Annotated in this window: 34 protein-coding genes; 18 read left to right on the top strand and 16 right to left on the bottom strand. The window is 66.1% G+C overall.

The features are described 5' to 3' along the window. A partial coding sequence (locus AC1DMA_RS29795) for a two-partner secretion domain-containing protein (protein ID WP_478146433.1) occupies nt 1-6,872 on the bottom strand: 6,872 nt, incomplete at its 3' end. A 12-nt stretch (nt 6,873-6,884) separates the two neighbouring features. Continuing rightward, nucleotides 6,885-8,630, bottom strand: a complete 1,746-nt coding sequence (locus AC1DMA_RS29790; protein ID WP_478146432.1) for a ShlB/FhaC/HecB family hemolysin secretion/activation protein — start codon at nt 8,628-8,630, stop codon at nt 6,885-6,887. A gap of 537 nt (nt 8,631-9,167) precedes the next feature. On the opposite strand from AC1DMA_RS29790, the gene AC1DMA_RS29785 reads away from it, so the two are divergent. Continuing rightward, on the top strand, nt 9,168-9,593 hold the full coding sequence (locus AC1DMA_RS29785; RefSeq protein ID WP_478146431.1) for an SgcJ/EcaC family oxidoreductase: 426 nt from the start codon (nt 9,168-9,170) through the stop codon (nt 9,591-9,593). Nucleotides 9,594-9,694: 101 nt separating this feature from the next. After that, complete coding sequence (locus AC1DMA_RS29780) at nt 9,695-11,515, top strand: FAD-binding oxidoreductase (RefSeq protein ID WP_478146430.1); 1,821 nt, start codon at nt 9,695-9,697, stop codon at nt 11,513-11,515. 6 nt (nt 11,516-11,521) lie between these two features. On the opposite strand, the gene AC1DMA_RS29775 is transcribed toward AC1DMA_RS29780, so the two are convergent. From AC1DMA_RS29775 to AC1DMA_RS29765, 3 genes are all read right to left on the bottom strand, one after another. Further along, a complete protein-coding gene (locus AC1DMA_RS29775; RefSeq protein WP_478127899.1) occupies nt 11,522-12,805 on the bottom strand; it encodes a phospholipase D-like domain-containing protein in 1,284 nt (427 codons plus the stop codon). Between the two features lie 26 nt (nt 12,806-12,831). Further along, the gene (locus AC1DMA_RS29770) at nt 12,832-12,972 is read right to left on the bottom strand and encodes a hypothetical protein (RefSeq protein WP_478127898.1); all 141 of its coding nucleotides are present in this window, start codon (nt 12,970-12,972) and stop codon (nt 12,832-12,834) included. 68 nt (nt 12,973-13,040) lie between these two features. Next, complete coding sequence (locus AC1DMA_RS29765) at nt 13,041-13,577, bottom strand: MarR family winged helix-turn-helix transcriptional regulator (RefSeq protein ID WP_478146429.1); 537 nt, start codon at nt 13,575-13,577, stop codon at nt 13,041-13,043. 98 nt (nt 13,578-13,675) lie between these two features. Here AC1DMA_RS29765 and badH point away from each other — a divergent pair, with 98 nt between their 5' ends. The 4 genes from badH to aliA are packed head-to-tail and all read left to right on the top strand — an operon-like array spanning nt 13,676 to nt 18,133. Further along, nucleotides 13,676-14,443, top strand: a complete 768-nt coding sequence (badH, locus tag AC1DMA_RS29760) for a 2-hydroxycyclohexanecarboxyl-CoA dehydrogenase (protein ID WP_478146428.1) — start codon at nt 13,676-13,678, stop codon at nt 14,441-14,443. A 53-nt stretch (nt 14,444-14,496) separates the two neighbouring features. Continuing rightward, the gene (gene badI, locus AC1DMA_RS29755; RefSeq protein WP_478146427.1) at nt 14,497-15,279 is read left to right on the top strand and encodes a 2-ketocyclohexanecarboxyl-CoA hydrolase; all 783 of its coding nucleotides are present in this window, start codon (nt 14,497-14,499) and stop codon (nt 15,277-15,279) included. Between the two features lie 9 nt (nt 15,280-15,288). Next, nucleotides 15,289-16,440: a cyclohexanecarboxyl-CoA dehydrogenase gene (gene aliB, locus AC1DMA_RS29750; protein ID WP_478127894.1), complete on the top strand. Its 1,152-nt coding sequence runs from the start codon at nt 15,289-15,291 to the stop codon at nt 16,438-16,440. 37 nt (nt 16,441-16,477) lie between these two features. Next, nucleotides 16,478-18,133 carry a cyclohexanecarboxylate-CoA ligase gene (gene aliA / locus AC1DMA_RS29745; protein ID WP_478146426.1) on the top strand — a complete coding sequence of 552 codons (1,656 nt, stop codon included), beginning with the start codon at nt 16,478-16,480 and terminating at the stop codon, nt 18,131-18,133. Nucleotides 18,134-18,157: 24 nt separating this feature from the next. On the opposite strand, the gene xth is transcribed toward aliA, so the two are convergent. The 4 genes from xth to AC1DMA_RS29725 form a co-directional block, all read right to left on the bottom strand. Next, entirely contained in the window at nt 18,158-18,934 is a 777-nt protein-coding gene (gene xth, locus AC1DMA_RS29740; RefSeq protein WP_478146425.1) for an exodeoxyribonuclease III, read from the bottom strand. A gap of 151 nt (nt 18,935-19,085) precedes the next feature. After that, nucleotides 19,086-20,153 carry an AraC family transcriptional regulator gene (locus AC1DMA_RS29735; protein WP_478146424.1) on the bottom strand — a complete coding sequence of 356 codons (1,068 nt, stop codon included), beginning with the start codon at nt 20,151-20,153 and terminating at the stop codon, nt 19,086-19,088. Nucleotides 20,154-20,271: 118 nt separating this feature from the next. Further along, nucleotides 20,272-22,038: a tannase/feruloyl esterase family alpha/beta hydrolase gene (locus AC1DMA_RS29730; RefSeq protein ID WP_478146423.1), complete on the bottom strand. Its 1,767-nt coding sequence runs from the start codon at nt 22,036-22,038 to the stop codon at nt 20,272-20,274. Nucleotides 22,039-22,208: 170 nt separating this feature from the next. Continuing rightward, nucleotides 22,209-24,170 carry a helix-turn-helix domain-containing protein gene (locus AC1DMA_RS29725; RefSeq protein WP_478146422.1) on the bottom strand — a complete coding sequence of 654 codons (1,962 nt, stop codon included), beginning with the start codon at nt 24,168-24,170 and terminating at the stop codon, nt 22,209-22,211. Nucleotides 24,171-24,364: 194 nt separating this feature from the next. On the opposite strand from AC1DMA_RS29725, the gene AC1DMA_RS29720 reads away from it, so the two are divergent. The 8 genes from AC1DMA_RS29720 to AC1DMA_RS29685 are packed head-to-tail and all read left to right on the top strand — an operon-like array spanning nt 24,365 to nt 32,107. Further along, nucleotides 24,365-25,156, top strand: a complete 792-nt coding sequence (locus AC1DMA_RS29720; protein WP_478127888.1) for an SDR family oxidoreductase — start codon at nt 24,365-24,367, stop codon at nt 25,154-25,156. A gap of 59 nt (nt 25,157-25,215) precedes the next feature. Beyond that, the gene (locus AC1DMA_RS29715) at nt 25,216-26,457 is read left to right on the top strand and encodes a branched-chain amino acid ABC transporter substrate-binding protein (protein WP_478146421.1); all 1,242 of its coding nucleotides are present in this window, start codon (nt 25,216-25,218) and stop codon (nt 26,455-26,457) included. Between the two features lie 16 nt (nt 26,458-26,473). After that, complete coding sequence (locus AC1DMA_RS29710; protein ID WP_478146420.1) at nt 26,474-27,415, top strand: branched-chain amino acid ABC transporter permease; 942 nt, start codon at nt 26,474-26,476, stop codon at nt 27,413-27,415. A 7-nt stretch (nt 27,416-27,422) separates the two neighbouring features. After that, the gene (locus AC1DMA_RS29705) at nt 27,423-28,676 is read left to right on the top strand and encodes a branched-chain amino acid ABC transporter permease (protein ID WP_478146419.1); all 1,254 of its coding nucleotides are present in this window, start codon (nt 27,423-27,425) and stop codon (nt 28,674-28,676) included. Next, on the top strand, nt 28,673-29,428 hold the full coding sequence (locus AC1DMA_RS29700; RefSeq protein WP_478127884.1) for an ABC transporter ATP-binding protein: 756 nt from the start codon (nt 28,673-28,675) through the stop codon (nt 29,426-29,428). The genes AC1DMA_RS29705 and AC1DMA_RS29700 overlap by 4 nt, the downstream gene beginning before the upstream one ends. After that, nucleotides 29,422-30,144: an ABC transporter ATP-binding protein gene (locus AC1DMA_RS29695; RefSeq protein WP_478146418.1), complete on the top strand. Its 723-nt coding sequence runs from the start codon at nt 29,422-29,424 to the stop codon at nt 30,142-30,144. The genes AC1DMA_RS29700 and AC1DMA_RS29695 overlap by 7 nt, the downstream gene beginning before the upstream one ends. 32 nt (nt 30,145-30,176) lie before the next feature. Next, nucleotides 30,177-31,127: a 3,5-dioxohexanoate:acetyl-CoA acetone transferase gene (gene kce / locus AC1DMA_RS29690; protein WP_478146417.1), complete on the top strand. Its 951-nt coding sequence runs from the start codon at nt 30,177-30,179 to the stop codon at nt 31,125-31,127. 8 nt (nt 31,128-31,135) lie between these two features. Further along, a complete protein-coding gene (locus AC1DMA_RS29685) occupies nt 31,136-32,107 on the top strand; it encodes an SDR family NAD(P)-dependent oxidoreductase (protein ID WP_478146416.1) in 972 nt (323 codons plus the stop codon). Here AC1DMA_RS29685 and AC1DMA_RS29680 read toward each other — a convergent pair. The 7 genes from AC1DMA_RS29680 to AC1DMA_RS29650 form a co-directional block, all read right to left on the bottom strand. Further along, the gene (locus tag AC1DMA_RS29680) at nt 32,022-32,963 is read right to left on the bottom strand and encodes a CysB family HTH-type transcriptional regulator (RefSeq protein WP_478146415.1); all 942 of its coding nucleotides are present in this window, start codon (nt 32,961-32,963) and stop codon (nt 32,022-32,024) included. The two genes, AC1DMA_RS29685 and AC1DMA_RS29680, sit on opposite strands and share 86 nt — an antisense overlap. Before the next feature lie 134 nt (nt 32,964-33,097). Beyond that, on the bottom strand, nt 33,098-34,054 hold the full coding sequence (locus tag AC1DMA_RS29675) for an ABC transporter substrate-binding protein (protein ID WP_478146414.1): 957 nt from the start codon (nt 34,052-34,054) through the stop codon (nt 33,098-33,100). Nucleotides 34,055-34,086: 32 nt separating this feature from the next. After that, the gene (locus tag AC1DMA_RS29670) at nt 34,087-35,238 is read right to left on the bottom strand and encodes a c-type cytochrome (RefSeq protein ID WP_478146434.1); all 1,152 of its coding nucleotides are present in this window, start codon (nt 35,236-35,238) and stop codon (nt 34,087-34,089) included. After that, complete coding sequence (locus AC1DMA_RS29665) at nt 35,238-36,044, bottom strand: ABC transporter ATP-binding protein (RefSeq protein WP_478146413.1); 807 nt, start codon at nt 36,042-36,044, stop codon at nt 35,238-35,240. The genes AC1DMA_RS29670 and AC1DMA_RS29665 overlap by 1 nt, the downstream gene beginning before the upstream one ends. Continuing rightward, nucleotides 36,038-37,090 carry an ABC transporter permease gene (locus tag AC1DMA_RS29660; protein ID WP_478146412.1) on the bottom strand — a complete coding sequence of 351 codons (1,053 nt, stop codon included), beginning with the start codon at nt 37,088-37,090 and terminating at the stop codon, nt 36,038-36,040. Before AC1DMA_RS29660 ends, AC1DMA_RS29665 begins: the two co-directional genes overlap by 7 nt. Continuing rightward, nucleotides 37,087-38,088: an ABC transporter substrate-binding protein gene (locus tag AC1DMA_RS29655; RefSeq protein ID WP_478146411.1), complete on the bottom strand. Its 1,002-nt coding sequence runs from the start codon at nt 38,086-38,088 to the stop codon at nt 37,087-37,089. Before AC1DMA_RS29655 ends, AC1DMA_RS29660 begins: the two co-directional genes overlap by 4 nt. 37 nt (nt 38,089-38,125) lie before the next feature. Next, nucleotides 38,126-39,229, bottom strand: coding sequence for an LLM class flavin-dependent oxidoreductase (locus tag AC1DMA_RS29650; RefSeq protein WP_478146410.1), 1,104 nt, complete (start codon nt 39,227-39,229; stop codon nt 38,126-38,128). A gap of 156 nt (nt 39,230-39,385) precedes the next feature. Here AC1DMA_RS29650 and AC1DMA_RS29645 point away from each other — a divergent pair, with 156 nt between their 5' ends. The 4 genes from AC1DMA_RS29645 to AC1DMA_RS29630 form a co-directional block, all read left to right on the top strand. After that, nucleotides 39,386-40,585, top strand: coding sequence for an acyl-CoA dehydrogenase family protein (locus AC1DMA_RS29645; protein WP_478146409.1), 1,200 nt, complete (start codon nt 39,386-39,388; stop codon nt 40,583-40,585). Next, a complete protein-coding gene (locus AC1DMA_RS29640; RefSeq protein ID WP_478146408.1) occupies nt 40,582-41,154 on the top strand; it encodes a cysteine dioxygenase family protein in 573 nt (190 codons plus the stop codon). Before AC1DMA_RS29645 ends, AC1DMA_RS29640 begins: the two co-directional genes overlap by 4 nt. Next, on the top strand, nt 41,151-42,407 hold the full coding sequence (locus tag AC1DMA_RS29635; RefSeq protein ID WP_478146407.1) for a rhodanese-like domain-containing protein: 1,257 nt from the start codon (nt 41,151-41,153) through the stop codon (nt 42,405-42,407). The genes AC1DMA_RS29640 and AC1DMA_RS29635 overlap by 4 nt, the downstream gene beginning before the upstream one ends. Before the next feature lie 215 nt (nt 42,408-42,622). Next, the coding region (locus AC1DMA_RS29630) for a FecR family protein (RefSeq protein WP_478146406.1) at nt 42,623-43,525 on the top strand (903 nt) is incomplete at its 3' end.

The following is a 43,525-nucleotide window of genomic DNA, read 5'->3' as shown; positions in this document are numbered from 1 at the left end:
TCGACGAGCCAGACGATGTCGCTCGTGAGCTGGGCCATCTGCGCGGCAGTCAGGGCGATGCCGGGGGTCAATCCATACTGCTTGGCGAAGGTCACGCCCGCGTTCATGAGCGCGGTGTACTCGTCCTGGTCGCTGGTGTAGCCGTCCAGGTAGCGGTAGCCGGTGAGCTGCGCGATCTGCTCGCGAATGAGCTGCTGCTCATAGAAGCCATCGCCCAGGCGCTTTTGCACGGTGTCGGGGTTGAAGCCAAGGGCGTTCAGCAGGTAGTCGCTGCTGAGCCATTGGCGATAGTCGGCGAAGCGCGGATCGGTTTCGATCAGGTAATGGGCGGTCGCGCCCGGCTGGGTGCGAAACAGGCTCGCTGTGGGCAAGCGGGTCTCGGGCGTGCTGGTGCGAACGACCATCGGGATGCTGCGCGAACTGCCCGACTGGCCCGCGGCGTCCACCGCGCCCGCCGCGCCTGGCGTGGTGCCGCTGGCGCTTCCCGCTGGGTCCGCGCCGGCCGCGCCAGCGGCTTGATCGGCCACAGGGGCCGCGGCGTTGCCGCTGGCGGCTGCCGAACCGTTGACCGCGGAGGGCACTTCGATCACGGTGCCTGGGCCGTTTGCGCCGCCGGCCGAGACGCTGCCCGTGCTGCCTGCGGAACCTCCCGGCGCGTTGACGCCGGGCGCCGAGCCCGCGTTGTAGCCCAAGGTGGCGTTTGTGTCGTGCGTGTACTCGTAGGCACCGACGTCGATCGTCTGGGGCGGGTTGGAGAACGGCGCCACCGGGAAGGGCGCGCAACCGCCGCTGCCGTCGCACCCTATGACAGTGATGTTGCTCAGGCTCGTGGTCGACGTGCCCTTGGTGGCTTCGTTTGTCGCGCCGGGTGCGTTGAGCGCGCCGCCGGCGGTCACCTTGCTGTCGCGGTTGAACAGTTGGCCCTCGATGTTCATGTCGCCGCCTGCGACAAGGCGCGCCGGGGCCGCGTTGGTGGCGACGTCGCTCGTAGTCGTGACGGTGGCGGTCCAGTCGCCGTAGCCGATACCGACCAGGCTCTCCGTGCCATCGGGATTGCGGTGCCACACGAAGCCGGTGAGCGGATCGCCTCGGGTGTCGGCCAGGCTCCAGCGCTTCTGGTCCGCCGTGGTGACGAGGTAGTGGTCCTGCTCAGTGGTGGTCTGCTGCACCACCTTCAGGTGCGTGTCGATGTTGTTGACCTTCGTCATCGCAATCGACATGTCGCCGAGCGATTCGATCGAGGCGCTTTCGTTGTTGAGCACGCTGCCCTTGCCGGTGGCGTAGCCGTTGGCGTCCAGGCGGGCGCCGATAAACATATCGCCAGCGCTGAAAAGCAAAGCTCCGTCGCGGTTGTTGATGCTGTCGGCGCCGATGTCCAGTGTCGAGCGGCCGGCGATGGTGGCCGCCGACGCGGTGCCGTTGAGCGTCTCCGAGACGTTGTTCAGCGTGCCTGCGCCGATTGCCACCGCATCGCCGTAGATGCGCCCCGTTCCGATGTTGTTCACGGCGTTCGCATCGATGCGCGTCTGGCCCTGGCTGTCGATGAGCCCTCGGTTGTTGAGCGCCGCAGCCTGGATGAAGGTGTCGGTCCCGCTCATCTCGGCATTGGCGGTGTTCTCCACGACAGCGCCGCCAGCGTTCAGGGTGCCGCCCGCGAGCAGCTTGCCGTTGTTGGTCAGATTGCCAGTCGTCTTGTACGTGAGGTCTCCCTTGGCGCTGACTTCGCCGTTGTTCACGAGGTCTTGCGTTAGGGCGATGCTGAGATCCCACCCCGAGGCGACGCTGCCGTCAGCGCTGAAGGTCGCGGCGTCCAGCCGGAGGTCGTTGTTCGCCGTGAGCGTGCCGCCGGTATTCGTGATGGAAAGGGTCTTCGCGCCCGGTGTCGCTGCGTTCGGATCGGCAATGGCGAGCCTGTTGCCGGCCGAGATCAGCCCGTTGGTGTTGTTGACGCTGCCGCCGCTCGTGACGGTGGTGTTGCCGACCGTGCCGTCGCTGCGGATCGCGCCTGAGGTGTTGTCCAGGTTCGCGACATTGATCACGACGTTGCCGCCCTCGATGCCCTGGTCAGCACCCAGCGTGTTCGCGTTGCTGATCGATGCGGCGTCCAGCGCCGTGGTCGCCGCCGAGCGGATGAGGCCGCCAGAGTTGGCGACGTGGCCCGCGCTGACCGTGAGGTCGCCGACCGCCTGCGTCTGTCCGCCAGCGTTGTCGTAGGTTGCGCCGTGAGTGTCGATGCTGACGCTCGATTGCGCGAGGACGACACCGCCGCCATTGTTCGTGAATGACCCGGTGTTCGCGGTGAGCGCGTTCTTTGAGCCGATGAAGCCGCCCGTGTTGGTCAATGCGCCGGTTGCGATCGTCAGAGTGTCGGCGCTCGTGATGCCGCCCTGGCCGCTGGCATGCGCTGCCGCGTTGGTGTTGCTGAGCGCCTGTCCATTCGTGTCGATCGTCATCGCGCCGCCGGACTGGATCAACCCGGCGTCGTTCGCGAGTGCGCCGGAGTGGACGGCCACCGTGGTTGCGGCCGCGATCGTGCCTTGTGCGTTCGTCAGCGCGACCCCGTTCGTATCGATCGAGAGCGCGTTTGCGAAGACCTTGCCGAGCGTGTTGTCCAACCCGGCGTTGGCGAGCGCGACGCTTCCTCCGGCCTGCAGGGTGCCGGAGGTGTTGCGCGTGCTGCCGCTGGTCGTGACGTCGAGGTCACCCAAAACGGCTGCGACCGTGCCCTGCGTGTTGTCGAGGCTCGCGGCCGTGACCGTTGTATCGCCATTCGCCGCCAGCATGCCGCCGACGTTCGTGGCCGTGCCCGTGACGGCGGCTGCGAGATCGCCCACGGCGGTGATGCGTCCCGAGTCGTTGACGAGGCTGCCCGCGTGGATCGTCGCGCCGCCGCCCGAAGTGATCAAGCCTGCCGCGCTGTTGTCGGCGACGCCCGCTGTGCTGACGTCCAGATCGGCGGTCCCGGCGGTGCGGATCGATCCGGCTCGGTTGTCCAGGCTGAGCGCAGAGAGGGTCGTAGCGCCATTGCTCGCGATGCTTCCACCGTTGCTGTTGTCGAGCGCGCCCCCGACTGTGATGCGCATCGCATCGGTCCCGGTCTGCACGATGGTGCCTCCGCGATTGCCGAGCGACCCCGCATCGATGGTGATCTGCTTCGCGGTGGCAGCGCCGCCGTCCTGGTTGAAGTCGCCCATGACCTGGGCGACCAGCGCGCCATTGCTCGTGATCTCTCCTCCTGGACCCTGCAGGCTGCCTGCGGTCAGCGCCAGCGTGCCGGCGCCCGCGTGCAGGATCTGGCCGGCCGCATTGGAGAGCGTTCCTGCCTCGATGGCCACATCCGAGCCGTTGCTCGCGATGAGCCCTCCATCGTTGGTGAGTGGCCCCGAAACGGCGATGCGTGTGGTGCCGGCGCCGCTCTGGACGATCTGCGCACCGAGCGTGTTGCTCAACGCCGCCGCATCGATGCTCACCTGCTGAGCGACGGTGGCGCCGCCCGCTTGAGCAAAGTTGCCGACGCGCGCACTGAGCACGCCATTGCTGGTGATCTGCCCGTCGTTCGCGCGATAGGTCGCGGCGTTCAGCAGCAGGGTTCCGGCGCCGGCGTGTTCGATGGCACCGCCCGAATTCACGAGCGTGGCGCCCTGCAGGTTCAGCCGCAGATCGCCTCCGTTGGTGGCAAGGCGGCCTGCGCTGTTGTCGAAGGTGCCGGTGACAGTGATGTCGGTGGCCTCGGCGCCGCTCTGGACGATGGAGCCAGCCCGGTTGCTCAGGTCCGTGGCGGCGATGGATATCTGCTGCGCGGCCATGCTGCCGCCGTCCTGCTCGAATCGCCCGGCCTTGATGTCCACGCGACCGTTGGAGAGGAGGGCGCCGCCAGCGCCGCTGAAGGTGCGAGCCTTCAGCGCCAGCGTTCCGGCCCCGGCATGCTCCAGCCGGCCCTGGGTGTTCACCACCGCGTCCGCGCCGAGCATGAAGTCCGCGCCGTTGGTACTGATGCTTCCGGCGGAGTTGTCCAGGTCGCCCGCGACTGAAATGCGCGTCGCGCCTTCACCGGTCTGGGTGACGGTTCCGCTCTTGTTGCTGAAGCTGCCCGCATCGATGGCGAGTTGCTGCGCGCTGGTCGTGCCGCCGTCCTGTTTGAAGGCGCCGGCGACGTTGATGGCGAGCGCGCCATTGCTCAAGACGCTGCCGCCTGCACCGTCGAAGATGCCGCCGTTGATCGACAGGGCGCCCGCGCCGGCATGGTGGATCTCGCCTGTCGTGTTGATGATGCGGCCAGCCGACAGGGCGAGGTCCTGACCGTTGCTCGCAATGAGACCGTTCGAGTTGTCCAGGCTCCCGGCCACCGCGATGGTGCTGGAAGCTGCGCCTGTCTGGACGAGCTCCGCGCCGTTCGTATTGACGATGTTCGAGACACGCAGGTCGAGCTGCCCCGCGTTGATCTGGCCGCCGTCGTTCACGAGTGCCTGCGCGGCGAGATTGTTTGCCGTCACAGTCAGCGTGCCGGGCGTGACCACGGTGGCGCGGCTCGTGGCGACTTCGCCTTGCGTGGCACTGATCGCAATGTTCGCAGCGCTTGTCGTGCTGTCGGACAGATCGACGCTCGCGCCTTGCAGCGTGACGCTGGCTGCAAGGTTCTGGCCCTGGGCCACGAGCGCGCCGGTGGTCGTCACATGCAGATCGCCAGTCGCGGCGAGGCTGCCGTCGGCATTGATTCCTGCGCCAAGGACGCTGCCGGTTCCGGCTCGTAAGCTCGCGGCATCGATCGTCGTATTCCGTCCCGCCGTGATGCTGCCGTCGGTTGAAAGCTGGCCCGCGACCCTGATGGCGGTGTCGTTCGTGCCGCGCAAGGTGCCGCTGTTGCTCACGCTGCCGGCACGGATCGAGAGGTCGGTCGCGGCGCCGATCTGGCCGGAGTTCGTCAGTGCGTTCGAGACGTTGACCGAGACGCCAGCCGTGGCCGAGGAAATCGCCCCCTGTGTGTTGTCCAAGGACTTGCCCGAGAGCGTGACGGCCTGGTTGGCAACCAGCGAGCCCGCCGAGTTCTGGACGTCGCCTGCAACGCGTGCATTCAGCGCGCCGGCAGCGGAGATCGCGCCGCGCATGTTGTTCGTGGCGCCGCCGACTTCGAGCACCACGTCCCCGTTGCTCTCGATGGAGCCGTCCTGATTGTTCAGGTCGCCGCTGGTGGTGATCGTCACGCTGCCGGCGTGCAGCTTGCCTCCGGCGCCGTTGTCGAAGGTCCCGACATCGGCAGTGAAGTTGTTTGCGACGTTGAGCACGCCTCCTGCGTTGCTGAACGCGGGGCCGCTGACGGTCAGCGTGCCAATGTCCAGTTGGCCGCCCGAGTTGTTCACCTGCGGGGTTTGCAGCGTGATCGGGCCTCCGGCGTAGATGCGGCCGCCTTCATTCCTGATCTTTCCGTTCGCGGCCGTGATGCTGCCCGGCGCTGGCGGCGAAGAGCCGGGGGAGGGCGGCGTGTTCGGCGCGCCCTGTCCTGCGTTGCCGGGAGTTCCAGGGCCGCCCGCGCCGCCCGCATCTGCCGGATCGCCGCCGGTGTTTTCATTGCCGCTGCTTGGCTCGTTGGGAGATGGCGCTGCGGGGGCTGGCTCGGCACCGATGACCGCGCCGGCCGTGTTGTTCAAGATGGGCGCGGCGAGCGTAAGGCCCGCCGCGCCGTTCTGCCGGAGCGTCCCGGAGTTCACGACGTCGCCGGCCGCGCTCGCAAGCTCGATGCGCTGACCTTCCAGGGTCCCCGAATTGGTGAGGTCGCCGGTCGAGCTGATCTTCGTGGCACCGACGCTCAGCACCGTGCCGCTGTTGGTAAAGCTTGGCGCCGCAATGATCGCGTCGCCTGCCGCCTGGATCGTGCCGATGTTCTCGATGCGTCCGGAGGCCGTCACGGTCAGTTCGCCGATGCCCATGAGGGCGGCATTGCCGGCGCCGGTCTGGATGGTCCCGGCGTTGCGCGCTCCGACGCCTGCCTCGGTGCCCATGATCCAGATCTTCTGGGCATACATTCCACCCAGCGTTCCCGAGTCGAAGGCGAGCGGTGGCGTCGGCCCTGTGCCCGCGATCGGTGCGACGTTGGCAGCAGCGCCCGGTGCGCTGTCGGCGCCCACCTGGTTCGCGCCCGTCACCACGCGCAGCTCGCCGCCGCCCCAGACCCCGGCGTTGATCGAGACCATGCGCGCATAGAGCGCCGCAAACTCCGTCCCGCTGGCATTGAGGCCGGCGCCGCTCACGCCGATGGTCCCCCCAGTGACGCGATAGCTTTCGATGCCGCCGTAGGCGTTGAGCTGCGGCGCGCCGGTGGTCAGGGTCACGCGATTGGCGTTGATGAAGGTTGCCCCGTCCACCTGAATGCCCGAGGGGTTCGCGATGACGATCTCGGCCCTTGAGCCGGCGACCTCCAGCGGACCGCGCAGGTAGCTCGGCGAGGAGCTGTTCACCTCGTTGAGGATGATCCGCGCGGACCCGTTCGCAAGCCACGGATTCGCGGCAAGGAAGCCGCCCAACTGCGATTGCACGGGAGTGCGCGAGTTGTTGAAGATGGCGCCCGATGCGTTGACATCGAACTGCCGATAGACGTTGCGAGACACGCCCGCCGCGGAAGGCGTCACGATGTTGATGACAGGCACGCCATTCGGTGCGGCGAGCACGGTGGGCCGCTGATTGCCTGGTGCGTTTGGGTCGCCCGCGATCTGGGCCTGCGCGGGTGCAAAGGCAAAGGCAAAGGCAGCCAGCACCGGTATTCCGACAGCCCCGGAGGTCGTGCCCGGTGCCTTGCCGGCGCTTCGCGCGTTCTCCTGTACCGCGATCCGCATTCCTCGTGCGGCGCTAAAAATCACCCTGTGTCGCAGCTTGTTCATCTTGTTGTTGCGTTAGAAGTTGTAGTTCAGGCCGAAGCCGGCAGTGACGTTCGCGGTGCGAAAGCCCTCGGGTTTGCTGATGGGCGTCCCGACAAAGAAGTCGTAGTTCAGGCCGCGGAATGCGCCGCGAACGCCGACAACGCCGCCCGCGAGCTCAGAGCCGGGCTGAAACGCGACGGAAAGCCCACCAACGTGGCCGTAGTCCACGCCTGCATACAGTTCGGCACCGCTCTGGCCGAGCGCCAGGCCGAGGTCGTTGCGGATGAACCAGCCGCGTTGGCCGAGCAGGCTGTTTTCGCCGTCGAAGCCCCGCACCGTGTAGCGTCCGCCGATCGTGAACTGGTCCTGCGGCGTGAGGGGCGTGCGGTTCAGTTGTGCGCGCCACAACGCGCTGTAGCGAAACTGTTCGCCCCCGAGCTTGAAGGGCGAATCGAGATTTGCCTCGGCCGTGAAGAGCTTCATGCGGGAGGTGCCTTCGCCGAAAGCTTCTTCGGGTGCTGGCTGCGATCCAAACGCGCCCGTGCCGCGCCGGTAGGCAAGGGTCGCATCCAAGGTGGCTTCACCGATGAACTCACGGTGATTGATGTTGGCCTCCCAGCCGCCGACAGTGCGACGTTGAACATCGACCTCGGTGTCATCGACGAAGTTGTGCGAAGCCCGCCGCCATGCCCGGAGCGCCGTGGTCGTCTTGCGCGAGGCGTCCCGGTAGATGAGTCTTGCGAGCTTCACCTCCGCGTTGCTCGATTCACCGCTATAGACATAGTCTTCGTACAGACCCGCGACGGACTGGCGGTAGTCGTTCTGCGATGCTGTCGCGCTCAGCAGCCAATAGCCGTAGGGAACGGAGTAGTGCACGGTCTGACCGGCCGTGCCCTGGCCTTCATGGTTGAAGACATCGTGACTGAGGCTGACATAGAAAAGATCATTCAGTCCAAGCGGGTTGTCCCAGGCGACGGTGGCGCCACCCTGGATTTTTCCGGTAGCGTCCGTTCCGCCGTCGTCGAGACTCAGGGTCGCCCGCAACGGACCCAGCGCCGAAGGTTTGCGTGTGTACGCAATCACCAGATCGCTGTCGCCGGGCCGAGCGTCGCTGGCGCGCGACGCCTCGATCTGGATGTCGGCGTCTGCCGTTGGAAGGCGCTTAAGGTTTTCCAGGCCCTGCTCGATGTCGCGCAGATTGACCAGATCACCAATGCGTGCGGGAATGGCGCCGCGCAGGCTCGTGATTGCGGCCTCGATTGCGGTCTCGTTTGTGGCCTCGCCCGGGCCGTGTTCGGGTTGCTTGAACCGGATGGCCGCGATCCGGCTGGGCACCAGCGTCAGGGTCAACGTGCCGGCGGAGAGATCCTGCGGGCCGACCAACACGCGCGTCGTGACGAACCCGCGGGCGATGATGGCCTGCTGCACGCGCGCGAGGATGACATTCACCCCCTCCGTGCCGAGGCAGCGATCGCGCCAGTCATCGGGCGCATCCCCTGATTTCGATGCGGCATTCAGCGCCCACTGAAAAGCATCCGCGAGTTCTCCCGACAAGACGAGCCGGTGAATATCGAAGCACGGCACCTCGCGAACGGGCAGGGTTTGCGCTTCGATGACTGCGGGCTTCGGTCGGTCGTCGACGGTGCGCTCTTGCTGCTCGCGCAATGCGCGTTCGCGCTCTTGCTGGCGCTGTTCCTCGCGCAGCGCCCGTTCGCGCTCTTGCTGGCGCTGTTCCTCGCGCAGCGCCCGTTCGCGCTCTTGCTGGCGCTGTTCATCCATGAGCGGCCTCGGTGTGGAGGCAGTCTGCGCGTGCGCCGCGAACGACGCGACAGCGCCGCTCAGCAGGAGGGGCGAAAGCTTGGAAACGGAGAGTGTGGAAACACGTCGCACAGGCCCGGTGGCCCGCGCACTACGGCGGAGGAGTTGAATCATTTTTCTTGCTGAAGCGTCCGGGGAGGACGCGATACGTGCGGGGTGTCCCGTCACTGAAGCCTTCTTGAGCGCTTCTTGGGGATTAGTCTATGAACAGCAGCTGAGATGCCGGCTCAATACGTCCAGGACTTTGAGAAAAATTTCACCGAATCTTCTCGTTGAGGACGGGTCGTCGTTGCAACGCCACGAGTCCCGAGACAGAGCGCCAAACACGTCTGGATCAGAATGCGAACTAAAGAAGTCTCGGGTAAGACATTTGGATAGCAGCGTCAGAAATGCAAATGAAGTTCACGTTTCACTCAGGAGCGTCTTGCTGAATATTTGGCGCACTATTCGCAGTGCCATCCGAAGTTCCATCATCGAGTCCTGTGAGGACGATCGCAAATGAAACACCCTGAAGACATGCCCCTGGCGTTTCAAACCGCGTGGAACAACCACGACCTCGACTCCTTCAAGACTCTGTTTCAAGATGACGCGACATTCGTGAACCGATTCGGGCATTACGTGCGCGGCGTCGAAGAAATCGTCAAGATGCACGCGCCCATTCACGCGACCATCTATAGCGACTCCACGCTCGATAACGAGTTGATCGATCTCATCGCCATCAGTGACGATGCAGTGGTCATGCACTTCTGGAGCCGTCTCAAGGCCGGTGCGGCTCATCCGGCCGGCCCTCACGCGGTCGACACGCTGATCCTCGCCGTGCTGACGCGGCAGTCTGATGAATGGCGGATCAAGGCGCTCGAGAACGTCACGTTGACGAATCCTCGCACTGGAGAAGCGGTGTTGAGAGACGACCGGGCGCCCTGACGCCGGCCGCCATTGGCTCCGTGCTCATGCATCTCGCGCCGCGTCCAATCGATTTGTCGCATCGGATTCCCGCCGGCTCGACACGCAGCCAGAATGACGGAATGACACTCCACTCGAAAACCCGAAGAAGCCTTTGGCAGGCTGCTGCAGTGCTGCCATTCGCACCGCTGCTGCCAAAAATCGGATGGGCCGCTCAGGCGTCGGCTCGCGCCCGGGTCCGGCCGGGCGAGCCGGGCTGGCCTTCGAGCATGCAATGGCAGCAGCTGAAAGAGCAGGTCGGAGGGCGGCTGATCGAGGTGCGGTCGCCGCTCGTCGCCTGTCGCGCCACACCGGCCAGCGCCGAATGCGCGCAGCTGTTCAAGTCGATGAAGAACCCGTATTTCATCGGCGACGACGTCGCACTGACGCAGACGCTGGGCTGGGTCGACGCCTGGACATCCTCGCCGAGCGTCTACGCAGTCGCGGCGCGCGAAACGAGCGACGTCGCGGCAGCCGTCGACTTTGCGCGTGAGCACCGGTTGCGCTTGGTCGTGAAGGGCGGCGGCCACAGCTATCAGGGCACGTCGAATGCGCCCGATTCGCTGCTGGTCTGGACCCGGCACATGAATGCGGTCACGCTGCATGACGCTTTCATTGCCGATGGCTGCGCGGCGTCTTCCGCGCCCCAACGTGCCGTCACGGTCGAAGCCGGTGCCATGTGGTCGCAGGTGTATGACGCTGTGACGACGCAGGCAGGCGGCTATGTGCAGGGCGGCGGCTGCATGACGGTCGGCGTGGCGGGATTGATCCAGAGCGGCGGCTTCGGCAGCTTTTCGAAGCGCTACGGTCTTGCGTCGGGCAGTCTGCTCCAGGCCGAGGTGGTCACTGCCGATGGCCAGGTGCGCATCGCCAATGCCTGTACCAATCCGGAGCTCTTCTGGAGCCTCAAAGGTGGCGGCGGCGGCAGTTTCGGGGTGGTCACCAGGCTCACGCTGCGCGTGCACGAGTTGCCCGAAAACTTCGGCGCTGTGAACCTGACGATCAAGGCGAATTCGCCGACCGCGTTCCGATCGCTGATCGGCAAGGTCCTGGCGTTTTATGGCGAGTCGTTGATGAACCCCCATTGGGGCGAGCAGATCCGCTTTCGCACCGACAACACGGTTGCGGTGTCGATGGTGTTCCAGGGCCTGACGCGAAGGCAAGCGCGGGTCGTCTGGCAGCCCTTTCTCGATGCCGTGGGGGCGGCGTCGGATGACTTCAGCGTCGACGCCGGGATGTTCTCCGTCGTCTCGGTTTCGGCGCAGGAGTTCTGGTCGCCGACGCTCATCAAGCGCACGCTCGGCTTCGTGGCAAGCGATGACCGGCCGGGCGCGCCGAAGACCAACGTGTTCTGGCCCGGCGATCAAAGGCAGGCGGGCCAGGTGCTGCACGGTTACGAGTCTGGCTGGCTTCCCGCCGCACTGTTGCAAGGCGACCGGCGAGAGGCGCTCGCCGATGCACTCTTCGCAGCGAGCCGGCACTGGCCCTTGTCGCTGCACTTCAACAAAGGGTTGGCGGGGGCGCCGCCCGAGGCGATCACCGCGGCGCGCGACACCGCCATGAACCCGGCCGCGCTGGATGCCTTTGCGCTGGTGATCCTCGGAGCGGACGAGCAACCCGCGTACCCGGGCATCGCGGGCCACGAGCCCAACGCATCACAGGCGCACCAGCGAGCGCAAGCGATTGCACGCGCAATGGGCGAGCTTCGCAAGCTGGTGCCGAACCCCGGCGCCTATGTCTCGGAAAGCAATTACTTCCAAGCCGACTGGCAGCAGGCTTTCTGGGGATCGAACTACGCACGGCTGCGCGCGGCGAAGTCTCGGTACGACCCTGAGGGCCTGTTCTTCGTACACCACGGCGTGGGCAGCGAAGACTGGAGCGACGACGGCTTCACGCCGCGATAAAAGCAATCAAAGTTGCGTCGACAACAGCGCGGCGAGGTGTTCCATGGCCTTTTCGATCAATGGCCGGTTCTGCCATTCCTGCAGCGTCAGTTGCTTCGACTGGCGCAAATCCGCTTCGAACTGCTTTTCTTGCGCCGCGGCGAAGCCCTCGTCGTAGATGTTGAGATTGGCTTCGTCGTTCAGCCGAAACGAGCGGTTGTCGAAGTTGGTCGAGCCGACGGAGACCAGCAGTCCGTCGACGGTGAAGACCTTGCAGTGAAACATCGTCGGCTGGTATTCGCTGATCTGAGCGCCGGCGGCCAGCAGCGGCCCCCAGGCCGCCCGCGAGGCGCCCCGGACGGTCTGCGAGTCGATGATCGGTCCGGGCGTGATGATGCGCAGCCGCACGCCGCGCTTCATGGCGGCGACCAATGCCGCGACGGTGAGGTCATCGGGAACGAAGTAGGCGCTCGACAGGTCGATGGTCCGCTCCGCCGCCGCGATCGACATCAGGTACATCAGGTACACGCTCTCACTGCCGCCTGAAGGCGAACTGCTGAACATCTGCGCCCGGCCGTCGCCCGCGTTGTCGATCGGCGGAAAGTAGCGCGCGTCATGCAGCACGTCGCCTGAAACCTTGATCCAGTTCTCCATGAAGACCGCTTGCATCTGCGCGACGACGGGGCCTTCGGCCATGAAATGCGAGTCGCGCCAGTGTTCGGCGTCCTGCGCGTTCCCGGTCCACGCCGGCGCAATGCCCACCCCGCCTGTGAACCCGACCTTGCCATCGACGACGAGGATCTTGCGGTGCGTGCGGTTGTTCATGCGCGCGAGGTCGTACCAGGAGGGCTTGTGGAACTTGCGGATCTGCACGCCCGCGGCTTCCATCTCCTTGAGAAAGTCTTTGTCGACCTTGGAACTGCCCACCCAGTCGAGCAGCACATGCACCGGCACGCCAGCGCGCGCGCGTTCCGACAGGGCATCGGCAAACTGCTTGCCGATATCGCCGGACCAGTAGATGTAGGTCTCGAAGGTGATGCTTTGCCTGGCGCTCCGGATGGCGGCCAGCATCGGCGGAAAAATGCTGTCGCCGTTGTAGAGCGCGGCGAAGCGGTTGCCGCTCGTGATCGGCTGGCCGAGCATCACGCCCAAGGCCCGTTGGTACTGGGGGTCGCGCAGCCCGTACTCGTGCTTGACGTTCTCGACGACCTTCTTCTCGCCGGCCGTGAAGTTCAGCGCCAGGACCGCCGCCGCCACGGTCACCAGGAATGTCCATGCGATGAGTTTGAAACGGCTTTTTTTTCTTGGCATGCGCGTGGAAGCGGAATTCGTCGGCGCTATGGTGCCTTGCCGAGCGGATTCGTCGACCGGATGTGGCCGCCTTCGATTTCCTTGCCGATCTTGTGCCGCAGGAAAACCACCATTCCACCGGCTGCGATTGCCACCGCGGCCACCGCGAACCACCCGAGCGTTGCCATCTATCGTCCTTGCCTGTTGCAGAGGGATTCAACGCGGTTGCCCGCTCCGGCGTTGACTCGCGCGGCGATCAGGCGTCCTGGACCGCCTCGTCGCCACCGCCCTGGCGGTCGTCGACGGCTTGCATGTTGTCCAGGATCTTCAGCAGGTAATGCAAGGTGTGGGCGATGTCGTTCACCGAAAAGCCTTCGAGCACCTGCGCGTAGTACCCGTGGATTTTGGGCAAGGCTTCTTCTTGCCACACGCGCAGCCCCGCGTCCGTCATTGACACGAGGCGCGAGCGACGGTCGCGCTCGTCGGCTGCGGTCTGGATCCGGCCGTCCCTTTCCATGCGGCTGAGCAGCCCCGAAAGGTTCTGCCGACTCACCTTCAGGTAGCGCGCCAGGTCGCCCATGCTCATGCCTTCGCGCACGGCCGGCCTCGCCAGCGCTCCAAGCACTGCCCACTGCTGCGTGGTCAGGCCCTCCGCCTCCACCGCCTTGGTGCCGGTTTTGTGCAACATGTTGGCACATTGATAGAGGCGAAAGAACACGCGGTTCGCCAGTTCAATCCTGGTCGTCTCTTCGGCTTCAGTAAGTCCGGAAGGCCTGGTAGTAGGGTTAACCATAGAAAAATCTCTCTTCAAAACGTCTTGCATTCGTGATCGGGTCGGTCGCATACTATGTCAACATCTTGACGTATATGCAAACTTCACGGAGAAACCCGATGCAGAGATTTGAAAGCAAGACCGTGGTGGTCACCGGTGGCGGCGGCGGTATCGGCGGAGCGACCTGCCGGCGCTTCGCTCGCGAAGGCGCAAAAGTGGCGGTGTACGACATGAATTTGGAGGCTGCCGAGAAGGTGGCTGCCGGTATTCGCGAATCCGGCGGACAGGCGCAGGCCTACCGCTGCGACATCACCGATCGCGCAAGCGTCGATCAGGCGGTGCAGGCCACGGAGCAGGGTCTGGGCGCCATCGACGTGCTCGTCAACAACGCCGGGTGGGACGTTTTCAAGCCCTTCACCAAGACCGAGCCGGCGCAGTGGGACAAGCTCATCGCCATCAACCTGACGGGCGCACTGCACATGCACCACGCCGTGCTCCCCGGCATGGCGGCGCGCAAGGCCGGCCGCATCGTCAACATCGCCTCCGATGCGGCGCGTGTCGGCTCGTCGGGCGAAGCGGTCTATGCGGCATGCAAGGGCGGCCTGGTCGCTTTCTCGAAAACCATCGCGCGCGAACATGCGCGCCATGGCATCACGGTCAATGTCGTTTGTCCGGGGCCGACTGACACGGCCTTGTTCGCCGACTACAAGCAAGGCGCGGGCAATCCCGAGAAGCTGATGGAGGCGTTCACGCGCTCGATTCCGCTCGGCCGCATCGGCCAGCCGGACGACTTGCCCGGCGCGATTCTTTTCTTCGCCAGCGACGACGCCGGCTTTGTCACGGGACAGGTGCTGAGCGTGTCCGGCGGCCTGACGATGAACGGCTGATCCCGAGACGGCCTTTCTCCACAACTTCTCCTCCACAACCTTAGGAGCACTCCATGGAATTCGAAGACATCCTCTACGAGGTACGCAACGGCGTGGCCTGGATCACGATCAACCGGCCCGAAAAGATGAACTCGTTTCGCGGCCAGACCTGCGACGAACTCATCAGGGCCATGAACCGCGCAGGCTACGACCGCAGCATCGGCGCGATCGTTCTGGCCGGCGCCGGCGACCGTGCGTTTTGCACCGGCGGCGACCAGTCCGCGCACGACGGCAACTACGACGGGCGCGGCACCATCGGTCTGCCGATGGAAGAGCTCCATGACGCAATCCGCAACGTGCCCAAGCCGGTGATTGCGCGCGTGCAGGGCTTCGCGATCGGCGGCGGCAACGTGCTGTGCACGATCTGCGACCTGACGATTGCGTCCGAGAAGGCCATCTTCGGCCAGGTCGGGCCCAAGATGGGATCGGTCGATCCGGGCTACGGCACGGCTTTTCTTGCGCGCGTGGTCGGCGAGAAGAAGGCGCGCGAGATCTGGTATCTGAACCGCCGCTATAGCGGCTCCGAGGCCGTCGCCATGGGACTGGCCAATGCGGTGGTGCCGCACGAGCAGCTCGATGCCGAAGTGCAGAAGTGGGCCGAGGAAATCTGTGAGCGCAGTCCCACGGCCATCGCTATTGCCAAACGCAGCTTCAACGCCGACACCGCACACCAGAGTGGCATCGCCGGCATGGGCATGTACGCGCTCAAGCTCTTCTATGACACTGAAGAGTCGCGCGAAGGTGTCAGCGCCCTGAAGGAAAAGCGCAAGCCCAACTTTCGCAAGTACGCGAAATAGGGGCGGGCGATGAACCCCTATCTGGACGAAGACCTCACAGCGCTCGGCGACCACGCGCGCCGTTTCGCGGCCGAGCGCATTGCCCCCGGCTTTCTGGAGCGCGACAAGACCCGCGTACTCGAGCGCCAGTTGATGCGCGAGATGGGCGAGATGGGGTTCATTGCGCCCGAATTGCCCGAGGCACATGGCGGCCAGGGCATGGGTTGCCTGGCCGCTGGCGTGATCCACGAGGAGATTGCGCGGGCCGATCTCAGCATGTCCTACATCAACCTGCTGGCCTCGCTCAATGGGCAGATCCTCTCGCAACACGGGCAGCTCGAAGTCGTCCGGCCGTGGCTTCAGAAGCTGACGCGGGGCGAGGCGTTGTTCGCCATCGCGCTGACCGAGCCGCGCGGTGGTTCGGATGCGGCCAACCTGCGGCTGCGCATCGAACGCGTTGGCGACAACTACGTGATCAACGGCGAGAAGACCTCCATCTCGGCGGCGGACCAGGCCGATGCGGCAGTGGTGTTCGGCCGCACCGGGTCGATCGATTCGGCAGCGCACGGCGTGACCGCGCTGCTGGTGCCGATGGACCTGCCCGGCGTCACGCGCAATCGCTTCGATTGCCATGGGCAGCGCGCGATCGGGCGTGGCTCGCTGTTCTTCGAGAACGTGCGGGTGCCGGTCAGCCATCGGCTGGGCGAAGAGAACAAGGGCTTTGTGCAGGTGATGCAGGGCTTCGATTTCTCGCGTGCGCTCATCGGCCTGCAGGTCCTTGCCGTGGCGCGCGTGGCGCTGGAGGAAACCTGGGACTACGTCGCGCAGCGCGAGGCCTTCGGCAAGCCGCTGTCGGCGTTTCAGGGCGTGTCGCATCCGCTGGCGGACTTCGACACGCAGGTCACCGCCGCGCGGCTGCTTTGCCTGCAGACCCTGTGGCTCAAGGACAAGGGCGCGCCGCACACCGCCGAAGCGGCGATGTGCAAGTGGTGGGCGCCCAAGTTGGCTTATGACGCGATTCACCAGTGCCTGCTGATGTTCGGCCACGGCGGCTATGACCGCGGCGTGATGGAGCAGCGCCTGCGTGACGTGCTTGGCTTCCAGATCGGCGACGGCACCGCGCAGATCATGAAGACGATTGTGGCGCGCACCCGCGCGGGCCGGGACGCCGTGCCGGCCTGACACCCTCATCGACAGACAAAAAAGCAGGAGACAAGACATGGAATTCGATGCCGTATTGCTGCCGCCGCGCCGCGCGCGCATGGTCGCCCAGGGCCTCTGGCATGACCGCACCATCAATGACGACCTGGACGGGTGTGTCGCTGAATGTCCCGACAAGCTGGCGCTGACAGCCGTGCAAGTGGAGGAGGGCGTCACGACCCGCTTCACCTACCGCGAACTGGCGCGCATGGCCGATCGCATCGCGGTGGGGCTGTCGCGCCTGGGCGTGCGCCGCAACGACGTGGTGGCTTGCCAGTTGCCCAACTGGTGGCAGTTCACGCTGGTCTATCTGGCCTGCTCGCGCATCGGCGCCGTGATGAACCCGCTGATGCACATCTTCCGAGAGCGTGAGCTGTCGTTCATGCTCAAGCACGGCGAAGCCAAGGTCGTGATCGTGCCGAAGACCTTTCGCGGCTTCGACTTCGAGCGCATGCTGACCGAGCTGCAGCCGGCATTGCCCCATCTGGAGCAGATCGTGGTAGTTGGCGGCACGGGCGCGAACAGCTTCGACGCACTGCTCAGCGGACCGGCCTGGGAGAACGAGCCCGACGCGCACCAAATCCTCACAAGCAGCCGGCCCGGTCCGGACGACGTGACGCAGCTGATCTACACGTCGGGCACCACGGGCGAGCCCAAGGGCGTCATGCACTCGGCCAACACCACGATGGCCAACATCATTCCCTACGCAAAGCGACTGCAACTCGGGGCCGACGACGTGGTGTTGATGGCTTCGCCAATGGCACATCAGACCGGCTTCATGTATGGGCTCATGATGCCGATCATGCTCAAGGCAAGCGCCGTGGTGCAGGACGTCTGGGACCCGAAGCGCGCGATCGAGCTGATTCGCGCCGAGGGCGTCACCTTCACGATGGCCTCGACGCCGTTCCTCACGGACCTCGCCCGAAGCGTCTCCGAGACGGGCCAGGCGGTGCCGAGCCTTCGCACGTTCCTGTGCGCAGGGGCGCCGATTCCCGGGCCGCTGGTGGAGCAGGCGCGGCAGGGCCTGGGCGCCAAGATCGTGTCGGCATGGGGCATGAGCGAGAACGGCGCCGTCACGCTGATCCGGCTCGACGACGATGACTCGCGCGCGGCCATGACCGACGGTCTGGCGCTGCCGGGCGTGGAACTCAAGGTGGTCGATGAGTTCGGCGAGAAGCTGCCGTTCGACCAGCCGGGACGGCTGCTCGTTCGCTCGTGTTCGAACTTTGGCGGCTACCTGCGGCGTTCGCATCTCAACGGCACCGACGCCGACGACTGGTTCGACACCGGCGACCTGGCGCGCATCGACGCGCAGGGCTACATCCGCATTACCGGCCGCAGCAAGGACGTGATCATCCGCGGTGGCGAGAACATCCCGGTGGTCGAGATCGAGTCGCTGTTGTATCGGCACCCGGCGATCGCGATGGCGGCGATCGTGGCGTACCCGGATGAGCGGCTTGGCGAGCGCGCCTGCGCGGTGGTCGTGCCCAAGCCGGCGCAAAGCGTGGACCTGCCCTCGATCGTGCAGTTCCTGAAAGAGCAGAAGGTGGCGATGCAGTACATCCCGGAACGCCTGGTCGTGCGTGACGCACTGCCTTGCACGCCGTCCGGGAAGATCCAGAAGTTCAAGCTGCGCGAATTGCTGCGTGAACTGCTGCGAGAAGGCGAGGTATGAACAAATGGGCCGCGGCGCCGGTTGTCATTCAGGCGCGGCCAGTTCGATCCACATCGGCGCGTGATCGCTCGGCTTGTCGCGCCCGCGGTGCTCCGAGTCCACTCCCGTTGCTCGCAAGCGGGTCTTAAGGCCGGGGCTCAGCAGGATGAAGTCCATTCGGAATCCCGCGCCCCTGCGGAACGCCTCGCCATTGACCCAGAACGTGTACAGCTCCTTGCGACCCTGTGGATTCAAGTGGCGCGCGCTGTCGATCCAGCCTTGGGCCAGAAGCCGCTGGTAGGCAGCTCTGGTCTGCGGCTGGAGCACGGCATCGAATCGCCATGAGCCCGCGTTGTAGATGTCCTCGTTGGTAGGCACCACATTGAAGTCGCCGCAGAGCACGACCTCGCGCGCGGCGAGTGTCTTCGCATGCGCGATGAAGCGGTCGAACCATTGAAGCTTGTAGTTGAAGTTGTCGCTCGGCACGGGGTTGCCGTTCGGCAGGTAAAGCGACACCACGTGCAGATCGCCGACAGCAGCCTCGAGATACCTCGCCTGCCCATCCGCATCGTCTCCGGGAAGGCCGCGGCGAACTTCCACCGGCGCGGCGCCCCGCGACAGGATCGCTACGCCGTGATGCCGCGGCTGGCCGTGCCACACGACTCGGTAGCCCGCCGCTTCCAGAGCTTCGTGCGGAAACGTCGCATCGCCGGTCTTGATTTCCTGGAGGCAGGCGATGTCGGGCGAAGCCTCGTCGAGCCATTCCAGAAGACGTGGCATCCGGCCTTTGATGCCGTTGACGTTGAAGGTGGCGATCTTCATGGCGCAGGGGCCGATGCGTTGGATGAGGCATCGTCGCCTCCGCGTGGGAGCGGCAGTGTCAGCCGTGGCCCTCGATCTGGCGACTCGCAAGCCGACAGGCCGTGTCCAGGCTAACGCCGGCCCGCGCGCTGCGGGGCGCGCGCATCCCGGCCTACGACAAGCTCGCCGAGAACACAGGATTCAAAGGGCGTTTCGCCCGCCGAAAGCGCGCGGGGGACATGCCCGCCCAGCGCAGGAAGGCACGCCGGAAGTTGGCCGGGTCCGAGAAGCCGGTCATCTCGGCCACCTGCTCGACGCTGGCTTGCGAACATTGCAGCTGCTGGCTGGCCATGCTGTATCGGACCTGATCGGCGATGCGCGAAAAAGATGTCCCCTCGCAGGCCAGGTGCCGCCGCAGCGTGCGATCGGTCATCTTCAGCGTCGAGGCCACCGCCTGCATGTCGGCGCCGGGGCCGGGCAGCACGCGCAACGCGCGATAGACCTTGCCCGCAAAGCCGAGCGAGGCCTCCATGTCCGCCAGCTGGGCGTCGCATGCGGATTGCAGCGTGCCCGTGGTGAATGGGTTGGCCAGTCGCGGGCGCCGATCGAGAACGTTCTTGCCGAAGCGCAATTCGTTGCGGTGCCAGCCAAAGACGCAGGGGCATTGCAGGTGCCTGGCGTAGTCGGCTTGGTGAGCCGGCGCTGCATGCGTGAAGCAGGCGAGCACGGGAGCGCACGCCGGTCCCACGAGGTCTTGCAGTTGCGTGACGAGCCGTGCGAACTGCTGCTCGACGAGAAAGAGGCGCAACGCCGGAGCCAGTTCGCGTGCCCCTTCATCATTGACGAGCCACAGTGCGCCGCCTTCGCCGGTCTGTGCCTCGATGGCCAGCACCGAGGCCGTCATCGACTGGTACTTCGTGGCCAGACGGAAATGGACGGCGACGGATTCACAAGTCAGCAGCATCAGGCCGTAGAGGCCGCAGTCGGACAGATGCAGCTCGCGCCCGACCCGTAGCGCGAGGCTGGCTGTGGACGCGAGGTTCAGTGCGTTGCGGCACGCCGCCAGGTACTGTTCGACGGATGTCTGGCACGCCACATCGTCCAGATCGGCCGGCTGCAGCCCGGTGCCTGCGAGCACGGCGCGAGGGTCAATGCCTTCTGCGTGCAGCAGCCGCGTCAGGGCTGCAATCTGATGAGGGGGATAGTGCCTCCCCCCGGACAAGGGCATCCAATGTGACATGCATCCGCCTCGCCAGGCCAAAGTTCATGACAGGAGTCTGTGGCCTGGCGAGGCCCGCGCCTATGTGTGCGCATGACACACATCGGACGCGATGGATGTGACGAAAGCGTGGCCGCGATCAGCTGCTGGCGCAGCTGTAGGACTCCGCCGCGTTCACGTCGCCCGAGCCCTTGTATTTGGGCCATGTCGGGTAGTCGCAGAGCGGGCGCTTGCGGCCCGGAACACCTGCCGTGTCGGTCGCGACCTGGGCTTTGGGTGCGACACCCTTCTCGGACCAGTTTTCCAGTGCGGTCAGCGAATCCCAGGAGACGTTGAACACGGTGCTGACCGCATGGCCATAGCCCGCGACTTCATAGAACCGTGCGAAGGTGTCGACATTGGCCGCCCCGAACTGCGTCTGCAGCCGCTGGTAGTACTGCTCGGTGGCGCGCGTGCTCACGAGCACGTCGGACAAGCCGTGCGCGAGCAGCAGCTTGCCGCCGCGTGCCACGAAGGCCGACACGTCGCTGCTCACGTCGAGCATGGTGCTCAGCTCGCTGAGACGCTCGCCCCAGGGGCCGGGGTTCTCCGGATCGAGCGAGAGAGAGTTGTACGAAGGGTCGCGCGTGACGCCGTACTTGATGACCTGGTCCAACTGCTTGGTGATGTAGGGCGCGCCGGCAGGCACGGGCATCGCCGGCTGTTCGGTGCCCAAGTTGAGGAAGGTCACCGTGGGCTGCAGCGGCGAGGGGTTGCTCGTGATGCCCAGGTCCGCTCCCCAGACGTTGTAGCCGGGATAGCCCTGCGAGCCGCTGGCGAGGAAGAAGTTGAACTTGGTCGCCGTGTTCATCGTCTTCAGCGCCGAGATCTGCGCGTCCGACAGGCAGGTGTCGCCGGTGTCGACGCCGCCGGCACAGCGAAGCGGCACGCCGTTCAGCGTCGCGGTGGACGGATCGAAGATGCCGTTGCATGCGCTCTGGTTGTTGATGAGCCCGTCCACGAGACCGTCGAGTCCGTCACAGGCTTCGAGCGATGCGTTGCGGATCAGTATCCGCTTGGCCGTGTTGGGATAGGCGCCCGGCTGCGCGAGCGCGCGGCTCGCCCGGTGGCCGCCGAGCATGGCCGACAACTGGTTCCACGCCGGATACCAGGCAATGATGCCGTCCCAATCCTCCGGCCAGCGCTGCGCCACCGACAGGGCCTCGCGACCGCCGGTCGAACCGCCGGCGAAGTACGCCTTCTTCGGCGCGCCGGCCGCATAGCGCGCCTTGATCAGGTAGATGGCGGCGTCGTGCGTCTTCTTGAGCGCCTCGCCTCCAAAGTTGCGCATCGCTTCGTCGTTGAGCTGGAACTGCCCGTCGAGCGAGCCCGCCGCGTTGGCTTGGTGGCCCGAGTCGCTGGCGAAGACGGCGTAACCGCGGGCCAGCGGCACAGGTTGATCCGTCGGGCCTGCGGGGACGTTGCCCGCGACGCTCGGCAGGGTGCCGTCCAGCCCGCCGCCGCCGAACATGGCCGCCTTGTTGTTCCAGGCCGTGGGCAGGGCCACGCGGAAGATGATGTTCGGTGCGCTCGAATCCACGGGCGCAATCGCGCCGGTGACGCGGCAGTACTCCGGCGTCGCGGCGGCGCCCGTGCCTGCGGCAGGGACGACGAGCGCCTCCGTCACCTTGGCGCCGGTCGTAGGCAGCCCAATGGCCGATGCGGGAATCGTCAGGCCCGCCATTTCCTGGCAGCTCAGCGCCTTGGCTGTCGGAGCGGGCGCCGGGGGCTGGGCAGGCGAGCTGGGCGAGGCAGCGGGCGGGGTAGAGATCGGGATGAAATTGCTGCCGCCGCCGCCACAGGCGGACAGAAGGGGAGCGCAGCAGCCCAACGCGAGTAGAAGGTTGTGTTTCACGGAAGTCTCCATCTTTTCGAGGTTTCGGCAGCACGCTCTGCACTGCCTTGCGGCCGAATCATGGAGAGCTGCGCCGGCGCCTGAAAGGTCACTGACGGAAGGCGAGAGGTCATTTGAGGACACACCGGGGAAAGCACCATCCGGGTTTCCCCAAGGGCGTGCGGCCTCGCGGCTTCACCGAATCACGGTGCTGCGCTCAGGCTCCAGAGGCGCAACGCCATATGAATCTCCAGCGCACGCGCAGCATGACCCCAATGGCCGAGCAACTCCTCGATCGTGGCGAGCCGCTGGCGCACGGTGTTGACGTGGATGCCCAGGCGCTGCGCAGTCGTCTTTGCGTTCTGGTTGCAATCGAAGTAGTTCAGCAGCGTGTGTGCGAGTTCGGCATTGCGCTTGCGGTCGTAGGCGATCACGCATCCGATCGTGGCTTCCAGGAACTGGCTCAGGCTCGTCTGGTCGTGCGTCTCGAAAAGCGCGGAGTAGAGCGCCAGCTCGTTTTGCCCGATCACCTGGCCCTGAACGCCGAGCCGGCCGAGCACGCCGAGGGCTCGCTTGAGCGTCGCGTACAGCGCAGGGATCCCGGCCGGCGAGCCAACCGGCCGCGAGACCACGCCCCGGTGCACCGCGCTGGCATCGCGGCCGGCCCAATTCATCACCGCCTGGCGCACATCGATGGCCCGCGTCGCGGCGCAGAGCATCACCAGCACGCCGTCGATGTCGTCCACGAGCACATGCTCCATCGACGGCAGGCTGCGAAAGTGCCGCGCGGCGTAGCCGGCGCTCGGGCCTTCGATCTCCACGAGCAGCAGCGTCAGCGGTTGCGCCAGGTCCAGGCCGATGCGCTCGGCCCGATTCGCCAGGTCGGCCAGTTCGTCCTGGCGTGGCGACACCAGGGAGCGGAGCAAGGCAGAAGTGCTGCGGCTCTTGGTGGCCTCGATGCGTTCCTGTGACAGGAGCACGATGCCGATGACGCTGGAGCTGCGTTCGAAGGTGCGCACGGCGCCTTCTTCGAGTGCGCCGCGATGAAAGAGGGCGATGGAACCGAGCACGTCCTCGCCGCCGATGACTGGCATGACGCGGCAGGATTCGCCGTTCGCTTCGTAGGCGACGACCGAACGACCCCTCTCGCGGCTCTGCCGCAGGGCGCGCGTCAACTCGGCGCCGTGCTCGCCATGGGCTTGGTAGTGTTGCGCACCGCCGTCGGCGTAGTTGGCCGCGGCGCCCCGGCTGATGACCTGCGCCGCTTCGTCCAGCACCAGAAGGCTGCCACCCAGCAGATCCGCCACCGTCTGGCACAAGGTGGACAGCGGCGCGCCGCGCGCCAGCAGCGAAGTCATCTGCGCGTGCGCATCGGCAGCGGCCTGGATGCTTCGCACGTGGCCTTCGAGTTCCGCGCGCGCCGCGTCCGCGTTCTCCAGCGCGGTGTGTACCCGGCCAAAATCGCGCGCGTTCTTCAAGGCCACTGCACCGTGCGTGGCCAGTGTGCAGAGCGTCGAAAGGCTTTGCGTCGTATGGACGTGCTGGTATCGGTCCGCCAGGAACAGCAGACCGATCACCTCGGAGTCCCAGATCAGCGGCACGCCCACGAGGGCGGAGATGCCTTCCTCGCGGAAGACCTCGTCCAGGCTCCCGTGGTGCGCGAATCGCTTGTCGTGCAGATAGTCGGGGGTGGTGAAGGGCATGCGCGTGGCCATCACCACATTGGCGACGCCAAGGTCACGGCGCGCCACCATGCCGGAGACCCGCGGTGAGACGGCGCCATCGGCCACCAGCACGCGAAAGCCATCGATCTGCGTGTCGTAGCCGGACAGCCAAGCCAGGTCGGACCCAAGCAGATTGCGCGCACGCGCCACGATGGCACTGAGCAGGCTCGTCACATCGAGCTGGCTGGAAAGATCCTTGGCCGACTCGATGACGGCGGACATGCCGCGCTCGCGCTGCAACAGAAGCTCGATGCGGTTCTGGACGGCCATGCCCATGCGCACGATCTCGATGAGGCTGGACTTGTCCGGCCTGCTGTCTGGCAGAGCCTCGATCTCGGCAATGCACTGCGCGAAGTCCTCCGCGGCGGCACCCTGGTGCAGCATGCCCACGAGACGGCGCGCGATCTGCTCGCCGCGCTCGATTTGAATCACAGTGCTCATGGGGACCTCGTTCGCCCACGGTGGGCGCGTAGTGCGACTGCATCGCGACGGGCGAAAGGCTACCAGAGGCGCAGGGCGAATCGACGCCCGGCGACAGGGCTGCAACCACATCGATGCGCCCGCAAATGTGTGCATGGGACACATAGGGTTGAACAGGCTGTCCGCGCAGACTCGCTCCAACCCCAAGGAGTCTCATGTCCCTGCTCGAATCTCTTCGGCCAACGCCAGGCCTGCGCGTCCTCGTCACGGCAGGCGCGAGCGGGCTCGGGGCGCGCATCGCACGCGCCTTCGCCGAGGCGGGAGCGAGAGTCCACGTCTGCGACATCGACCGTTTGGCGCTCGATCGCCTGCTTGGCGAAGCGCCCGGCCTCACCGGCAGCGTGGCCGATGCATCGGTTGCCGCCGACGTCGATCTGGTGTTCGAGGACGTGCGGACAGCCATGGGCGGGCTCGACGTGCTGATCAACAACGCGGGCATTGCAGGCCCGACCGGCTCCATCGAGACGATCGACGCAGGGGGCTGGGAACGCACGATCGACGTCAATCTCAATGGCCAGTACTACTTCGCGCGGCGCGCCGTGCCCTTGCTCAAGCAATCGACCTCCAGCCCCGTGCTGATCGCGATGGGCTCGGTCGCAGGACGTCTGGGCTACGCCTTTCGCACGCCTTATGCGTCGAGCAAATGGGCCATCGTGGGCTTGACCCGATCGCTCGCGATCGAACTCGGACCCGACGACATCCGCGTCAACGCCATCCTTCCTGGCGTGGTGGAGGGTGAACGCATGCAGGGCGTGATCGCCGCGCGCGCCGCATCGCTGGGCATCACCGAAGACGCGATGCGCGAACAGTACCTGCAGAAGATCTCCCTGCGGCGCATGGTCACCGCGGATGACGTCGCCGCCATGACGCTCTTCCTGTGCTCGCCGGCCGCACGCAACGTCAGCGGGCAAATCATCAGCGTGGACGGAAACCTCGAGTACCTCTGAGCCGCGCGGGCGGCATCGATCAAGACCCATCCAAAAGACAACCCAATGGAGACAACGAAATGAAGACAACCAAGATCGCCTTTGCCGCACTGCCGGCTTTTCTGCTGCTCGCCACCGCGGCCGAAGCCGCGCCCGTGAAGATCGGCCTGGTCGAGACGCTCTCAGGCCCGCAGGCCTCGTCGGGCCAGACCTATCGCGCGGGCGTGCGCTATGCCATCGACCAGCTCAACGCGGCCGGTGGATGGAACGGGGAGCCGGTGCAACTGGTGGAGTACGACAACCAGGGCGGCCCGGCCGGCGCATCGGACAAATTGAAGGCGGCGATCTCCGATGGCGTCCAGATCATCGTGCAAGGCGCCTCGTCGGCGATCGGCGGGCAGATCACCGAAGACGTGCGCAAGTACAACCTGCGCAACCCCGGCAAGGAAGTGGTCTACATCAACATTGGCGCGGAGGCGCTCGAGCTGACGGGCGAGAAGTGCAACTTCTATCACTTCCGCTTTGCAGGCAATGCCGACGTGCGCACCCAGGCGCTGGTCAAGGCGATGAAGGAGGCCAATGCGCTGGGCACCAAGGTCTATTCGATCAACCAGAACTACTCGTGGGGCCAGGACATGGAAAAGGCCATCGTCCAGAACGCCACGGCCGGTGGCTATCAGGTGGTCGAGAAGACACTGCACGACGTCAACAAGATCCAGGACTTCGCGCCTTACGTCTCGAAGATCAGCGCTTCGGGGGCAGACACGGTGATCACCGGCAACTGGTCGAACGACCTCTTGCTGATGATGAAGGCCGCCAAGGCCGCGGGCCTGAAGGCGCATTTCGCGACCGTGTTCCTCGATCAGCCCGGCAACATCAGCAATGCGGGCGATCTCGCGGCCGGCAACTACGTCGCGCAGGTGTTCAATCCCGAGGCCTCGGGGGCGGAAGGTGAACGCTTCGTGTCGGCCTACACGGCCAAGGTCGGGCACGCGCCGGTGTTCGTCGAACCGCAAAGCGTGTTCGGCCTGCAGATGGTGGCCGAGGCGCTCAAGCACACCAAGCCCGTCAACGGCGCGCTCGACGTGAACGCCTTCGCGAAGACACTCGAAGGCACGAAGCTCAAGACACCGGGCGGCGTGATCAGCATGCGCGCGGCCGATCACCAGGCGCTGATGCCGATGGTGGTCTCCGTGGTATCGAAGGACGCCAAGTACAAGGCGGACGGCACCGCTCTCGGGTTCAAGCCGGTGAAGGTATTCACGGGCGAAGAGGCCTCCACGCCGGCGCAGGCCAGCTGCAAGATGCAGCGCCCCGACTGAAGCGAGGCACGCGCGCATGGACTGGCTGGCGTTTTCGCTGCTCAACGGCGTCATCTACGGGCTCCTGCTCTTCATGGTGTCGGCGGGGCTCACGCTCATCTTCGGGATGATGGGCGTGCTCAACTTCGCGCACGCCTCCTTCTACATGCTGGGGGCGTACTTCGCCTATTCACTGCAGGGCATCGTCGGCTTCGTGCCGGCAGTGGTGGCCGCAACACTGCTGGCAGGGCTCGTGGGCGCGGTGGTCGAACGCTGGTTCCTGCGCCGGGTCCATCGCTATGGGCATGCGCATGAGCTGCTGCTGACCTTCGGGCTGTCCTTCGTCATCGCGGAGACGATCAAGCTGTTCTTCGGCAACTATCCGGTGGACTACCGGATCCCCCAGTCGCTGGACGTGTCGGCCTTCGTGCTGGGCAGTCAGCAGTATCCGGCCTACCGCCTGCTGATGGGCGCCGTGGCGCTGGCGATGTTCGCCGCGATCTACCTGCTGCTGACGCGCACACGCGTGGGCATCGTCGTGCGCTCCGCCATCTACAAGCCTCGCATGGTCGAGGCCCTGGGGCACAACGTGCAACTGGTGTTCATGGGCGTCTTCGGCGTGGGCGCGGCGCTGGCCGGACTGGCCGGCGCCATCGCCGGGGCGTTCTACACCACCAGCCCCAACATGGCGCTCGAGCTGGGCGTGATGGTGTTCGTCGTGGTGGTCGTCGGCGGACTGGGTTCGCTCGGCGGGGCGATGCTCGCTTCGGTGCTGATCGGCGTGCTGACTTCATTGGCCGTGGGCGTCGACCACAGCGCGGCGGACCTGCTTGCGTTCGTGGGCGCGCGCCAATGGGCCGAAGGTGTCGGCGGACTGCTGACGCTCAAGCTGTCGAGCCTGGCCGCGACACTTCCTTTCGCATTGATGCTGCTGGTTCTCTTGCTGCGTCCTTCAGGCCTCATGGGCGACAAGGACTGACCCCGTGATGCGAACTGCTCTTTGCGTAGTGGGCGCGGCGCTGCTGGCCGCGCTGCCTTTCATGTTGTCTGCGGGCTTGCTCAATGCCTCGATCCAGATGCTGATCGCCGCCTTGTTCGCCTGCGCCTACAGCCTGCTGGCGGGCCGCGCCGGGATGCTGTCGTTCGGCCATGCGGCTTACTTCGGCGTCGGCGCCTTCGCTACGGTCCATGCCATGAACGCGCTGGGCGGCAGCGGATTGCTGCCGACGCCCTTGCTGCCGCTGGTGGGGGCCGTCGCCGGGCTCGCCTTCGGGCTCGTGGCCGGATGGTTCGCCACGCAACGCAGCGGAACGGCGTTCGCGATGATCACGCTGGCCATCGCCGAACTGCTGCACTCGCTGGCACCCCAGCTCAAGGGTTGGTTCGGTGGCGAATCCGGAATTTCCGCCATGCGGATGCCCGCCTGGGGGCTCGATTTCGGATCGACGACGCAGGTCTACTACCTGACGCTGGTGTGGGTCGCGGTGTCGCTTGCCGCGCTGTACTTCCACAGCCGCACGCCACTGGGGCGGCTCACCCTCGCGCTGCGCGAGAACTCGCACCGGCTGCGATTCCTGGGGTACGACATGCATGGCCTTGGTGTCTCGGCCTTTGCCCTGTCGGCCATGTTCGCGGGCATCGCGGGCGGCCTGCAAGTCCTCGGCAATGAATCCGCCAACTACGCGGTCTTCGATGCGGGCGTCTCCGCCAGCGTGGTCCTCAACGCGTTCATCGGCGGTGTCGGCAGCTTTCTCGGACCTGCATTGGGTGCGGCGCTGATGACTTTCTTCGGCTACTCGGTGTCGGATCAGACACAGGTCTGGCTGCTCTACCAGGGCACTTTGTTCGTGCTGGTGATGATGTTCATGCCGGACGGGCTCACCGGGCTGTTCACGGCAACGGCATCGCAGATCCGGCGCGACGGCGTCGCCGCGGTGTTGCCGCGCATCCTGTTGTGGGTGCTCGCGGCCGTGCTGCTGACGTCGGGCGCAGTGTTCATCGTCGAGATGCTGCAGCGCCTCTTCTCGCAGGACTATCGCGCCTTGGCGCGCATGAGCGCGAGTGCGCCACCGGTCACGCTGTTCGGGCGCAGCTGGGTGGCTGCGGCGATGTCCACCTGGACGGTGCCTGCCGGTCTGCTCGCCGCAGGCAGCCTGGTCGCATGGTGCGCACTGCGCCTTTCCCGCCCGCGAGATGAATCAATGCCGGCCGTGGCCCCTGCCGGAGAGGTCCACCCATGAGCGACCCCATTCTTTCGCTGCGCGGGCTGCGCAAGTCTTTCGGCCCTGCCGAGATCATCCGTGGCGTGGACCTCGATCTGTGCAGTGGTGAGCGCCGTGCGCTGATCGGACCGAACGGCGCGGGCAAGTCCACGCTGTTTCATTTGATCTCCGGCAACATCGCGCCCACTGCCGGCACGGTGCGCTTCGATGGCCAGTCGATCACGGGCTGGGCTCCGCAGCGCATCAATCGTGCGGGGCTGGCTCGTTCGTTCCAGATCACGAACGTCTTCCCGAAGCTGAGCGTGTTCGAGAACATCCGTCTTGCGGTCATGCGGGCGCGCCAGCCGCAATATATGTTCTGGCGGCGAATCGACCGGGTGCCGGGCCTGCAGGAGGCCACCGAACGGCTCCTGGAGCGCGTGCGCTTGCAAAGCCACGCTTCGGCCTTCGCGGGCGAGATGTCGTATTCGCTGCAGCGCTCGCTGGAACTCGCGATGACGCTCGCCTCGGATCCGAAGGTGATCCTGCTGGACGAACCCATGGCCGGCATGTCCACCGAAGAGACCCACTACACGCTGGAGCTGATCCGCGAGGTCACGAGCGGGCGTGCCCTGCTGATCGTCGAGCACGACATGGACGTGGTCTTCGCGCTGGCCGATCGCATCAGCGTGCTGGTCTACGGGGAAGTCATCGCCACGGGCACGCCAGACGAGATCCGCAGTCACCAGGGCGTGCGCGAGGCTTACCTCGGCGAGGAGGTCGCATGCTGAGCGGCGGCGCATCGTTGCTGCAGGTGCAGGACCTGCACGCGCACTACGGCAAGAGCCACATCCTGCGCGGCGTCAGCTTCGCTGTCGATCGGGGCGAAGTCGTCAGCCTGCTGGGGCGCAACGGCTCGGGCCGCTCGACGACGCTGAAGGCGCTGATGGGTCTCGTGCCGCCCACCGGAGGACGCGTACAGCTTGCACAGCGCCAGCTCGCAGGCGCCAAGCCTCATGCCATCTGCCGCGCGGGACTGGCTTACGTACCGGAGGAACGCGAGGTCTTCGCCAATCTCAGCGTCGACGAGAACCTGCGCATGGGCGAGCAGCCGCCGGTGGCTGGCGCGCTGCGCTGGACTCTGGACCAGATGTTCGACTACTTTCCTCGCCTCAAGGAACGGCGCAACACCAAGGCGGGCAGCCTTTCGGGCGGGGAGCAGCAGATGCTGACGATCTGCCGCTCGCTGCTGGGCAATCCGCTGGCGATCCTGATCGACGAACCGACCGAAGGACTCGCGCCGAAGATCGTCGCCCAGGTGGGCGAATCCATCGACGACATGCGTCGCCGCGGCCTGTCGGTAGTGCTGGTGGAGCAGAAGCTCGCGATTGCCCTGAAGGTGTCCTCGCGCGTGTGCGTGAYGGGACACGGCCGCATCGTCTTCGACGGCGCGCCGCCACAGTTCGCCGCCGATCGGGAGTTGTTGTCTCGCTGGCTGGCCGTCTGACGCCCTAGGAACAAGGCTCAAGGAACAAGCACATGAACACAGCCCAAGACAAAGTCATCATCACCTGCGCCGTGACAGGCTCGGTCCATACGCCGACGATGTCGCCCTACCTGGCGCTGACGCCCGACCAGATCGCCGAACAGGCGATCGATGCCGCCAAGGCCGGTGCAGCGATTCTTCATCTCCACGCTCGCGATCCTGCGGACGGGCGTCCCAGTGCGGACCCGCGCCTGTTCGATCAATTCGTGCCGCGCATCCAGGCCGCCACCGAAGCGGTCATCAAYATCACCACGGGCGGCAGCACCCGGATGACGCTGGAAGAGCGGCTGGCCTATCCGCTGCAGGCGCGGCCGGAAATGTGCTCGCTGAACATGGGTTCGATGAACTTCTCCGTCCATCCGCTCGCACGCAAGTACACCGAGTGGGTGCATGCCTGGGAAAAGCCTTACGTCGAAGGCATGGAAGACCTGATCTTCCGCAACACGTTCAGGGACATCCGCCACATCCTGCAGGTGCTCGGCCGGGATTGCGGTACGCGCTTCGAGTTCGAATGCTATGACGTGGGGCATCTGTGCACGCTGGCCCATTTCGTCGACGAAGGATTGATCGAGGGACCGCTGTTCATCCAGAGCATCTTCGGCATCCTGGGCGGAATGGGCCCCGACCCCGAGAACCTGGTCACCATGAAGAGCACGGCCGATCGGCTGTTCGGCCGGGGCCAGTACCGCTTCTCGGTGCTCGGCGCCGGGCGACACCAGATGCCTTTGCTCACGATGGGTGCCGTGCTCGGCGGCCACGTGCGCGTGGGGCTGGAGGACAGCCTCTACCTCGGCAAGGGGCGTCTTGCGCACTCCTGCGCCGAACAGGTGCTGAAGATTCGACGCATCCTCGATGAACTGTCGCTGGAGGTGGCAACCCCCGAGGAGGCCCGGCGCATGTTGGGGCTGAAAGGCAAGGACGCTGTGGCCATTTCGAGGCCGTAAGGAAAACAATGAATCAACGATTGCAGGGCCGCGTGGCCATCGTCACCGGTGCCGGTGGCGGACTCGGCCGCACGCACGCGCTTGAACTCGCTCGCCATGGTGCGCGCATCTTGGCCAACGACGTGGGAGGCTCACCGGCCGAAGCTGTCGCCGAGGAGATCCGCAGCCGCGGGGGCGATGCCCTTGCCGTCGCTGGCGACGTCACCCGCGCCGACGAAATGGAGGCCATGGCCGCGCAAGCCATCGCAAGGTGGGGTCGCATCGACATCCTGGTCAACAACGCCGGCATCCTGCGCGACCGCACGTTCTCGAAGATGACGCTCGACGAGTTTCGCCTGGTGATGGACGTGCATGTCATCGGCGCCGTCCATTGCACCAAGGCCGTCTGGGCGCAGATGCAGGAGCAGCAATACGGGCGCATCGTCATGACGACGTCGTCGTCCGGCTTGTATGGCAACTTCGGTCAGTCCAACTACGGTGCGGCCAAGATGGCGTTGGTTGGGCTGATGCAGACGCTCGCCTTGGAAGGCATGAAGCGCAACATCCGCGTGAACTGCCTCGCCCCCAGCGCGGCTACGGCGATGACGCAAAGCGTATTGCCCGCGGAGGCTCTCGCGCGGCTCACGCCGGAGCATGTCAGCCCCGGCCTGATCGCGCTGGTGGATGAAGCCGCGCCGACCCGCATGATCTTGCTGGCAGGCGCCGGCAGCTTCGAATGCGCCCACATCACGATGACGCAGGGCGTGCACCTCGATGATGTCTCGACCGCTGGCGAGCAACTGTGTCACGCGCTGGAGGCTGTTGCTGATCGGTCCGGGGAAGTCGTTCCGGCCTCCGGTTGGGAGCAATACCAGCTGGAACTCGCGAAGGTGAACGAGCCGGGCCTTCCCGGCGTCATGCCACGACTTGCACCGGTGCATCGCTCGCCAGCGCCTTCTCCACAACCCCTCGCGGCAGCGTCGGCGCAAACGATTCGATGAAGGCGTGCACATAGCCTCGGAGGTAGTTGCCGCGCCGCACCGCCAGCTTCGTGAGGTTGATGCCGAAGAGGCTCCCCGCATCGATTGCGCGAAGCTGCGTGTCGCGCTCTGCCTCGTAGGCGATGCCGGCGACGATGCCCACGCCCATGCCAAGCTGCACGTAGGTCTTGATCACGTCCGCGTCCATCGCCGTCAGCACGATGTTGGGCGCCAGCCCCTGGTCTTCGAAGGCCTTGTCGATGCGCGTGCGTCCGGTGAAACCGGTGTCGTAGGTGATCAGGGGATAGCGCGTCAGCGCTTCGAGGGTCGGCGGTGCGTCGAGCAGGGCATGCCCGGGCGGCACGATCACCGAATGCGTCCACCGGTAGCACGGCAACGCCACCAGTTGCGGGTAGTCGCCCAGCGCTTCGGTCGCGATGCCGACGTCAGCCTCGCCGCTCAGCAGCATCTGTGCGATCTGCTTGGGCGAGCCTTGGTGGAGATGCAGCTTCACGTTGGGAAAGTGCGAGCGAAACTCCTGCACCGCGACCGGCAGCGCATAGCGCGCCTGCGAATGGGTCGCGGCGATCGAGAGCAGCCCGCTTTCGCGCGCGACGAATTCCTGCCCCGCTTGCTTCAGGTTGGTGCTCTCCATCAACATGCGTTCGATGATGGGCAGCACATGCTCTCCCGGTTCGGTGAGGCCGGTCAACCGCTTGCCGGCACGCACAAAAAGCTCGATGCCCAGTTCATCCTCCAGTTCGCGGATCTGCCGGCTCACGCCGGGCTGCGAGGTATGCAGCGCATGGGCGACTTCGGTGAGATTGAAGCCGCAGCGCACGGCCTCGCGCACCGAGCGCAGTTGTTGGAAATTCATGATGCTCGAACAGAAAACGGCGCCCGCAGGGGCGTGGCGGGCCATTGTCCGCAGAGGCATCGGATCGGGGAACGACTGAATCGTTGATTTCAAATAGGGAAATGATCTATAGGGTGCAAGCCTTCATTACCCCTTCAGGCGCTGCTCGCCAGGGTCGCATCGAAAGTGGGGCGCACGTCCAAGGGTTGCTTGATGAGCCCGACCTGGTGATAGAAGTCCGCCGTGCGCTGCTGGTCGAGGATGACTTGGGCATCGATGGGCACCCATGTCTGCTCGCGCCGCACGAACTGCAGCTTGGCTGCCTCGGCGGGAATGCCGATGATGCGTGCGAGCGTGGCGCTGAAGGCATCGACGTTTCGGTACGACCAGGCTTGCGCCTTGACGACCCTTTGCAGAAAGTCGCGCAGGACGGGTCGTTTTGCCGCGATGGCGGCGTCTGTCGCGACCAAGTAGCTCAGGCCGGGGAGCAAGCCGCGCCCACTGACGAGCACGCGCGCGTGCTGGCTGGTTTCGGCCAGCGCCGTGTAGGGCTCCCAGGTGGCCCACGCATCGACGGCGCCCTGCATCAATGCGAGCTTGGCATCCGCGGGCGCGAGGAACCGGATGTTGACGTCCTCCGGCTTGAGGCCTGCCGTGATCACGGCTTTGAGCGTGACGTAGTGGCCGATGGAGCCCCGGTTGGTCGCGATGCTCTTGCCCTTGAGGTCGGCCGCGTTCTTCAGCGGCGAGTCCGGCCGCACGAGGACGGCCGTGCCGTACGAGTCGGACCGGTTCGCGCCGATGGCCTTGATGCGCGTTCCCGCGGCCAGCGCGAAAACCAGCGGCGCATCGCCGATGGGGCCCAAGTCGACGGCGCCCGCATTGAGGGCTTCCGCCAGTGGCGCTGCAGCCGGGAACTCCGACCATTGGATGTCATAGGTGAGGCCGTCCAGTCCGCCTGCCGCTTCGAGCAGTGCGCGCAGGCCGCCTTTCTGATCGCCGGCCATGAGCAGCGGCCGCGCTTGCGCATGCGATGCAGTGGTCGGCAGGGCGATTGCTGCCGCGCCTGAGAGCGTGTGGATGACGAACTGGCGGCGGGTTGCCTGGGCCATGAAGGGGCTCCTTGAAGTGGAAGTAGTCGTGATCAGTGGACGAAGCCGCCCCGGAGGAAGCGCACGGGCTCGGCATCCATGCGGGCGATCAGGGCACCGAGTCCGTCGCCGGGCTGCGGCACGTCCTGCGGGGCTCCGGGTGCGGATGCGGTGCGGCACAGCAGGTCGTCTTCGGACCAGCCGGGATTGCCTGGCGCGCTGCGAGCGCGCAGCCAGCCGTCGCGATCGGCGAGCAGCTGCGTGCCTTCGAGATGCTCTGTGCCGGCGATCAGCGCGAAGGCGTCCCATGCGGCGGATGAGTCCACCACGCAATCCGCTTCCTGCGGCTGCGCCTGCTGGGCCTGCTGGGCGGCTGGCACCAGTTGGACGGTGACCACGCGAGGGTCTTCGGGTGCCGGCGCGGTCGCCGGGCCGCGTGCAAGCACGCGCACGCGCTGGCCGCGCCAGGTCGAGAGGGCACGCGGGGAACGGCCTTCGCACCGGACGATGACCTCGGGCAGCGCAATGGGCGCGCTCCAGGCACCCGTCGCCTGAAGCACTTGTCCGGCACTCTGTGCTTTCATGAAGTCGATCAGCGCCCATGCCTCGCCATCGGCCAGCTGCTCGAACGCCGGCATGGTCGAGCTTCCATGCCGATCGCTCGTTCCATGCAGCACGCGCCACAGGAGATCGCCATCGGCGCGCCGCCACAACAGCGGTCCTGCGAGGTCGGGCGGCCACACCGGCTGCGCCGCTGCCAACGGACCTTGTCCTCTTCCGTCCGCTCCATGGCAAGCCGCGCAATGCTGCTCGTAGAGCGCGTGTCCTTGCGTGATCGACTCGGCGGTGAAGCCTGTCGGCGATCGATGAAAGCTCGTGGGATATGCAGGCACGAGCACGACCTCAGGCTGAGGCCATGGCGCGAGCAGCAGCAGCATTGGCACTGTCGCAAGCAAGAGCCATCGGCGCTTTCGCCAGGCGAGTGCGGTTGCGAGCAGGACTGCCACCAGCGCGAGCACGAGCAGCGTCAAGGCCATACGCCGCGCCTGGCCGAGATCGATTGACAGGTTCTCGCCTGACAGGCGCAGCGGCCAAGGCCACGCGGGCTGTCCGTGGCTCGTGCCGGCCAGGCCCAGCCAGGCCAGCACTTGCAGCAGGCCTGCTTGCACGGTCTGCAGGAGTGCCACCAGCGCGTTCAGCGTCATCACCAGGTGGCATCGAGGCCGAGGTGGCGAAGTGCTTCGTGCCGCAAGGCGGCCAGCCGAGGATAGCCCCGGTGCCTCGGATAGGGCAGGTCGACCACGAGCTGCGCAGCGATGCGCGCGGGCCGGTCGCTCAGCACGACCACGCGATTGGCAAGAAACAAGGCCTCTTCGACGTCGTGCGTCACGAGCAGCGCGGAGAAGCCGGCGCGCTGCCAGAGGTTCACGAGTTCGCCCTGCATGGCCATGCGTGTGAGCGAATCGAGCTTGCCCAGCGGCTCGTCGAGCACCAGCAGGCGCGGGTCGTTGACCAGCGCCCTTGCGAGCGCCACGCGCTGCGCCATGCCGCCCGAGAGCTGATGGGGAAAGCTCTTGGCGAATTCGCCGAGGCCCACGAGCTTGAGCGCATCGTCCACGCGCGAACGTTGCGTCTTCAGCAGCCCGCGCGCCTGCAGGCCCAGCGCGACGTTGTCCCAGACGCTGCGCCACGGATACAGGGTTGGGTCCTGGAACACGACGATGCGCGATGGGTCGGGCCGCGTGATGGGCGCGGCATCCTGTGTGAGGGTGCCGGCAGACGCGGGTTCGAGCCCGGCCACGAGCCGCAGCAGCGTCGACTTGCCGCAGCCGCTGGGCCCCAGCAGGGCGACGAACTCGCCGGGCCCGACGTCGAGGTCGATGCCGTCCAGTACCTGCAGCGCGCCGCTTGCAAGCTTGAACCAGTGGCTGACGTTGCGGATCTCGATATGCGCACCGGCGCTGACCGCCGGGGCATCGAGAGCATCTACGGCATCTACGGTATCTACCATTTGACAGTCCCCTTCTGCCAGGACAGCGCTCGATCGCGCACTGCGAAAAGCAGCGTGATCAGCCCGGAGCACAGCGCCGCCATTACCAGAAGCGCCGCATACATGTTGGCGTAGGCCGCCCAGCCTTGCGCCCACTGCAGGTACCAGCCAAGGCCGGCTTTGACGCCCATCATCTCAGCAGTGACCAGCACCGAGAACGATGCACCCAGCCCCATGAAGAGGCCGACGAAGACCTGCGGCAGCGCAGCTGGCACCGCGACCCTCAGCACCAGGAACCATGGCGGTGCGCCGAGCGTGCGTGCGACGTCGTAGTAGTTCTTGTTGACCGAGGCCACGCCCGACCAGCTCAGTACCGCGACCGGGAAGAAGGTGGCGAGCGCGACCAGGAAGACGGCTGCCGCGTAGCTCGAAGGCGCGAAGAAGAAGGCCAGCGGCAGGAGCGCCGAGGCTGGCACAGGCCCGAGAAAGCGCAGCAGCGGATGCACCCAGTAGCCCGCGATGCGGGACCAGCCGATCCACACGCCCGTCGCGAACCCGCTCAGCGCCCCCAGTGCGAAGCCGTGCGCGAGCAGCCTCAGAGAGTGGGCGGCCGAGAGCCCGAGCCGACGCCAGTCCTCCGAAGCGACGTCGAGCAGGCTTTGCGGCGGCGCGAAGAAGGGCGGTGGCAGCACGCCGAGCTTGGCGGTCAGCACCTCCCAGAGCGCGAGCAGCAGCGGTGCTGCAACGAGCCATTGACCCGCCGATCGAAGCCTGCGGCCAAAGCGACCTGTGCGGCCGCCGAACAGCGCCGCCAGGAGCAACAGCGCCGCGACGGCGATGGCGCCGATGCCGAACTCATGGGTGAAGTTCCAGTCGCTGAAGCCGATCTCCCGATTGGGCCAGGTGATGGTCAGCACGCCCAGCGCCAGCCACGCGCTCGCCGCGAGGATGCCTGTGCGCCAGACCTTGGTGGGCGCACTCTCCGATGCGCCGCGCGCTTCGCGCGGGTGCGGCTTCGCAGCGCGTGGACGTGCCGCGCCCAGGATGAGGTTGTCGGCGGTGGTCATGCGAGCACGTCCACCGACACATGGTTTGCCAGGCGCGCCGGGTCGGTGCTCTGCTTGAGTACGCCGACCGACCGGAAATCGCGCGCATAGAACTCCACCTCGTCGCGCAGGTTCTTGCCCACCGGGTGGTGCGCGTGCGTCAATGTGCCCAGCAGCGCCTGAAGGTCCTCCACCGGCACCTTCGGCGAATACTTCGCGAAGAGCCTGGCCGATTCGTTCGGGTTTTCAGCCACGAAGTCGGATGCCTGCACGATGGAGCGCACCAGCGCCGCCACCACGGGCTTTTCGTTGCGCACCAGTTCGCCGCGTGCGCCCACGATGCAGCAGACCTTGTCCTTGTATTCGCCCGAGAGGTTGGATGCCAGCTCGAGATAGCGGCCCTTGTTGCGCTTCTCGATCAGGTACAGCGTCGGGTCACCGTCGGCAATGGCCTGGATCTCGCCCTTGTTCACCGCAATGTCGAGCAGGTCGGCCGGATACTGCCGCCAGGTCACGTCCTTGTCGGCGTCGATGCCGTTCTTCTTGAGCAGGATCGAGAAGAAGTTCTTGCCGGGGCTCGCGATATCGGAAACGCCGATGGTCTTGCCCTTGAGCTTCTGCAGGTCGGTGACCCCGGCCTCCTTGACCCCCACGAGCCGCACGCAGCCACCGTGCGAGCTGCCGACGATCTTCACGTCGAACCCCGATTCGAGCGGCTTGAGCCAGCGATGGATCATGCCGACCGCCGCATCGGCCTTGGCTGTGGCGAGCGATTCGAGCAGTTGGTCGGTCGAACCCGTGTAGTTGACGAGATCGACCTGCAGGCCGTTCTTCTCGAAGATGCCGCGCTCCTGTGCGACCACCACCGGCGAAAGGCAGAAGGCCGTCGCGTTCCACGCGAAGCTCAGCTTGCGCTGCTGCGACCACGCGCGCGTGGCGATCAGGCTGGTGGATGCGATGACGGCCGCGGCGCCGCTGGCGCGCAACACGCTGCGCCGCGAGAAAGACGGATGGTTCATGGTCTGGAGAGGAGAAGGCTGGGGTGTTGGAGGTGCATCAGGCGGCGCGGCGCTGCGCAGCAATGCGCTGCGCCACCAGTTGGCGTGTGCGGGGAATCAGCTCGCGTCCGTAATCGATCGCGTCCTCGAGAGGGTCGAAGCCGCGGATCAGGAAAGTCGTGACGCCCAGGTCGTAGTAGTCGAGCAGGGCGTCGGCCACCTGTTCGGGCGTGCCGACCAGCGCCGTGCTGTTCGAACGGCCGCCAATCTCGCGCGCGACAGCAGTCCAGAGGCGTTTGTCGAGCCGCGGGCCTTGCTCGGCGGCGGCCAGCAGCCGCCTGGCCCCTTCGCTTTGCTGCGGGCCGCCGCGGCCGAAGCCTTGGACCACGCGCAGTCGCCGCGTCTCGTCGAGGATTGCATCCGCTCGCTCCCATGCCTTCTCTTCAGTGTCAGCAAGGATGGGCCGGAACGAAACCGAGAAGCGCACGGTGCGTCCATGCCTGGCCGCTTCTGCGCGCACGCGGCCCGTGAGTTCGCGCGCCTGATCCAATGATTCGCCCCAGAGCGCGTACACGTCCGCATGTTTGCCCGCGACGGGAATCGCCGCCGCCGAAGCACCGCCGAAGTACACCGGCACGTGCGGCCTGCCGTTGAGCGACTGCACCGGCTTCACCTCGGAGAAGGCATTCTTGAAGCGGTAGTGGGCGCCTTCGTGATCGAAGGGTTTGTCGCTGGTCCATACCCGGCGCAGGATATCGAGGTATTCGTCGGTGCGGGCGTAGCGCTGGTCGTGGTCGAGCCAGTCGCCGTCACGCTTTTGCTCGTCGTCCGAGCCGCCCGAGATGTAGTGCACGCCGAGCCGGCCACCGCTGAACTGGTCGAGCGATGCAAACTGCCTTGCGGCCAGTGTCGGCGCGACGAAGCCCGGCCGGTGCGCGAGCATGAAGTGGATGCGCTCGGTGACCGAAGCGGCGTATGCCACTGTCAACGTCGCATCGGGGCTGGTGGAGTGGTGCGGCACCAGCACCCGGTCGAAGCCGGCCTTCTCATGCGCCTGTGCGAATGCCCGCACGTAGTCGCGGTCGATCGCGGGGCCGTACGCCGGATGGATCTCGGAGACCTTCTGGGCCTGGATCATGCCGATGAATTCGATGTCGCTCATGGTGGGTCCTTGCAATGAATGGTTCGGGCGTTCAGGTCGGAACGAAGAGGCATGACCGTAAGGCGAGCAGGTACGAAAGCGAACGCAGAAAAACGTTCTTGGATATGCGTCTTCCGTCGTTTTCGGCATCGGCGGCGGCGGCTAAGGTGCCAGCCCATGAGTTCACAAGCCTTGCGCCGCTTGCCGGTCGCACCTGAAACGGACGATGCGTTGCTGGCGCGACTGTCCGCTCTCTTTGCCGAAACGGCCGCCGACTACGATCGCAGCGGCGCGTTCCCGCGCGAGAACTTTGCCGCGCTGCATGCCAACGGGCTCGTAGGCCTGGTGGCGCCGCGCACGCATGGCGGTGGGGGTGCATCGCTTGCGGCGGCGCGCCGAGTACTGGCGGCCGTCGCATACGGCGAGCCCGCGACCGCGTTGATCCTCACGATGAGTTGGCTGCAGCAGCTCGCCATCGGCCGTACCGACAGCCGCTGGCCCGCGCATCTGCGCGACCGTGTGCTGCACGAGGCCGTCCGGGAGGGCGCGTTGATCAACGCCTTGCGCGTCGAACCGGCTCTGGGCTCGCCGGCGCGAGGCGGTTTGCCCGCGACGACGGCGCGCCTCGACGGCCATCAATGGAAGCTCAGCGGCCACAAGCTCTACACGACGGGCATCGAAGGCCTGCGGTGGCTGTCGGTGTGGGCACGCACCGAAGGCGACACTGCGCGCGTCGGCGTCTTCCTGGTGCCGCGCGACGCGCCCGGCGTTCGCGTGATCGCCAGCTGGGATCACCTGGGGCTTCGCGCCTCGGGCAGCCACGAAGTGATCTTCGAAGATGTCGCGATCCCGCTCGACCATGCGGTCGATCTGCGTGCGGCGGCGCAATGGGCGCCCGATGCGGGCAGCCAGACCGACATCGATGCCCATGCGACCCAGCAGGCCTGGATGGCGGTGCTGCTGGGCACGCTCTACCTCTCGGTCGCGCGTGCGGCGCGTGACTGGCTCGTCGGGTTTCTCAATCGCAGGGCTCCCAGCGGCCTCGGCGCGCCGCTCGCGAGCCTGCCGCGCGTGCAGGAAGCCGTTGGCGAGATCGAAGCTTTGCTGAACGCCGCGCGCGTGTTGCTGGAAGACGCAAGCGCCGAGGTCGACGCAGGGCGGGCGCCTTCCGCAACACGGAGCGGCTTGCTCAAGTACACCGTCACCACGAATGCAATCCGCGCGGTCGAACTGGCTTTGCAGCTCAGCGGCAACCATGGCCTCACGCGACAGAATCCGCTGGAGCGCCACTACCGGGACGTGCTTTGCAGCCGCATCCACACCCCGCAGAACGACGCGATCCTGGTGGCCGCCGGCAAGGCCGCGCTCGAACGATGAGCGAGCGACTGCGCGATTTCGCCGCCGATTTCGGCCGACTGATAGACATGCGTCCCGCGGAGCCGCGCATCCTCGAAGAGGGTGGGGCGCTGCTGCGGCGTCTCGTCGCGCGCGACGACTGGCTGCCCGATGCCTTCGCCGAGCCGCATCCCACGCGGTACCGGCAATACCTGCTGCATCTCGATGCCGCCGAACGCTTCTCGGTCGTGAGCTTCGTTTGGGGGCCGGGCCAGGCCACGCCGGTGCATGACCATACGGTCTGGGGTCTGATCGGCATGCTTCGCGGCGCCGAGTCGAGCCAACGCTACATCGAGCGCGATCGCTTGCTGCTGGCCGACGGCTTGCCGGTGCGGCTCGAGCCGGGCGACGTCGAGGCGGTGTCGCCGACGATCGGCGACTTGCACCGCGTGCGCAATGCCTACGACGATCGCGTGTCCGTCAGCATCCACGTTTACGGCGCGGACATCGGCAAGGTGGCGCGCCATACTTACCCGACCAGCGGTGGCCGCGAGCGATTCGTGTCCGGCTATTCGCCGTTGCCCCTCGGCTTGCCCAATTCATCGACATGACTGCTTCCATCTCATTCGCCTCGGTCCGTCACCATCTGCATGCGCGCGAGGAGATTGCGCTGCTCGATGTGCGCGGGGAAGACCTCTATGCACAGGCCCATCCACTGTGGGCCGCCAACCTGCCGCTGTCGCGGATCGAGCTCGACGCATCCCGCCGCATCCCGCGCCGCGACACGCTCATCGCGCTCTACGGCGCGCATGAACGAACCGACCTCGCACCGCTCGCGGCCGAGCGACTCTCGGCGCTGGGCTACACGCGCGTGCACTTGCTCCAGGGAGGTTTGGAAGGCTGGCGCGATGCCGGCGGAGAACTGTTCCGCGACGTCAATGTGCCGAGCAAGGCGTTTGGAGAGCTGGTCGAGCACGAGCGCCACACACCCTCGCTCTCGGCGCAGGAGGTCAAGGCCCTGATCGATGCGCGGGCTGACGTCGTGGTGCTCGATGCGCGGCGCTTCGACGAATTCCAGACTATGAGCATTCCCACGGCGACCAGCGTGCCGGGCGCTGAACTGGTGCTGCGCGTCCGCGAGATGGCGCCCGATCCGGCCACACGGGTGATCGTCAACTGCGCCGGACGCACGCGCAGCATCATCGGCGCGCAATCGTTGGTGAACGCGGGGATTCCCAATCCCGTCGCGGCGCTGCGCAACGGCACGATCGGCTGGAAGCTGGCCGGGCAGCAACTGGACCACGGAGCGTCGCGCCGCGCGCCCGCGCCGGGCGAAGAGAACCGCGCCGCCGCGCAAGCGAATGCGAGGGACGTGGCGCGGCGGGCGCGGGTTCGCTGGGTTGCGCTCGACGCGCTCGCCAGTCTCCAGGCGCCGGGCCGCACGGTCTACCGCTTCGACGTGCGCACGCCCGAGGAATACGAAGCCGGACATCTGCCGGGCTTCGCCAGCGCGCCAGGCGGCCAGCTGGTCCAGGAAACCGATCACCACGTGCCGGTGCGCGGCGCCCGCGTCGTGCTTGCCGATGACGACGGCGTTCGCGCCCCGATGACGGCGTCATGGCTCGCGCAGATGGGGTGGGATGTGCATGTCGTGGAGCCGCATCCCGCCTCGGCGCGGAGTGAGTCGGGTGCGGCGCCGCTCAAGCATCCGGCCGCACCGTCCGCGGCCGCGACAGCCCGCTATCGCCGCCCGTATGAAGGCACCGATGCGCCTGCGGAAGCGATGCAGGCGTACCTGGACTGGGAATTCGGGCTCGTCGCCCAACTCGCGGCCGACGGAACGCATCACTTCAAGGTCATCTAGCCCGCCACTCCGGCCGGCCGCGCCGGCATCGCGTCGATGGGCCTATGCCATCTCGCTTCAATCCTTGCAAACGGGTCACGCAACCGGTCGAACGGAATACTCCCGTCAGGGGTCTCTTACGCCGAAAAACGCGGTCACTGCACGAGCGACTTGAGTAGCATGGAATTTCTTTGCTGTCACGTTCCAAGATGCCCAATGCAAACGGAGTTACCTCCTTGCGGCTCACGAAGATCTTGTTCGGCTTGCTGCTTTCGTGCGTTGCGAGTCTGCTCGCCTCGTCGATTGTCCTCGCGCAATCCACCGATGCCGCATCGGCCTGGGCGCGAACCAACAGTGTCGTCGGCATCGTCGAAGGCGACGTCGCGCTGATACGCCAGACCACGCGCTACGCGCTCGCCGAGGGCGTGGTGTTGAACGAGCAGGACATCATCGAATCGGCGCCCGGCGCCTTCGCACAGATCGAACTCCCCAATGGCGTGCTTGTCGGCATCGGCGAATCGACGCGGCTGATGCTGCGGCCTCAGGTGGGCAAGGGCCTCGCGGCGCCACCGCTCTATCTGCTCGAGGGCTGGCTCAAGACCAGCGCCAAAGGTGCCTTCGGCTACGTCACGCCGAGTGTCGAAGTCGCGGCGCAGGATGCCACCATCGTCATCTACACCAAGGGCGCGCAGTACGCGCTGTTCGTCGAATCCGGCAGCGCCAGGCTCACGCAGCGCGATCGGGCGCAGTCGATGATGCAACTGAGCGCTGGCGACTTTGCACAGCGGCGTGAAGGCAGTGCGCAGACGGTCGCGCCGCGTGCGGCGCCCGATTTCCTGGGCAAGGTCCCGCGTCAGTTCCGCGACAGCCTGCCCGCCCGCAGTGAGCAGTTCGCCAAGCGCAACGTGACACCCAAGGTGCGCGGCGAAATCACATACGCCGATGTGGCGGCCTGGCTGGGCACCGAACCGGCACTGCGGCTTCCGTTGCTACCGCTGTGGCGAGGGCGTGCAAGCGACCCGACCTTCCGCGCGGGCGCCAAGGCCGACTTGGCGCAGCACCCTGAATGGGAGCCCTACGCCGACCCCGAAGGCTATGCCCGCCGCCTGGCCGAAGAGGCCGAGCGTCGCCGCGCGCGC

The sequence above is a fragment of the Variovorax sp. 05N34 genome (genome assembly GCF_056397405.1).
Note: the sequence above shows the minus strand (reverse complement) of the source record. Positions and strands in the feature narration are given on the sequence as shown.

Coding starts and splice junctions, on each gene's coding strand:
- AC1DMA_RS29670 (WP_478146434.1), bottom strand. CDS start 35,238: ATGACGCTGAACGCGCTGGTGGCACTCCTGCAGACCGTGCAAGCAGGC.
- AC1DMA_RS29655 (WP_478146411.1), bottom strand. CDS start 38,088: ATGAACCATCCGTCTTTCTCGCGGCGCAGCGTGTTGCGCGCCAGCGGC.
- AC1DMA_RS29710 (WP_478146420.1), top strand. CDS start 26,474: ATGGACTGGCTGGCGTTTTCGCTGCTCAACGGCGTCATCTACGGGCTC.
- AC1DMA_RS29680 (WP_478146415.1), bottom strand. CDS start 32,963: ATGAATTTCCAACAACTGCGCTCGGTGCGCGAGGCCGTGCGCTGCGGC.
- badH (WP_478146428.1), top strand. CDS start 13,676: ATGCAGAGATTTGAAAGCAAGACCGTGGTGGTCACCGGTGGCGGCGGC.
- AC1DMA_RS29785 (WP_478146431.1), top strand. CDS start 9,168: ATGAAACACCCTGAAGACATGCCCCTGGCGTTTCAAACCGCGTGGAAC.
- AC1DMA_RS29720 (WP_478127888.1), top strand. CDS start 24,365: ATGTCCCTGCTCGAATCTCTTCGGCCAACGCCAGGCCTGCGCGTCCTC.
- xth (WP_478146425.1), bottom strand. CDS start 18,934: ATGAAGATCGCCACCTTCAACGTCAACGGCATCAAAGGCCGGATGCCA.
- AC1DMA_RS29735 (WP_478146424.1), bottom strand. CDS start 20,153: ATGTCACATTGGATGCCCTTGTCCGGGGGGAGGCACTATCCCCCTCAT.
- AC1DMA_RS29780 (WP_478146430.1), top strand. CDS start 9,695: ATGACACTCCACTCGAAAACCCGAAGAAGCCTTTGGCAGGCTGCTGCA.
- AC1DMA_RS29725 (WP_478146422.1), bottom strand. CDS start 24,170: ATGAGCACTGTGATTCAAATCGAGCGCGGCGAGCAGATCGCGCGCCGT.
- aliB (WP_478127894.1), top strand. CDS start 15,289: ATGAACCCCTATCTGGACGAAGACCTCACAGCGCTCGGCGACCACGCG.
- AC1DMA_RS29715 (WP_478146421.1), top strand. CDS start 25,216: ATGAAGACAACCAAGATCGCCTTTGCCGCACTGCCGGCTTTTCTGCTG.
- AC1DMA_RS29645 (WP_478146409.1), top strand. CDS start 39,386: ATGAGTTCACAAGCCTTGCGCCGCTTGCCGGTCGCACCTGAAACGGAC.
- AC1DMA_RS29650 (WP_478146410.1), bottom strand. CDS start 39,229: ATGAGCGACATCGAATTCATCGGCATGATCCAGGCCCAGAAGGTCTCC.
- AC1DMA_RS29675 (WP_478146414.1), bottom strand. CDS start 34,054: ATGGCCCAGGCAACCCGCCGCCAGTTCGTCATCCACACGCTCTCAGGC.
- aliA (WP_478146426.1), top strand. CDS start 16,478: ATGGAATTCGATGCCGTATTGCTGCCGCCGCGCCGCGCGCGCATGGTC.
- AC1DMA_RS29660 (WP_478146412.1), bottom strand. CDS start 37,090: ATGACCACCGCCGACAACCTCATCCTGGGCGCGGCACGTCCACGCGCT.
- AC1DMA_RS29775 (WP_478127899.1), bottom strand. CDS start 12,805: ATGCCAAGAAAAAAAAGCCGTTTCAAACTCATCGCATGGACATTCCTG.
- badI (WP_478146427.1), top strand. CDS start 14,497: ATGGAATTCGAAGACATCCTCTACGAGGTACGCAACGGCGTGGCCTGG.
- AC1DMA_RS29665 (WP_478146413.1), bottom strand. CDS start 36,044: ATGGTAGATACCGTAGATGCCGTAGATGCTCTCGATGCCCCGGCGGTC.
- AC1DMA_RS29770 (WP_478127898.1), bottom strand. CDS start 12,972: ATGGCAACGCTCGGGTGGTTCGCGGTGGCCGCGGTGGCAATCGCAGCC.
- AC1DMA_RS29640 (WP_478146408.1), top strand. CDS start 40,582: ATGAGCGAGCGACTGCGCGATTTCGCCGCCGATTTCGGCCGACTGATA.
- AC1DMA_RS29700 (WP_478127884.1), top strand. CDS start 28,673: ATGAGCGACCCCATTCTTTCGCTGCGCGGGCTGCGCAAGTCTTTCGGC.
- AC1DMA_RS29730 (WP_478146423.1), bottom strand. CDS start 22,038: ATGGAGACTTCCGTGAAACACAACCTTCTACTCGCGTTGGGCTGCTGC.
- AC1DMA_RS29635 (WP_478146407.1), top strand. CDS start 41,151: ATGACTGCTTCCATCTCATTCGCCTCGGTCCGTCACCATCTGCATGCG.
- AC1DMA_RS29790 (WP_478146432.1), bottom strand. CDS start 8,630: ATGGATGAACAGCGCCAGCAAGAGCGCGAACGGGCGCTGCGCGAGGAA.
- AC1DMA_RS29705 (WP_478146419.1), top strand. CDS start 27,423: ATGCGAACTGCTCTTTGCGTAGTGGGCGCGGCGCTGCTGGCCGCGCTG.
- AC1DMA_RS29685 (WP_478146416.1), top strand. CDS start 31,136: ATGAATCAACGATTGCAGGGCCGCGTGGCCATCGTCACCGGTGCCGGT.
- AC1DMA_RS29765 (WP_478146429.1), bottom strand. CDS start 13,577: ATGGTTAACCCTACTACCAGGCCTTCCGGACTTACTGAAGCCGAAGAG.